Origin of the sequence: Zeimonas sediminis, assembly GCF_023721795.1 — a bacterium.
GTDB classification, from domain to species: domain Bacteria; phylum Pseudomonadota; class Gammaproteobacteria; order Burkholderiales; family Burkholderiaceae_E; genus Zeimonas; species Zeimonas sediminis.
In genome coordinates this window covers 1-56,606 of the sequence record NZ_JAMQYE010000002.1, presented here as the reverse complement: position 1 = coordinate 56,606, position 56,606 = coordinate 1, and the positions used below count along the sequence as shown (strand labels likewise).

General features: G+C 72.0%; 47 protein-coding genes and 1 tRNA gene (1 of these 48 running past the window's edge). 35 read left to right on the top strand and 13 right to left on the bottom strand.

Annotated features, from left to right (window positions below; genetic code table 11):
* Positions 1-390, bottom strand: the 5' end (the start) of a protein-coding gene (locus M6I34_RS15640) for a response regulator transcription factor (protein ID WP_272486741.1). The gene continues 465 nt to the left of window position 1, outside the view; the window shows 390 of its 855 coding nt (coding positions 1-390); its start codon is at positions 388-390; its stop codon lies off the left edge, out of view.
* 199 nt (positions 391-589) lie between these two features.
* Between M6I34_RS15640 and dusA the strand changes: the two genes are divergently transcribed.
* Positions 590-1,606, top strand: coding sequence for a tRNA dihydrouridine(20/20a) synthase DusA (dusA, locus tag M6I34_RS15635; RefSeq protein ID WP_272486740.1), 1,017 nt, complete (start codon positions 590-592; stop codon positions 1,604-1,606).
* On the opposite strand, the gene M6I34_RS15630 is transcribed toward dusA, so the two are convergent.
* Positions 1,575-1,925: a DUF2069 domain-containing protein gene (locus tag M6I34_RS15630; protein WP_272486739.1), complete on the bottom strand. Its 351-nt coding sequence runs from the start codon at positions 1,923-1,925 to the stop codon at positions 1,575-1,577. The two genes, dusA and M6I34_RS15630, sit on opposite strands and share 32 nt — an antisense overlap.
* 17 nt (positions 1,926-1,942) lie before the next feature.
* Here M6I34_RS15630 and M6I34_RS15625 point away from each other — a divergent pair, with 17 nt between their 5' ends.
* Positions 1,943-3,292: a YihY family inner membrane protein gene (locus tag M6I34_RS15625; protein WP_272486738.1), complete on the top strand. Its 1,350-nt coding sequence runs from the start codon at positions 1,943-1,945 to the stop codon at positions 3,290-3,292.
* A gap of 1 nt (position 3,293) precedes the next feature.
* Here the strand turns inward: M6I34_RS15625 and M6I34_RS15620 are convergent, their stop codons facing one another.
* Both M6I34_RS15620 and M6I34_RS15615 read right to left on the bottom strand, forming a co-directional pair.
* Positions 3,294-4,118 carry an alpha/beta fold hydrolase gene (locus tag M6I34_RS15620; protein ID WP_272486737.1) on the bottom strand — a complete coding sequence of 275 codons (825 nt, stop codon included), beginning with the start codon at positions 4,116-4,118 and terminating at the stop codon, positions 3,294-3,296.
* A 4-nt stretch (positions 4,119-4,122) separates the two neighbouring features.
* A complete protein-coding gene (locus M6I34_RS15615) occupies positions 4,123-5,418 on the bottom strand; it encodes an O-acetylhomoserine aminocarboxypropyltransferase (RefSeq protein WP_272486736.1) in 1,296 nt (431 codons plus the stop codon).
* Between the two features lie 146 nt (positions 5,419-5,564).
* Between M6I34_RS15615 and M6I34_RS15610 the strand changes: the two genes are divergently transcribed.
* From M6I34_RS15610 to rlmD, 10 genes are all read left to right on the top strand, one after another.
* A complete protein-coding gene (locus tag M6I34_RS15610; protein ID WP_272486735.1) occupies positions 5,565-6,911 on the top strand; it encodes a response regulator transcription factor in 1,347 nt (448 codons plus the stop codon).
* Between the two features lie 125 nt (positions 6,912-7,036).
* A complete protein-coding gene (locus tag M6I34_RS15605) occupies positions 7,037-7,561 on the top strand; it encodes a CheW domain-containing protein (RefSeq protein WP_272486734.1) in 525 nt (174 codons plus the stop codon).
* Positions 7,554-8,906 carry a methyl-accepting chemotaxis protein gene (locus M6I34_RS15600; RefSeq protein ID WP_272486733.1) on the top strand — a complete coding sequence of 451 codons (1,353 nt, stop codon included), beginning with the start codon at positions 7,554-7,556 and terminating at the stop codon, positions 8,904-8,906. The genes M6I34_RS15605 and M6I34_RS15600 overlap by 8 nt, the downstream gene beginning before the upstream one ends.
* On the top strand, positions 8,903-12,340 hold the full coding sequence (locus M6I34_RS15595; RefSeq protein ID WP_272486732.1) for a response regulator: 3,438 nt from the start codon (positions 8,903-8,905) through the stop codon (positions 12,338-12,340). Before M6I34_RS15600 ends, M6I34_RS15595 begins: the two co-directional genes overlap by 4 nt.
* Positions 12,341-12,374: 34 nt before the next feature.
* A complete protein-coding gene (locus M6I34_RS15590) occupies positions 12,375-12,839 on the top strand; it encodes a CBS domain-containing protein (RefSeq protein ID WP_272486731.1) in 465 nt (154 codons plus the stop codon).
* Positions 12,840-12,868: 29 nt separating this feature from the next.
* A complete protein-coding gene (gene surE, locus M6I34_RS15585) occupies positions 12,869-13,618 on the top strand; it encodes a 5'/3'-nucleotidase SurE (protein ID WP_272486730.1) in 750 nt (249 codons plus the stop codon).
* Between the two features lie 61 nt (positions 13,619-13,679).
* Positions 13,680-14,537: a protein-L-isoaspartate(D-aspartate) O-methyltransferase gene (locus M6I34_RS15580; RefSeq protein WP_272486729.1), complete on the top strand. Its 858-nt coding sequence runs from the start codon at positions 13,680-13,682 to the stop codon at positions 14,535-14,537.
* Between the two features lie 74 nt (positions 14,538-14,611).
* Positions 14,612-15,577 carry a murein hydrolase activator EnvC family protein gene (locus M6I34_RS15575; RefSeq protein ID WP_272486728.1) on the top strand — a complete coding sequence of 322 codons (966 nt, stop codon included), beginning with the start codon at positions 14,612-14,614 and terminating at the stop codon, positions 15,575-15,577.
* Positions 15,578-15,584: 7 nt separating this feature from the next.
* Positions 15,585-16,376, top strand: a complete 792-nt coding sequence (locus M6I34_RS15570) for a 3'-5' exonuclease (RefSeq protein ID WP_272486727.1) — start codon at positions 15,585-15,587, stop codon at positions 16,374-16,376.
* Between the two features lie 27 nt (positions 16,377-16,403).
* The gene (gene rlmD / locus M6I34_RS15565) at positions 16,404-17,903 is read left to right on the top strand and encodes a 23S rRNA (uracil(1939)-C(5))-methyltransferase RlmD (protein ID WP_272486726.1); all 1,500 of its coding nucleotides are present in this window, start codon (positions 16,404-16,406) and stop codon (positions 17,901-17,903) included.
* Between the two features lie 197 nt (positions 17,904-18,100).
* Here rlmD and M6I34_RS15560 read toward each other — a convergent pair whose 3' ends face one another.
* Positions 18,101-18,811 (bottom strand): Bax inhibitor-1/YccA family protein, encoded by a 711-nt coding sequence (locus M6I34_RS15560; protein WP_272486725.1) that lies wholly within the window; start codon positions 18,809-18,811, stop codon positions 18,101-18,103.
* A 292-nt stretch (positions 18,812-19,103) separates the two neighbouring features.
* Between M6I34_RS15560 and ndk the strand changes: the two genes are divergently transcribed.
* The 17 genes from ndk to M6I34_RS15475 all read left to right on the top strand — a co-directional run bounded on the left by ndk (position 19,104) and on the right by M6I34_RS15475 (position 35,795).
* The gene (ndk, locus tag M6I34_RS15555) at positions 19,104-19,529 is read left to right on the top strand and encodes a nucleoside-diphosphate kinase (protein ID WP_272486724.1); all 426 of its coding nucleotides are present in this window, start codon (positions 19,104-19,106) and stop codon (positions 19,527-19,529) included.
* 23 nt (positions 19,530-19,552) lie between these two features.
* A complete protein-coding gene (gene rlmN / locus M6I34_RS15550) occupies positions 19,553-20,779 on the top strand; it encodes a dual-specificity RNA methyltransferase RlmN (RefSeq protein ID WP_272486723.1) in 1,227 nt (408 codons plus the stop codon).
* Positions 20,776-21,636 (top strand): type IV pilus biogenesis/stability protein PilW, encoded by an 861-nt coding sequence (pilW, locus tag M6I34_RS15545; protein ID WP_272486722.1) that lies wholly within the window; start codon positions 20,776-20,778, stop codon positions 21,634-21,636. The genes rlmN and pilW overlap by 4 nt, the downstream gene beginning before the upstream one ends.
* A complete protein-coding gene (locus M6I34_RS15540) occupies positions 21,633-22,769 on the top strand; it encodes a helix-turn-helix domain-containing protein (RefSeq protein ID WP_272486721.1) in 1,137 nt (378 codons plus the stop codon). The genes pilW and M6I34_RS15540 overlap by 4 nt, the downstream gene beginning before the upstream one ends.
* Positions 22,770-22,783: 14 nt before the next feature.
* Complete coding sequence (gene ispG, locus M6I34_RS15535) at positions 22,784-24,118, top strand: flavodoxin-dependent (E)-4-hydroxy-3-methylbut-2-enyl-diphosphate synthase (protein WP_418953561.1); 1,335 nt, start codon at positions 22,784-22,786, stop codon at positions 24,116-24,118.
* Between the two features lie 45 nt (positions 24,119-24,163).
* On the top strand, positions 24,164-25,492 hold the full coding sequence (gene hisS, locus M6I34_RS15530) for a histidine--tRNA ligase (RefSeq protein ID WP_272486720.1): 1,329 nt from the start codon (positions 24,164-24,166) through the stop codon (positions 25,490-25,492).
* A gap of 40 nt (positions 25,493-25,532) precedes the next feature.
* Positions 25,533-26,171, top strand: a complete 639-nt coding sequence (locus M6I34_RS15525) for a YfgM family protein (RefSeq protein WP_272486719.1) — start codon at positions 25,533-25,535, stop codon at positions 26,169-26,171.
* On the top strand, positions 26,168-27,301 hold the full coding sequence (bamB, locus tag M6I34_RS15520) for an outer membrane protein assembly factor BamB (RefSeq protein ID WP_272486718.1): 1,134 nt from the start codon (positions 26,168-26,170) through the stop codon (positions 27,299-27,301). The genes M6I34_RS15525 and bamB overlap by 4 nt, the downstream gene beginning before the upstream one ends.
* Before the next feature lie 4 nt (positions 27,302-27,305).
* Positions 27,306-28,727, top strand: coding sequence for a ribosome biogenesis GTPase Der (der, locus tag M6I34_RS15515; RefSeq protein ID WP_272486717.1), 1,422 nt, complete (start codon positions 27,306-27,308; stop codon positions 28,725-28,727).
* Positions 28,728-28,846: 119 nt separating this feature from the next.
* Positions 28,847-29,083: an RNA chaperone Hfq gene (gene hfq, locus M6I34_RS15510; protein WP_272486716.1), complete on the top strand. Its 237-nt coding sequence runs from the start codon at positions 28,847-28,849 to the stop codon at positions 29,081-29,083.
* A complete protein-coding gene (hflX, locus tag M6I34_RS15505) occupies positions 29,080-30,243 on the top strand; it encodes a GTPase HflX (protein WP_418953569.1) in 1,164 nt (387 codons plus the stop codon). The genes hfq and hflX overlap by 4 nt, the downstream gene beginning before the upstream one ends.
* Before the next feature lie 63 nt (positions 30,244-30,306).
* Positions 30,307-31,590 (top strand): FtsH protease activity modulator HflK, encoded by a 1,284-nt coding sequence (gene hflK / locus M6I34_RS15500; RefSeq protein ID WP_272486715.1) that lies wholly within the window; start codon positions 30,307-30,309, stop codon positions 31,588-31,590.
* A gap of 18 nt (positions 31,591-31,608) precedes the next feature.
* On the top strand, positions 31,609-32,484 hold the full coding sequence (hflC, locus tag M6I34_RS15495; protein ID WP_272486714.1) for a protease modulator HflC: 876 nt from the start codon (positions 31,609-31,611) through the stop codon (positions 32,482-32,484).
* A 41-nt stretch (positions 32,485-32,525) separates the two neighbouring features.
* The gene (locus M6I34_RS15490) at positions 32,526-32,702 is read left to right on the top strand and encodes a DUF2065 domain-containing protein (protein WP_272486713.1); all 177 of its coding nucleotides are present in this window, start codon (positions 32,526-32,528) and stop codon (positions 32,700-32,702) included.
* Positions 32,703-32,738: 36 nt separating this feature from the next.
* Positions 32,739-33,962 carry an ATP phosphoribosyltransferase regulatory subunit gene (locus tag M6I34_RS15485; protein ID WP_272486712.1) on the top strand — a complete coding sequence of 408 codons (1,224 nt, stop codon included), beginning with the start codon at positions 32,739-32,741 and terminating at the stop codon, positions 33,960-33,962.
* Positions 33,963-33,967: 5 nt separating this feature from the next.
* The gene (locus M6I34_RS15480) at positions 33,968-35,260 is read left to right on the top strand and encodes an adenylosuccinate synthase (protein ID WP_272486711.1); all 1,293 of its coding nucleotides are present in this window, start codon (positions 33,968-33,970) and stop codon (positions 35,258-35,260) included.
* Positions 35,261-35,288: 28 nt separating this feature from the next.
* The gene (locus M6I34_RS15475) at positions 35,289-35,795 is read left to right on the top strand and encodes a phosphoribosyltransferase (protein WP_272486710.1); all 507 of its coding nucleotides are present in this window, start codon (positions 35,289-35,291) and stop codon (positions 35,793-35,795) included.
* A gap of 94 nt (positions 35,796-35,889) precedes the next feature.
* On the opposite strand, the gene M6I34_RS15470 is transcribed toward M6I34_RS15475, so the two are convergent.
* Positions 35,890-35,976: transfer RNA gene (locus M6I34_RS15470), tRNA-Leu, on the bottom strand.
* A gap of 180 nt (positions 35,977-36,156) precedes the next feature.
* On the opposite strand from M6I34_RS15470, the gene M6I34_RS15465 reads away from it, so the two are divergent.
* Positions 36,157-38,853: a ribonuclease R family protein gene (locus M6I34_RS15465; RefSeq protein ID WP_272487218.1), complete on the top strand. Its 2,697-nt coding sequence runs from the start codon at positions 36,157-36,159 to the stop codon at positions 38,851-38,853.
* 27 nt (positions 38,854-38,880) lie between these two features.
* Positions 38,881-39,621: a 23S rRNA (guanosine(2251)-2'-O)-methyltransferase RlmB gene (rlmB, locus tag M6I34_RS15460; protein ID WP_418953568.1), complete on the top strand. Its 741-nt coding sequence runs from the start codon at positions 38,881-38,883 to the stop codon at positions 39,619-39,621.
* A 33-nt stretch (positions 39,622-39,654) separates the two neighbouring features.
* On the opposite strand, the gene M6I34_RS15455 is transcribed toward rlmB, so the two are convergent.
* From M6I34_RS15455 to M6I34_RS15445, 3 genes are all read right to left on the bottom strand, one after another.
* Positions 39,655-40,239, bottom strand: coding sequence for a thermonuclease family protein (locus M6I34_RS15455; protein ID WP_272486708.1), 585 nt, complete (start codon positions 40,237-40,239; stop codon positions 39,655-39,657).
* Positions 40,240-40,316: 77 nt separating this feature from the next.
* Positions 40,317-40,760, bottom strand: a complete 444-nt coding sequence (locus M6I34_RS15450; protein WP_272486707.1) for a universal stress protein — start codon at positions 40,758-40,760, stop codon at positions 40,317-40,319.
* A 168-nt stretch (positions 40,761-40,928) separates the two neighbouring features.
* Positions 40,929-42,227, bottom strand: a complete 1,299-nt coding sequence (locus M6I34_RS15445; RefSeq protein WP_272486706.1) for an MgtC/SapB family protein — start codon at positions 42,225-42,227, stop codon at positions 40,929-40,931.
* Positions 42,228-42,425: 198 nt separating this feature from the next.
* Here M6I34_RS15445 and M6I34_RS15440 point away from each other — a divergent pair, with 198 nt between their 5' ends.
* Positions 42,426-43,199 carry a helix-turn-helix domain-containing protein gene (locus tag M6I34_RS15440; RefSeq protein WP_272486705.1) on the top strand — a complete coding sequence of 258 codons (774 nt, stop codon included), beginning with the start codon at positions 42,426-42,428 and terminating at the stop codon, positions 43,197-43,199.
* An 87-nt stretch (positions 43,200-43,286) separates the two neighbouring features.
* On the opposite strand, the gene M6I34_RS15435 is transcribed toward M6I34_RS15440, so the two are convergent.
* The 4 genes from M6I34_RS15435 to M6I34_RS15420 form a co-directional block, all read right to left on the bottom strand.
* On the bottom strand, positions 43,287-45,401 hold the full coding sequence (locus tag M6I34_RS15435; protein WP_272486704.1) for a PAS domain-containing hybrid sensor histidine kinase/response regulator: 2,115 nt from the start codon (positions 45,399-45,401) through the stop codon (positions 43,287-43,289).
* 10 nt (positions 45,402-45,411) lie between these two features.
* Positions 45,412-46,137: a response regulator gene (locus M6I34_RS15430; RefSeq protein ID WP_272486703.1), complete on the bottom strand. Its 726-nt coding sequence runs from the start codon at positions 46,135-46,137 to the stop codon at positions 45,412-45,414.
* Positions 46,138-46,180: 43 nt separating this feature from the next.
* Positions 46,181-48,019 (bottom strand): ATP-binding response regulator, encoded by a 1,839-nt coding sequence (locus tag M6I34_RS15425; protein WP_272486702.1) that lies wholly within the window; start codon positions 48,017-48,019, stop codon positions 46,181-46,183.
* Between the two features lie 139 nt (positions 48,020-48,158).
* Complete coding sequence (locus M6I34_RS15420; RefSeq protein WP_272486701.1) at positions 48,159-51,050, bottom strand: adenosylcobalamin-dependent ribonucleoside-diphosphate reductase; 2,892 nt, start codon at positions 51,048-51,050, stop codon at positions 48,159-48,161.
* Positions 51,051-51,248: 198 nt separating this feature from the next.
* On the opposite strand from M6I34_RS15420, the gene ftsH reads away from it, so the two are divergent.
* From ftsH to M6I34_RS15405, 3 genes are read left to right on the top strand one after another with little or no spacing between them, the layout of a single operon-like run.
* Positions 51,249-53,162, top strand: coding sequence for an ATP-dependent zinc metalloprotease FtsH (ftsH, locus tag M6I34_RS15415; protein WP_272486700.1), 1,914 nt, complete (start codon positions 51,249-51,251; stop codon positions 53,160-53,162).
* The gene (locus M6I34_RS15410) at positions 53,159-55,537 is read left to right on the top strand and encodes a Lon protease family protein (RefSeq protein WP_272486699.1); all 2,379 of its coding nucleotides are present in this window, start codon (positions 53,159-53,161) and stop codon (positions 55,535-55,537) included. The genes ftsH and M6I34_RS15410 overlap by 4 nt, the downstream gene beginning before the upstream one ends.
* On the top strand, positions 55,524-56,399 hold the full coding sequence (locus M6I34_RS15405) for a hypothetical protein (protein WP_272486698.1): 876 nt from the start codon (positions 55,524-55,526) through the stop codon (positions 56,397-56,399). The genes M6I34_RS15410 and M6I34_RS15405 overlap by 14 nt, the downstream gene beginning before the upstream one ends.
* Positions 56,400-56,606 lie beyond the last annotated feature (207 nt).

Below are 56,606 nucleotides of genomic sequence, written 5' to 3'. Positions count from 1 at the left end.
CTCCCGGGGCAGGTAGACGTGTCCCGAAGCGACCAGCCGCAGGGCGTCGGAGATGACGTCGGACTGGCTCGTCTTCGGGATGTAGCCGGCCGCGCCGAGATCGATGCAGCGCAGGATGGTCTCCCGATCGGTGCGGCCCGACAGCACGATCGTCGGCAGGGTGGGACGCAACTCGCGAAAGGCGGAAAGGCCCTCGAAACCCTCGCAATCCGGCAGGCTCAGGTCGAGCAGCGCGAAGTCCCACTCGCCGCCGGACTCGAGCATTCGCCGGGCCTCGGCGAACGAATCCGCCATGTCGATCCGGTCGCCGGGGCCCAGGGACTCGAGCGTCATCCGGACCGCGTCGCGGATCAGGGGGTGGTCATCGACGACCAGTGCGGACACGCCCATCTTCGTTTCCTCCCGTTCTCGTTGCGCTCGTCTCCGCGGTCGGCAGCCCGCGGCCGCAGCGCTTGGTCGTTGGCCGGATTGTTCGCGCGGCGGAGGGCAGGGTGTCAAGCGTCCCGGCGGTCTAGCGCGGCGGACTAGGCCGTTCGGCCTATCTTCGCGAGCCGGGCGACGATACCGGGCCGAAGGGTAAAATGCTCAGATGAATCAGGACCTTGCCTCGCACCGCTTCTGCGTCGCCCCGATGATCGACTGGACCGACCGGCACTGCCGGCGCTTCCATCGGGCGCTGTCGCGCCGCGCGCGGCTCTACACCGAGATGATCACCACCGGGGCGCTGATCCACGGTCCGCGCGAGCGCCTGCTCGCCTTCGATCCGGCCGAGCATCCGGTGGCTATCCAGCTCGGCGGCTCCGAGCCGGCCGACCTGGCGCGCAGCGCCAAGTGGGCCGAGCGCGCCGGCTACGACGAGGTCAACCTGAACTGCGGCTGCCCCAGCGAGCGGGTGCAGCGCGGGTCGTTCGGCGCCTGCCTGATGGCGGAACCGGCGCTGGTGGCCGACTGCGTGAAGGCGATGCGCGACGCGGTCTCGGTGCCGGTCACGGTCAAGCACCGGATCGGGCTGGACCGTATCGAGGACTACGGCTTCGTGCGCGACTTCGTCGGCACGCTGGCCGAGGCCGGCTGCGAGCTCTTCATCGTGCATGCCCGCAACGCCTGGCTGAAGGGCCTCAGCCCGAAGGAGAACCGGGAGGTGCCGCCGCTGCGCTACGAGATCGTCCACCGCCTGGCCGGCGACTTCCCGGCGTGCCGCTTCGTGCTGAACGGCGGCCTGCGAAGCCACGATGCGGCGCTCGCCGAGTTGCGCGGCGGGCAGGGCGGCACGCCGCTGGCGGGCGTCATGTTCGGACGCGAGGCCTACGAGAATCCCTGGACGCTCGCCACGGTCGATCTGCTGTACTTCGACGAGCAGGGCCCTGCGCAGGGCCGGGAGGCGGCGGTCGAGACGATGCGCGACTACCTGCTGCGGGAGGCCGCCGCCGGCACGCCGCCGCGCGCGATCGCCCGGCACATGCTCGGGCTCTTCAACGGGTTGCCCGGGGCGCGGCGCTGGCGGCGCACGCTGAGCGATTCGGCGACGCTCGCGCGCGAGGGTGCGCGCATCCTCGATGCCGGTCTCGAGGCCTTCAGGTCGCCGCGGCTCGCCGCTTGGACCTGACGTAGCCCAGGATCGCCAGGAAGGCGGTCGCGGCGAGCAGCGACTCGGCGACCGCGAGCGGCACGCTCGGGCCGGTGTCCGAGGTGGCCCGCACGAGGCCCTCGGTCAGGTAGAGCAGCACGCCCATCGACCACCACTGATAGGCGCGCACCTTGCCGCCCGCTATCGCCGGCAGCGCAGCGACGAGCGGGACGACCTTCAGCGCGAGCAGCCAGGCGCCGGGGCGCAGCGGGGCGAGCCAGGTTTCCCAGGCGAGGCCCAGCGCGATCAGCGCCACGAAGCAGGCCAGGACGACACGGCGCAACAGGTCTGGTGACATCGTTCAGAATTATAGGGATGAAGGTCGCGCCCAGCCCCCACGATTCGTCGCCCTCGGCCGCGGCGCTGCCGTTCGGCAGGGCCCTTGCGAGCCTTGCCCGGGCGATGATCGAGCAGGCGCGGGAGCTGCGCCTTTCCCAGGTCGCGGGCAGCCTGGCCTTCCTGTCGATGCTGGCGATCGTGCCGATGTTCTCGATCGGCTTCGCGGTGATGACCGCGCTGCCGGTCTTCGGCGAGTTGCGCGAGGCGCTGCACAGGTTCCTCGACGGCAACCTGTTCCCGGCGGCGTTCAGCCAGACGCTGCTCAGCCACGTCGGCCAGTTCGCGGCCAAGGCGGGCGAGCTGTCGGCGCTCGGCGCGATCGTTTTCTTCCTGACCGCGTTCAGCGCCTTGCTGACGGTCGAGGCGACGTTGAACCGGATCTGGCGAGCCGACCGGCGCAGGCCGCTGACGCTGCGCCTGACGCTTTACTGGGCGGTGCTCACGCTGGGCCCGCTCTTGCTGGCCACCAGCCTGCTCTTCCACGGCGTGGTGGTGACGCGCTGGCTGCGCGGCGGCGAGTTGCAGGAGCTGCGCGGCGTCTGGTTCGCGCTCGTGCCGTGGCTGACCAGCCTCGCCGGACTCACGCTGCTCTACCGTCTCGTGCCGGCCACCTTCGTGCGCTGGAGCGAGGCTTTCGCCGGGGCGCTGCTGGCCTCGCTGCTGTTCGAGCTGCTGCGTCGTGGGGTCGGCCTTTACGTGGTCCGGTTCCCGACCTACACGGTCGTCTACGGCGCATTCGCGGCGCTGCCCCTGTTCCTGCTCTGGCTGCTGCTCGGCTGGATGGCGCTGCTGGCCGGGGCGCTGCTCGCGGCCAACCTGCGCTGGTGGGGGCAGCCCGACGACACGCAGGTCCGCCGGACGATGGCGGATCGATTCGACGACGCGCGGCGCGTGCTGGACACGATGGTGGCCGAGGCAGGCGAGCGCACCGACGCGACGATCCCGGCGCGAAGCTTCGAAGGCCTCTTCGACCGCGACCCGCGGCGCGCCGCCGATGCCGTCGGCCTGCTGGCCGCGCTCGGCTACCTGACGCGTTTCGTGACGCTCGCCGACCTGGCGCCAGTCGAGGCGCAGGTTTCGACCGGCAGGCTGCGCCTGCTGTTGCGGCGGCTCGCGCGCCGCGCGCCGCTGCCGATCGACGACGACGAGGGCGATCCGATCTGGGCCGAGCGCTGGGGATGGGCGGCGGCGCCGGCCACGCTGAGCCTCAGGCCGCTGTTCGACGCGGTCTGGCTGCCCTCCGGCGGGGATTCGCGCGATGCCTTCCCGGCGGCATTCCTGGACGCGCCGCTGTGGCCCGCGTGCGCTGCGGCACGGACCGGCTGACTCAGGCCTTCGTCGCGAACTCGCGCAGCGCGTTCAGCACGGCCAGCGGCTTCTCGGTCATCAGCGCATGCCCGCAGTCGGGCACCTCGACCACTTTCGGTGCCGGCAGCCCGCGCCCGGCCAGCGCGGCAGCGCAACGCTCGACGAGCGGGCGCGACGCGCGCGGCGGCGTCATCTGGTCGCGCTTGCCGAGCACGAACAGCACCGGGCAGGCGAGCGCGTCGGCGCGATCGAAGCCGGCCTGGTAGGCATTGCAGGCAACGAAATCGTTCAGCAGCACGCCGGGCCGCTGGCGCTCCATCAGCCGCCGGTTCTGGTTCCAGATCGAGAAACCCGGCCCCGGACAACTCGGCGGGTCGTACAGCGAGCCGTGCGACCAGCGGTTGATCATGTCGAAGGCGCGCGGCTCGTCGGACCGGGCCGCGTCGAGCAGCGCGTCGGAAACCGGCATCGGGAACACGCTGCCGACCAGCGCGATCCGGTCGACCTTGTCCGGCGCGCGGCCGGCCGCGTCGAGCGCGATCAGCGAGCCCATGCTGTGGCCGACCAGCGTGGCCTTGCCCACGCCGGCGGCCGCGAGCGCTGCGAGCACCCAGTCGGCCATCGCCTCGACGGTGGCGAGCGGCTCGCCCTCGCTGCGGCCGTGGCCGGGCAGGTCGAAGGCCAGCACCGAGTAGCCGTGGTGGGCCAGGTATCGCGTCTGCAGGATCCAGACGCTGTGGTCGTGCTGCGCGCCGTGAACGAAGGCGATCACGGGGCGCGCGGGATCGAAGGGGCGCCCGCCGGTGTAGGCGTAGGCGCGTTGTCCGTTGACCTGCAGCCACATGGGATCAGCCCTTTTGCGCCACGCGGAACGCGGCCTTGAGATCGGAGATCAGGTCGTCGGCGTCCTCGAGGCCGACGGACAGGCGCAGCGTGCCCTCGCCGATGCCGGCCGCCTTCAGCGCGGCCGAGTCCATCCGGAAGTGCGTGGTTGAAGCCGGGTGGATTACCAGCGAACGCGCGTCGCCGACGTTGGCCAGGTGCGAGAACACCCGCAGCGACTCGACGAAGCGCCGGCCGGCCGCGCGGTCGCCCTTCAGGTCGAAGCTGAACACCGCGCCGCAGCCGCGCGGCAGGAGCTTCTTGGCCAGCGCGTGGTCGGGGTGCGACTCGAGCGCCGGGTAGGACACGCGATCGACCATCGCGTGCTCGGCCAGGAAGCGCGCGACCTTCTCGGCGTTGGCGACGTGCTTCGCCATCCGCAGCGACAGCGTCTCGATGCCCTGCAGGATCTGGAACGCGTTCATCGGGCTCAGGCAGGCGCCGAAGTCGCGCAGGCCCTCGCGGCGGGCGCGCAGCAGGAAGGGCGCGACGGTGGACTCCTCGGAGAAGACCATGCCGTGGAAGCCCTCGTAAGGCTCGGTGAGCTCGGGGAACTTGCCCGAGGCGTCCCAGTCGAAGCGGCCCGAGTCGACCAGCACGCCGCCCACCACGGTGCCGTGGCCGCACAGGAACTTGGTGGCCGAGTGGTAGACCAGGTCGGCGCCGAGCTCGAAGGGCCGGATCAGCCAAGGCGTGGTGAAGGTCGAGTCGACCAGCAGCGGCACGCCGTGCCGGTGGGCGATCTCCGCCACGGTCGGGATGTCGAGCACGTCGAGCCCGGGGTTGCCCAGCGTCTCGCCGAACAGCATCCGCGTGTTTGGCCGCAGTGCGGCGCGCCAGGCGTCCGGGTCGCGCGGGTCGACGAACGTGGTCTCGATGCCGAAGCGGCGCAGCGTGTAGTGCAGCAGGTTGTGCGAGCCGCCGTACAGCGCTCGCGAGGCCACGATGTGCGAGCCGGCGCCGGCCAGCGTGGCGACCGCCAGGTGCAGCGCCGCCTGGCCGCTGGCCGTGGCGATCGCGCCCACGCCGGCCTCGAGCGCGGCCATCCGCTCCTCGAAGACCGACACGGTCGGGTTGCTGATCCGCGAATAGACGTGGCCGGCCTGTTCCATGTTGAACAGCGCCGCGGCCTGGTCGGAGTCGCGGAAGACGAAGGCGGTCGACAGGTGGATCGGCGTCGCGCGGGCCCCGGTGGACGGGTCGGGCACGGCGCCGGCATGCAGTGACAGGGTGTCGAAGCCCTGGGGGTCGCTCTGGCTCATCCGAAAATCCTAGCACGCGGGTGCCGGCCGTCGGCCCGCAGCGCGCGGGCAGCGGTTGGCGCGCCGCCCGGGCTTGGGGCGGCCGGTCCGCGGGGAGAGAATCGTCCGGACCATCCGCCCGACGCCCCCGGATCGACGCTCGCCCCATGCTCGAACAACGCCCCGTCTACCGCATCGCCGTCGCCGGCCTGGATCCGCGCGACGTCCGATTGATCGAGATCGTCTTCAGGCACAGCCAGTACAACCGTTTCGAGTTCGTGCTCGACGACGGCTCCGACCCGCACATGATCGACGTGCTGCTGGTCGACACGGCCGCGCCCGAGGGGTTGCAGGCGGTCAGCGCGGTGCGCAGGCTGCCGCGCCACGTGCCGGTGGTCGCCGCGGTGGGGCGCGGCGTGCCGAGCCCGGCGCGCCATGCGATCTCGATCGACCGGCTGACGCTGCAGTTGCTGCCGATCCTCAATCGCGTCGTCGAGTCCGAGCTGCTGTCGCCCGAGACCCAGCCGATGACGATGCCGTTGCCGGAGGGCGAGCCGCCCTTCGGCAACGCGGCGTCGCGCCCTGCCGCGGCGACCGCACGCCCGGTCGAGCCGGCGCCGCGGTTCGGCGTGCCGGCCGCTCCGCTGGCCTCGACCCGTCCGGCGCCGGCGGCCCGGCCCGTCGCGCAGACTTCCCCTCCCGCCGCCGCGGCGAAAGCGCCGGCCGGGCGACCGGCCTCGCCCGCTGCGACATCGGCGTTGCCCGCGGCAGCCGCGGCCCCGTCGGCCGTCGCGGCCGGGCAGCCCGTCGCGGCAAGGCCGCCGCAACCCGCGTCGTCGGCAGCCGCAATTTCGCAAGCCGCGCCGACGCGAGCCCAGTCTCCAGGAACTTCGTCCTCGCCGGACGTCCCGGCGCAAGCCCCGTCGCCCGCGGCCGGCACGCGCGTCGCCGCCATCGGGCGGCGTCCCAGGATCCTGGTCGTCGACGACAGCCCGACCGTGCGCCAGCAGCTCGGGATCGCCTTCACCCGGATGGGCTTCGTCTGCGAGATGGTCGGCAGCGGCGAGCAGGCGCTCGCGCGGCTCGCGGCCGGGCAGTACCACCTCGTGATGGCCGACGTGATGATCCCGGACCTGGACGGCTATCGGCTGACCCGTGAGATACGCAGGCGCCACCGCGGCACGCCGGTCATCATCCTGAGCAGCCGCGGCTCGCCCTTCGATCACGCGCGGGGCAGGCTGGCCGGGTGCAAGGCCTACCTGGCCAAGCCGGTGCCGCTCAGGGAGCTCGAGGCGGCCATGCTGAAGGTGCTTCGCAAGTCGCTCCCCGCGGACGATCTGGCCGAACTGCTGCGCAACGCGGCGGCGGCACGCGCAGCGGCGACCGCCGCGCGCAACGCGGCGCCGGCAGCGGCCGCGCGCACTGCGGCCCCGCCTGCGCCCGCGCCGGCCCAGGCGGCGCAGAGTCCTGCCGCGCAGGGCCACGCCGCGCCCAGCCCCGCGATGCCCGCCTGATCCGCCGGCTCACGGCCCGGCTCGGCACGGGCCCGGCGAGGCGCGCCGATTTGTCATACATTTCGGAGCGCGCCGCCACGATCGCCTTCTCCGGCATCGCCCGGCGGCGCCGATCCCGCCGGAGCATGTTCAGCCAAGTGCCAGACGAAAGTCCTTCCCGATCCGCCACGGAGTCGCCGGGCTCGCCCGCGCCGCTTCGCTTCGGCGCGAGCCTGTCCGGCGTGCCGGTCCTGTTCCCTTCGGGCGAGAGGCTCGAGTACCTGCCCGATGCGGCGATCTGGCGGCTGCCGCTCGGCCCGCGCCGGGTTGCCGGGCTGATGCAGTTGCGCGGCCACCCGGTCCCGGTCTTCGATGCGTCCGCGGTCGCGCACGACGCGCCGCTGCGCGCCCCGGTCCTGGTGGTGGGCGCCACGCCGCGCGCGGCGGCGGTGATCGTCGACGCGCCGCCCGAGGGCGTCGCGTTCCAAACGCAGGGCGACGCGGGCGGCTCCGGGGCGCCCCTCGACGACACGCAGGAAGCCCTGATCGCGTCGGCCGGCTTTCGCCGGGCGCTCGCCGAGCCGGTGCGCGACACGCAGGGCAGGCGCTGGTGGCCGGTCGACACCGACCTGCTGTTCGAGTGCCTGGCGAGCGAGGATTCCGATGACTGAGCGTCGCGCCCCCAGCGCCGGGGCGTCGGGCGCAAGGCCCTGGAAACTGGCCGCGCTGCCGGCGGTGGCGGCGGTCGCGGCCGGCGCGGCGCTGTTCTGGCCGGCGACGGCGCAGGACGGCCCGACGGGGGCCGCCCGCTTTCTGGTGCTCGCCGCCTTCGCGCTGTCGGCGATCGCGGCGGTCGTCGTCTTCCTGGCCGCGCGAGGGCGACCGGCGAGTGCCCCGGAAGCGCGGGGCGCGGCGGGTCGCGCGGTGGCCCCGCCGCCTGAAGCGCTGCCCGTCGATGTCGCTGCCGGGCCTTCGGTCGTCGCGGAGCAGGGCGGCGCGAATCGCGAGGCGGAGGACCTGAACGACTCGGTGCTCGAGATCATGCAGGCGCTGGGCACGATCGCGTCGACGAAGGACCTCGGCATCCGGGTGCGCGTGACCGACAACGTGACCGGGGCGATCGCCGAGGCGCTGAACCTGCTCACCGAGGAGACCGGGCGCGTGCTGCGCAAGGTGTCCGAGGTGGCCCAGGAGGTTGCCCGCACTTCGGGCTCGGTGCGCGGGCAGTCGGACCTGGCGACGCGGGCGGCGGCGCGCGAGCAGCGCGAAGTCGCGCTCGCCGCGCGCGAACTGGCCGCGGCCGCCGGGGCGCTGGTGGCGGTGGCCGATCGCGCCCGCCAGGCCGATGCGGTGGCGGGCCGCGCGGTGCAGACCACGGCCGCCGCGGTGCGCATCGTCGGCGGGACCGTCGACGGGATCACCCGCTCGCGCGAGCTGATCCGCGAGACCGAGAAGCGCATCAAGCGGCTCGGCGAGCGCTCGCAGGAGATCGGCGAGGTCGTCGGCATCATCCACGGCATCGCCGAGCGGACCGGAATCCTCGCGCTGAACGCATCGATGCACGCGGCCGCCGCCGGCGAGGCGGGCCGGAACTTCGCGGTCGTCGCCGACGAGGTCAAGCGGCTGTCCGAGTCGGCGCGCGAGAGCACCGACCGGATCGGGCGGCTGGTCCACGCGATCCAGACCGAGACGAACCAGACGGTGCTGGCGATGAACCAGGCGATCACCCGGGTCGTCGAGATCAGCCGGCTCGCCGACGACGCGGGCGAGCAGATGCGGCTGACCCAGCAGGAGACCGAGGCGCTGGCCGCCGACGTGCGCCAGATCGCGGCGACCTCCGACGAGCAGGCGCGGGTGAGCTCGGGGCTGCAGGACCGCGCCCGGGTGATCCAGGAGGCCAGCGCCGAAACGGCTCGCCAACTGACCGCGCAGAACATCGAGACCCGCCGGCTCGTCGAGTGCGCGCGCCTGCTGGTCGACGAAGTGAGCGTGTTCCGCACGCCCCCGGCGCCATGAGCGACGCGCGCGAGCGGCTCGACGCGCTCGAGGCGGCCGCGGTCGCCTTGCTCGAGCCGGTCGTGGTCGGCGCGGCGGACTGGCGCCCCGCGATGCGGGCTTCGCTGGCAGCCTTCGTGGCGGCTGCCCGGCGGGCCGGGTTCGAGCCGCTCGCCGAACTCGCCGAGCGACTCGCGGACCGGCTGGGTGGCGAGGGCGGCGAGGGCGGCGAGGCGGGCGCCGACGCGCTGGCCGAGGACGAGGCGATGCGCGGCACCGCCGGCGCCTGGGCGGCCGACCTGCTGGATTTCAGCACCGGGCGGCTCGAGCCGCGACAGGCGGCGGCGATGGCCGGCGACGACGTCGAGCTCGCCGCGAGGCTGGCCGACGCGGCGCGGCGGATCGCCGACCTGCACGGTGGCGAGCTCGCGCAGGCCGGGGCCGGCGACGGCGATGCGATCGAGGCCGGCGAGGTCGACGCCCCGGATGCCGGCGAAGACGCGCCCGCGTTCGCCGGCGACTGGGGAGGCGCCGTCGTCGCTCGCGACGAACTCGAGATCCTGGCCGAGGAGTCGAGCGCGCTGCTCGACGAGATGTCGCAGGCGGACTCCGGCCCCGGCAGGCTGGCGGCGTTCGCCGAGGGCCTGCTGCGGATCGCCGAGGCGGCGGGCCTGCTGGGCCTGCGGGCTACCGCGGCACTGCTCGCCGAGCACGGTTCGCGGCTCGCGTCCTTCGCCGAAACGGCGCGCGACGCGCCTGGAGATCCGGCCGCGGCCGAGCGGCTGCGGAGTCTCGAGCAGCCGCTCCGGGAAACGCCGGCTGCGCTGGCGGACTTCTTCCGGGAGGCCGGGGCCGGCCGGGCCGCGCTGGCGCCGCTTCGCGACCGCCGCTGGCCGGAACCGGTATCGCCGTCGCTGGTCGACGCGGCGCTGGCCGAACTCGCGGCGTCCAGCCTCGTCGCTTCGCGGCAGGTGAGCCTGCCCGCGCCGGGCGGCGACGAGCCCGATCTCTCGCTGGCGATCCCCGCGGATGCCGATCCTTCGGTCGTCGACAGTCTGCTCAACGAACTTCCGGCCCTGTCGGCGCAGCTCGGCGAGCGGATCGCCGCGTTCGAGGCGGGCGAGCGCGATGCGCTGGTCGCGGCGCAGCGGCTCGCCCACACGCTGAAAGGCTCGGCGAACACGGTCGGCGTGCGCGGCATCGCCGCGATCACGCATCGGCTCGAGGACCTGCTGCAGTTGCTGGCGGGGCGCCGCGAGGAACTGCCCGCCGCGCTGCACGCGCTGCTGGGCGATGCCGCGGACTGCGTCGCCGAGATGTGCGAGGCGGTCGCCGGCTACGGCCCGGCGCCCGCAGGGGCCGCCGCGGTCCATTCCCGGATCGTCGAGTGGATCGGCCGGCTCGTCGGCGGCGAGGCCACGCCGCAGGCCGCATCGGCGCCCGCGTCGGAGCCCGGGCCGGCGCCCGTATCGGAGCCGCCCCGCGAGCCTGCACGCGAGCCCGCAGCCGAAGTCGCTGGCGCTCCCGCAGCCGAAGCGGCTGGCGCGTCCACAGCCGAAGCGGCTGGCGCTTCCGCCTCCGAGCGCTCGGCGGAGCCGGAGATCCGGGTGCCCGCCTCGCTGGTCGAGCGCCTGCTCGAACTGGTCGACGAGGCGGCGATCGTCGTCGCGCATGCCCGCGAGCAGGCGGTCGAGCTCGAGCGCTCGCGGTCCACGATGCGGCTGGGCGGCGACCAGCTGCAGGACCTCGCCGGCGAGCTGGAGCGGCTCGTCGACATTCGCGGGCTGGCGCTCAGCGAGCATCGCTCGCGGCAGAGCCTCGATCCGCTCGAGCTCGACGAGTACAACGACCTGCACACGGTGTCGCGGCGCATCGCCGAGTCGGGCGCCGACGGCAAGCTCGTCGAGCAGCAGCTCGGCTCCAACCTGGCCGCGCTGCGCGATTCGCTGGCGCGGCTCGAGCGCCTGCAGGCCGAGCTGCGCGACTGCGCGCTGCGCACGCGGATGGCCGCGTTCGGATCGATCGCGTCGCGGCTGCGGCGCACGGTCAGGCAGGCGGCGCGCATGGTCGGTCGCGAGGCGGAACTGGCGATCGACGGCGAGGACACGCTGGTCGAAGCGGGCATGCTTTCGACGCTGGTCGACGCGCTCGCGCACCTGCTGCGCAACGCGGTCGACCACGGCATCGAGCCGCCCGAGCGGCGGCGCGCGCTGGGCAAGGACCCGATCGGGCGGATACGGCTCGGGGTCCGCCGCGAGGGCGCGTCGCTGTTGCTCGTCTGCGAGGACGACGGCCAGGGCCTGGACCTCGACGCGATCCGCGCGCGCGCCGTGGCGCTCGGCCTGCTCGACGCGCGGGCGCCGGCCGACGGCGACGCGCTCCGGGCGATGATCATGGCGCCGGGCTTCTCGACCCGGGACCGCGCCTCGCAGCTGTCCGGCCGCGGCATCGGGCTCGACGTCGTACGCCAGGCGGTCGAAGGCCTGCGCGGCAGCATCGCGATCGAGTCGACGCCCGGCCGGGGCACCCGCTTCGCGCTGACCGTGCCGCTGGGCCTGGCTTCGTTGCCGGTCATGCTGCTGCGCGCGCCGGGCCGGCCGCTGGCGCTCGCGCTGTCGGTGCGCGGGATCGAGCGGATCGTGCCGGCCGGTCCGCCCGCCTCCGGGACGATCTTCGCGGACGGGCTGGCCTGGCAGGCCACGACGATCGAGGGCCTGCTCGGCCTGGCGGACGACGCGTTCCGCGCCGAGGGCTCGACCGACGCCGAGGCCGCGCCGCGCTCGGCGCTGCTGTTGCGACTGCCCGACGGTGGTCGCCGCGCGCTGGTGGTGCCCGAGCCCGAGGCGCCGCGCAGCGTGGTCGTGCGGCCGATGCCCGCGCGGCTGCCACGGGTGCCCGGCATCGACGGCGTGGCCGTGCTCGGCGACGGCGCCGTCGCGCCGGTGCTCGATCCGGCGACGCTGATGGCTGCGCACGCCGACGGCAGCCTGCGCGCGCGGGCCGTTGCGCCGGCCACGCGAAGCCGGTCTTCCGGGACGGCGCCGCTGTGCCTGGTCGTCGACGACTCGGTCAGCGTGCGTCGCACCACCGAGATCTTCGTGAGGGACCTGGGCTTCGAGGTCGAGGGCGCGGCCGACGGCGTCGAGGCGCTCGAACGGGTCAGGCGGCGCGTGCCCGACCTGGCGCTGGTCGACATGGAGATGCCCCGGATGAACGGGCTGGAGTTCGTGCGGGCGCTGCGCGCGGATCCGGCGACCGCGAAGGTGGCCGTCATCATGATCACCTCGCGGTATTCGGAGCGCCACAAGATGCTCGCGCTGGAAGCCGGCGTGGACGTGTTCCTGACGAAGCCGTACACCGAGGACGCGCTCGCGTCGCAGATTCTCTCCTGCCTCGAGCGAGGGTCGCAGGGCGGGGCGGCGTCCGGCTTGTCCGGCGTTTCCCGGATGGGATAGCATCGACGACGAACGGATCCGTCGGGGGAGCGCCATGCAGGTCAGCGAAGTTCTTCGAGTAAAGGGCAACACGCTGTTCACGGTCACGCCCGACACGATGCTGTCGGACTGTGTGGTCACGATGGCCGAGCACGACATCGGCTCGCTGGTCGTCATGGAGCGCGGCAAGCTGGCCGGCATGCTCACTTTCCGCGAGGTGCTGCAGGTGCTCGCCAGGCGCCAGCTCGAGCATCGCACGGGGCCGACGCCGCCGGTCGCCGAGATCGTCGTGCGCGACGTGATGAACCCCGAGCCCGAGGTGGCGGTGCCGGCCATGGAGGTCAACGAGCTGCGCCGGCTGATGCTCGAGCACCACCAGCGCTACGTGCCGGTGATGGACGGCGAGACCCTGCTCGGCGTGGTTTCCTTCCACGACGTGGCCAAGGCGGTGCTCGAAGAGCAGGGCTTCGAGAACCGGATGCTCAAGGCCTACATCCGCGACTGGCCGGCCGAAGGGTGAGCGGGCGGCGGATTCGATAGAATCCGTCCATGCGAATCCTGATCAGCAACGACGACGGTTATTTCTCGCCGGGCATCGAGGCGCTTGCCGCGGTCGCCCGGGAGTTCGGCGAGGTCACCGTCATCGCGCCCGAACGGGACCGCAGCGGCGCCTCGAATTCGCTGACCCTCGACCGGCCGCTGTCGGTCCGGGCGGCCGCCAACGGCTTCCTCTACGTGAACGGCACGCCGACCGACTGCGTGCACGTGGCGGTCACCGGCCTGCTCGAGCACAAGCCCGACCTGGTGCTCTCGGGCATCAACGACGGCGCGAACATGGGCGACGACACGATCTACTCCGGCACCGTCGCGGCCGCCACCGAGGGCTACCTGCTGGGCGTGCCGGCGATCGCGTTCTCGATCGCGAAGAAGGGCTACCGGCACCTCGACGTGGCCGCCGGCGTGGCGCGCGACGTGATCGCGCGCTGGGTCCGCGAGCCGCTGCCCGGCACGCTGCTCAACGTCAACATCCCTTCGTGCCCGGCCGACCGGCTGCAGGGCATGCGGGTGACGCGGCTCGGCAAGCGCCACATCGCAGAGCCGGTGATACGCGAGCGCAGTCCGCGCGGCGACACGATCTGGTGGATCGGCCCGGCGGGCGGCGCGCGCGAGGCCGGCCCCGGCACCGATTTCCACGCGGTCGAGAACGACTGGGTCTCGATCACCCCGCTCGACATCGACCTGACCGGCGTCAGGCAGTTGCCCGAGGTCGAGCGCTGGCTCGGCTCGCCCGCGGCGTGAGCCGGGGCGCACCGCGCAGCCGAAGCCGTCCGGGCACTTCCTTTCCCTTTCCTCCGCAGCCATGACCCGCAGACCGCCCTGGATGGCCACGCTGCCGCCGACCGTGGGCGGCGGCACACCTTCCCGCAGTCGCCCCGGCGGCGCGGCCGGCCAGCCCGGCACGACGCGGCCGGCCGCTCCGAGGCCCGACGCGGCGCCCGCGAACCGGGGCCCGGGCGGCGCGGCGCGCACGGTCGCGTCGCCGCTGCCGGCGCCGAGCGGGCTCGGCCTCGCGTCGGACCGGGCGCGCGCGAACATGGTCGACCTGCTGGCGCGCGCCGGCGTGCGCGACCCGCAGGTGCTCGACGCGTTGATGCAGGTGCCGCGCCACCAGTTCGTCGAGCCGGCGCTCGCCAGCCGGGCCTACGAGGACGTCGCGCTGCCGATCGGCCACGGCCAGACGATCTCGAAGCCGAGCACCGTCGCGCGGATGATCGAGCTGGCCTCGGCCCACCTGCCGCGGGCCCGCCGCGCTGCGGCAAAGGCGCTCGAGGTCGGCACCGGCTGCGGCTACCAGGCCGCGGTGATGGCCAGGGTCTACGGCGAGGTGGTGTCGATCGAGCGGGTCAGGGGGCTGCACGAGCAGGCACGCGCGAACCTTCGCAGCCTTCGGCTGCCGAACCTGCGACTGGCTTTCGGCGACGGCCACCAGGGTGTCGCGCAGGGCGCGCCCTACGACTCGATCGTGGTGGCCGCGGCCGGCGAGGCCGTGCCCGAGCCGCTGCTCCACCAGATGCGGGTGGGCGGGCGGCTGGTCGCCCCGGTCGCCAGCGGCGGCCGGCAGGCGCTGCACCTGGTCGAGCGCGTCTCCTCCGACGAATGGCAGCTCACCGTGCTCGATGCGGTACGATTCGTTCCGTTGCGCACCGGCACGACATGAGGCGGGCCTCGATCCGCCGCAGTTGGTGTTTCTCCTCCGTCAACCGAGTGCGCCGCTTGCGGCGCGTCACAGTCATGACGAAATCTCATGAGGGCGTCGGCGTCCGCATCGCGCTTGCGTCGAGCCAGTCATCCTCTTTCCGTCGGTCGTCTCCGGTCCTCGCGCCGGCGTCGCCGGTCGCTTCGGGCCTGCGCGGCGCGCTGATCGCCGCGGTCGCGGCAGCCGTGCTGGCGGGCTGCGCAAGCCCGCATCCGGCGCCCATCGTTCGCCGCGAACCGGTTCCCGCCACCAAGACGCCGGCGCCGCCGCCGGCCACGGTGGCGCCGGCACCAGCACCTGCACCCGCGCCGGCCGCGCAGGAGCCCGGGCCGATCGTCGAGCCGGTGCGCACCGAGCCGATCCGCTCCACCGCGATCCAGAGCCGTTCGCTGTCGGGCGCGCCGGGCAGCGAGGCGCGGCCGCTGTCGCCCACCGCCCCGCCGATCGCCGGCGGGCCGATCCGCACCGAGCCGAGCGCGGCCAAGCAGCCTTACTCCGAGGCGCTGCTCGCGAAGCTCAGGCAGTCGGCGCCGCCGCCCGGGCCGCAAGCGGCGGCGAAGCCCGAGCCGCTCAAGCCCGAACCGCTGAAGCCCGAGCCGGACAAGCCGGTGTCTTCGGCCGGCGCGCCCTCGGCGCAGGGTTTCATCTGGCCGGCCTCGGGGCCGGTCATCCAGCGCTTCGCAGAGCCGCGCAGCATGGGCGTGTCGATCGCCGGCAAGCCGGGCGACCCGGTGGTCGCGGCGGCCGACGGCCGCGTGATCTTCAGCGGCAAGGGGCCGCGCGGCTACGGCAACCTGCTGATCGTCAAGCACGACGCCAGCGACACGCTGTCGGTCTACGCGCACAACCGGGCGCTGCTGGTCAAGGAAGGCGCGAACGTGAAGCGCGGGCAGCGGATCGCCGAGATGGGCGACACCGACGCCGACCGCACCAAGCTGCACTTCGAGATCCGCAAGGGCGGCAAGCCGGTCGACCCGTCTGACTACCTGCCGTCGCGCTGAGCCGATCGTGACGCCCACGCTGGTCTTCGACATCGAGACGATCCCCGACGCGCAGGGGCTGCGAAGCGCCTGGGGCATCGACGCGTCGCTCTCCGACGCCGAGGTCGTCGAGATCGCGCTCGAGCGCCGGCGCGAGAAGACCGGCGGCAGCGACTTCCTGCCGCTGCACCTGCACCGGATCGTCGCGATCGCGTGCCTGATGCGCGACGCCCGCGGCTTCCACGTGAAGTGCCTGGGCACGCCCGAAGACCGCGAGGCGAAGCTGGTCCAGCAGTTCTTCTCGCTGATCGACCGCTTCACGCCGCAACTGGTCAGCTGGAACGGTGGCGGCTTCGACCTGCAGGTGCTGCACTACCGCGGGCTGGTGCACGGCGTGCAGGCGGCGCGCTACTGGGAGACCGGCGACGACGATCGCGACTTCAAGTGGAACAACTACCTGAGCCGCTATCACACGCGCCACCTCGACCTGATGGACATGCTGGCCCTGTACACGCCGCGCGCCAATGCGCCGCTCGACGAGCTCGCGAAGCTTTGCGGCTTCCCGGGCAAGCTCGGCATGGACGGTTCGCAGGTCTGGCCGGCCTTCCGCGAGGGGCGCATCGGCGAGATCCGCGACTACTGCGAGACCGACGTGGCCAACACCTGGCTGATGTTCGCGCGCTTCCAGCTGATGCGGGGCCTGCTCGCGCCGGATTCTTACGCGGCCGAGGTCGCCGCGCTGCGCGAGTCGCTCGGCGCGCTCGCCGACGGCGGGGCAGCCCACTGGCGCGAGTTCCTCGACGCGTGGCCGCAATCCTGAGCACGAAGTGAGCCCGCGGTGAGCAGCATGCCCGAGATCCGCGGCGCGATCGGCGAGCCGATCGTCGTCGACGTCGGTTCGCTCGACCTCGAGGCCAACGGCGTTGCGCACCACGAGGGCAAGGTCGTGTTCGTGCGTGGCGCGCTGCCCGGCGAGCGGGTGCGCGCGGCGATCGTGCGACGCAAGCCGCGCTTCGACGTCGCCCAGGCCTTCGAGGTCCTGCGCGAGTCGCACTCCCGGGTCGCGCCGCGCTGCCCGCACTTCGGCGTGTGCGGCGGGTGCTCGATGCAGCACCTGGAACCGCGCGCGCAGCTCGCGATCAAGCAGCGCGCGCTGGAGGACCAGCTCTGGCACATCGGCAGGGTGCGGCCCGGCACCGTGCTGCGACCGATCGCCGGCCCGGCCTGGGGCTATCGCTACCGGGCGCGACTGTCGGTGCGCAACGTGCCCAAGAAGGGCGGCGTGCTGGTCGGCTTCCACGAGAAGGGCTCGAGCTACGTCGCCGACATGCGCGAGTGCCACGTGCTGCCCGGGCGCATGTCGGACATGCTGCTGCCGCTGCGCGAGCTGGTCGGCTCGCTGAGCCTGCGCGAGCGGCTGCCGCAGATCGAGGTGGCGATCGGCGAATCGCCGCTCGACCGCGGAAGGGGTGCGGGGCCCGGAGGCGACCCCGACGCGGGGCCCGCGCCGGTCGCCACGACGCCCGGCCAGGGGGGCGACCTGCTGATCGCGCTGGTGCTGCGGGTGCTCGAGCCGCCTACCGACGAGGACCGCGCGAAGCTGCTCGCCTTCGCCGCGCGCGAGCGCGTCGAGCTGTGGCTGCAGCCCAAGGGGCCGGACTCGATCAGGCTGCTGTGCACCCGCGACGGCGCGCCGGCGGCCGGCGATGCGGCCTCGCAGCTCGGCTACCGGCTCGCCGAGTTCGGCGTCGACATGCCGTATCGGCCCACCGACTTCACCCAGGTCAATCACCGCATCAACGAGGTGCTGGTGTCGCGGGCGCTGCGCCTGCTCGATCCGCAACCCGGCGAGCGGATCGCCGACCTCTTCTGCGGGCTCGGCAACTTCACGCTGCCGCTGGCGCGGCGCGCGAGCGAGGTGATCGGCATCGAGGGCAGCCCCGTGCTGACCCGCCGCGCGCAGGAGAACGCGGCGGTGAACGGCCTGGCGGGGCGCACCGCCTTTCGCACCGCGAACCTCTTCGAGCTCACGGCCGAGGCCTGGTCCGCGCTCGGCCGATTCGACCGGGTGCTGATCGACCCGCCGCGCGAGGGCGCGCTCGAGGTCGCGAAGGTGCTGTCGGCCGACCCGGTCAAGCCGCGCCGGATCGTCTACGTGTCGTGCAACCCGGCCACGCTTGCCCGCGACGCCGCGATCCTGGTCCACCAGGGCGGCTTCGCGCTGAAGGCGGCCGGCGCGGTGAACATGTTCCCGCAGACCTCCCACGTGGAGTCGATCGCGGTGTTCGAGCCGGACCCGGAACCGCGTCAGCGTTGCAGCCCGGCAGAAGAGGAGCCGACGCAGTGAAGACCGGCGAGCGCAACGGCCTCGAGGGCAAGATTGCCGCCGTCACGCCCGGCGGCGGCGCGACCGCGCTGTTCAAGGCGTCCAGCGTGCCGCTTGGCGTGAAGGCCTAGGGAGGGAAGGGGGAAGGGAGAAAAAAGAAGGCCGCCCGAGGGCGGCCCTTGAATGCCGGGGCGCCTGGCTGGGCGCCCGCGGGCCGGTCAGTCGTCGTTGCCGCCGAAGATGCCGAGCATCATCAGCAGGTTGCTGAACACGTTGTACACGCTCAGGTAGATCGACAGCGTGGCGGTCACGTAGTTCGTCTCGCCGCCTTGCACGATGCGCTGCAGGTCCACCAGGATGAAGGCCGAGAAGATCAGGATGGCCAGGGCGGACACGGTCAGCGTGAGCGCGGGCATCTGCAGCCAGATGTTGGCGATCGCGGCGAAGAAGATCACCAGGAAGCCGACGAACAGCCACTTGCCCATGCCGGTGAAGTCGCGCTTTGACACGGTGGCCACCGTGGCCATGACCGCGAAGATGCCGGCCGTGCCGCCGAACGCGGTCATCACGAGACTGGCCCCGTTCGACATGCCCAGCACCGCGCCGACCAGGCGCGACAGCATCAGGCCCATGAAGAAGGTGAAGCCGAGCAGCAGCGCCACGCCGATGCCGCTGTTCTTGAACTTCTCGATCGCGAAGAAGAATCCGAAGGCTACGCCCAGGAACACCATCAGCCCGATGAAGGGGCTGCCGGCGAAGAAGCTGAAGCCAGCCTGGACGCCGACGTACGCGCCCAGCACGGTCGGGATCATCGACAGTGCGAGCAGCCCGTAGGTGTTGCGCAGGACGCGGTTGCGCGTGGCGGCGCCCAGCGCGCCGGTCGCGCCGCCGAAACCCGGCTCACGCAGTTGGTTTTGCTCGTATGCCATCAGGTGGTTCTCCTCGTGAAGGAATGGGACCGCTGTGGAAAAGGGACTTCTACGTGGGCTCGGTCGCGCCCGGAGCCGCATCCTTGCAGGCTCGGCGCGAATGTAGGGGCAAAGCCCCCGGGCTTCAAGCGATTCCCGGGCCGGGCAAGGGCTTGACCCGATCGGGAATCGCAGCGCCTATGTTAAACTGCTCGATTACGCAAATTCGTGAAAAGCTGTCGTAAACCACTCATTTTCAACACTTTTTCACGCCACTCCCATAACCTCTCTCCAAGTGACAACTGGATCAGCCATGGCCGTCGAACGTACCCTCTCGATCATCAAGCCCGATGCCGTCGCCAAGAACGTGATCGGACAGATCTACTCCCGCTTCGAGAACGCGGGTCTGAAGGTGATCGCGGCGCGCATGATGCACCTTTCGCGCGGCGAGGCCGAGGCCTTCTACGCCGTGCACAAGGAGCGCCCGTTCTTCAAGGACCTGGTCGACTTCATGGTGTCCGGCCCGGTGATGGTCCAGGTGCTCGAAGGCGAAGGCGCGATCCTGAAGAACCGCGACCTGATGGGCGCCACCGACCCGAAGAAGGCCGCGCCGGGCACGATCCGGGCCGACTTTGCCGACAGCATCGACGCCAATGCGGTGCACGGCTCCGACGCTGCCGAGACCGCGGCGGTCGAAATCGCCTTCTTCTTCCCGGCGATGAACATCCACTCGCGCTGAGCGAGGCGAGCGCCGGCCCCGGAATGCCCGAGTCGACCCAAAGCGTGCAGCCCAGCGATCCCGTTGCGCTCGAGGCGGGCGCGCCGCGCGCCGGCGCCGGTCCCGCGCAGCCGGCGACCGCGCGGCAGCCGGTCAACCTGCTCGGCCTCGATGCCGATGGGCTGGCGCAGCTGTGCGCGCAGTGGGGCCAGAAACCCTTCCGCGCCCGCCAGCTGATGCGCTGGGTGCACCAGCGCGGCGAGGCCGACTTCGACGCGATGACCGACCTCGCGAAGGACTTTCGCGAGCTGCTGCGGCAGCGGGCGGTCGTGCAGGCGCCGGCGGTCGTCAGTGACCACGTCTCGGCCGACGGCACCCGCAAGTGGCTGCTCGACGTCGGCGGCGGCAACGCGGTCGAGACCGTCTTCATCCCCGAGGCCGACCGCGGCACGCTGTGCGTGTCGACCCAGGCCGGCTGCGCGGTCAACTGCGTGTTCTGCTCCACCGGCAAGCAGGGCTTCTCGCGCAACCTCCATGCGCACGAGATCGTCGCCCAGCTGTGGCACGCGAACCGGGCGCTCGGCGCTTACGCCCGCGAGAAGGGCGTTGCCGAGGACCGGGTGGTCAGCAACGTGGTCTTCATGGGCATGGGCGAGCCGCTGCAGAACTACGCGGCAACGCTGGTCGCGCTGCGCATCATGCTCGACGACAACGCCTACGGGCTCTCGAAGCGCCGGGTCACAGTGTCCACCTCGGGTGTGGTGCCGATGATGGACCGGCTGCGGGAAGACTGCCCGGTCGCGCTGGCAGTCTCGCTGCACGCGCCGAACGACGCGCTGCGCGACGAACTGGTGCCGCTCAATCGCAAGTACCCGCTGGCCGAGCTGCTCGCGGCCTGCCGCCGCTACCTGGAAAAGGCGCCGCGCGACTTCATCACCTTCGAGTACGTGATGCTCGACGGCGTCAACGATTCCGACCGGCATGCCGAGGAGCTCGTGGCGCTGGTGCGCGACGTGCCCTGCAAGTTCAACCTGATCCCGTTCAATCCCTTCCCGGCATCCGGGCTGCGCAAGTCGCGGCCGGAGCGCATCAAGGCCTTCGCGCAGCGTCTGGTCGATGCCGGCATCGTCACCACGGTGCGCCGCACGCGCGGTGACGACATCGATGCCGCCTGCGGCCAGCTCGCGGGCGAGGTGCAGGACCGCACCAGGCTGCGGCAGCGGATGGACGCCCGCGGTCGGCCGGTGATCGCCGTGGCGGAGGCCCGATGACCGGCGCCGATCGTTTCTTCGCCCCCGGCAGCGGGATCGCGCAGCGGCTCGTCGCGCTGCTTGCCACGGTCCTCGTCGCGCTGCTCGCGGGGTGCGCCGCCGATGGGCGACCCGGCGCGGGCCAGGCCGAGTCCTCGCGCGACGGCTCGGTGGCAGTCGTGCCCGGATCGGGCGAGGAGAGCGACGCTCGCCGGCGGGCGCGCATCCGGGTCGAGCTCGCCGCCGGCTACTACCAGCAGCGCAACTACCAGGTCGCGCTCGACGAGATCGGCCAGGCGCTGCGCGCCGACCCCGAATATCCGGGCGCCTTCGGCATGCTGGGCCTGGTCTACATGGCGCTGAACGATCGCGAGCGGGCCGAGGAGAGCTTCCAGCGCGGGCTGCGCCTGGCGCCCAACGACGCGAACCTGAACAACAACTACGGCTGGTTCCTGTGCCAGACCGGTCGCGAGCGCGATTCGATCGCGCGCTTCGAGCAGGCGCTGCGCGACCCGCTCTACCAGACGCCGACGATGCCCCTGCACAACGCGGGCATCTGCGCGCTTCGCCTCGGCGACGAGAAGACCGCCGAGTCCTATTTCCTGAGGGCCTTCCAGGTCGACGCGACCAATCCGGTCGCGATGTTCAACCTCGGCCAGATCTACCTGAAGCGGGGCGATCTCGAGCGCGCCCGCTTTCACGCCCAGCGTCTCGTCAACACCTTCGAGCCGTCGGCGCAGACGCTGTGGCTCGCGTTGAAGGTCGAGCGGGCCCTCGGCAACCGCGACGCCGAGGCCAGCCTCGGCGCCCAGCTTCGGCGCCGGTTTCCCGATTCGCCGGAGGCCGGGCTCCTCGCGGCACGGAGATACAGCGAGTGACCGAGCAGATCGAGACCCAGGCGAGCGAACCCGCCGAGCAGCGCACGCAGGCGGTGTCCACCGTCGAGCAACTGGTCGCGGCCCGCCAGGCCGCGGGGCTGGGCGCGTCCGACGTCGCCTCGCGCCTCGGCATGGCCACCCGCCAGATCGAGGCGATCGAGCGCGGCGACTGGCCGGCGCTGCCGGGCCAGGCCTTCGTGCGCGCCGCGCTGCGCGCCTACGGCAAGGCGATCGCCGTCGACGTCGAGCCCCTGCTTTCGTCGCTCGGCCCGCAGGTCGCGGCGCCCGAGTTGAAGGCCTCGGCCTCGCTCGAGTCGCCGATGCCGCGTGGCGGCAGTTTCGGCTTCGGCGGCGGAGGCTCGGGCGGACGGCTGGCCTGGATCCTGCTGGGCGTCGCGGCAGTCATCGCGATCGTGTTCTACTTCGGCCCGGCCTTCGAGCTCGGCGAGCGACAGGCGGGGGGCGACACGGCCGGCCTCGCGGAATCGCAGTCGGCCGCGCCCTCGATCCAGCCGGCAGCGCCTTCGAACGGTGCCGCCGCTCCAGCGGCCGGGTCGGGCGGCGCACCCGCCGCAGGCACCGCCACGGGCGGCGCGGCTGCGGTCGCTCCGGCGGGCGCGACGGCAACGGGCCAGGCCCAGGAGAGCGGTGCCGGCGTTTCGCTCGCGCCGCTGGTTCCGCTGGCCCCGGCTTCGCCGCCCGGATCGCCCGCTGCGGCGTCGGGTGCCGCGGGCACCGGCGGCTCGGCGTCGGCCTCGGCGTCGGCCTCGGCAGCGGCCCCGAGCGCGGTATCGCCGGGCGCGGCCGCTTCGGCTGCTGCGGCCTCTTCATCGTCGGCGTCACCGTCCGCGGCGCCTGCCCAGGCCGCCGACGCGCCGGCCGCTGGCGCGTCGGGCACCGAGACCCTGCGCCTGCGCTTCGCGCGGGAGTCCTGGGTCGAGATCCGCGAGGCCGGCGGCAAGATCCTGCTCACCGGCCTGCAGCAGCCCGGCACCGAGCGCGAGCTCAGCGGGCGCAAGCCGCTGACGCTGGTGATCGGCAACGCCGAGCACGTCACGCTCGAGCGCGGCGGCAAGCCGGTCGACCTGGCGGCGCGGGCGCGGCAGGGCGTGGCCCGACTGACCCTCGACTGATTCCCCGCGCAACGATGAGCGATCCGACCGCACTGTCGCAGGCCGGCTGCCCGGCGGGCGCCGATCGGCCGATGCCGGTGGGCCCGGCGGCCCGCCGCGTTTCCCGCCAGACCGTCGTCCGCTGGGGCGCGCGCGAGGTCCGGATCGGCGGCGATGCGCCGGTCGTCGTGCAGTCGATGACCAACACCGACACCGCCGACCCGATCGCCACCGCCATCCAGGTCAAGGACCTCGCCCGGGCCGGGTCCGAGATCGTGCGGATCACGGTGAATTCGCCGGCCGCCGCGGCTGCGGTGGCCGCGGTCCGCGAGCAGCTCGACCGCATGGGGGTCGACGCGCCGCTGGTGGGCGACTTCCACTACAACGGCCACAAGCTGCTGGCCGACTTTCCCGACTGCGCGCAGGCGCTGTCGAAGTACCGGATCAACCCGGGCAACGTCGGGTCCGCCAGCAAGCGCGACGACAACTTCGCGCGGATGATCGAGATCGCCTGCCGCCACGGCAAGCCGGTGCGGATCGGCGTGAACTGGGGCAGCCTCGACCAGGGCCTGCTGGCCCGGCTGATGGACCGCAACGCCGCGCGCCCCGAGCCCTGGGACGCGCAGGCCGTCATGCGCGAGGCGCTCGTCACCTCGGCGATCGAGAGCGCCGAGCGGGCGGTCGAACTCGGCCTGCCGGCCGACGCGATCTGCCTGTCGGCCAAGGTGTCGAATGCGCAGGACCTGATCGCGGTGTACCGCTCGCTGGCCGCGCGCTGCGACTGGCCGCTTCACCTCGGCCTCACCGAGGCCGGCATGGGCAGCAAGGGCATCGTCGCTTCCACCGCCGCGATGGCGGTGCTGCTCCAGGAGGGCATCGGAGACACGATCAGGGTGTCGCTGACCCCGGAGCCGGGCGGCGACCGCACGAAGGAGGTCGTGGTCGCGCAGGAGATCCTGCAGTCGCTCGGCCTGCGCGCCTTCGCTCCCGTGGTGGTGGCCTGCCCGGGTTGCGGGCGCACCAGCAGCACCTTCTTCCAGGAGCTTGCCCAGAAGATCCAGGCCTACCTGCGCGAGCAGATGCCGGTGTGGCGGATCAGCCACCCTGGCGTCGAGTCGATGCAGGTCGCCGTCATGGGCTGCGTGGTCAACGGGCCGGGCGAGAGCAAGCACGCAAACATCGGCATTTCGCTGCCCGGCTCGGGCGAGGCGCCGGTGGCGCCGGTCTTCGTCGACGGCGAGCGCACCGTCACGCTGAAGGGCGAGCGCATCGCCGAGGAGTTTCAGGCGATCGTCGACGACTACGTGCGCCGCCGCTACGCGCCACGACCGTCAGCGCACGCCGGCGCCGCCGAGCAGGCGGACGCCTGAGCCCGCGCGGCGAACGGCCGGCGTCCAGAGAACCGAACGACAACGATGCACGACGACAATCCGAACCGCAGCGCGCCGACGAAGCTGAACGGCGTGCGCGGCATGAACGACATCCTGCCCGCCGACGAGCCGCTCTGGCGTGCGTTCGAGGAAGCGGTCGCCGATACGGTGCGCGCCTACGGCTACCGGCAGATCCGCACGCCGATCGTCGAGCACACGCGGCTGTTCGTGCGCGGAATCGGCGAGGTGACCGACATCGTCGAGAAGGAGATGTACTCCTTCACCGACCAGCTGAACGGAGAGGACCTGACCCTGCGCCCCGAGAACACGGCGGGCGTGGTGCGCGCGGCGATCGAGCACAACCTGCTCTACGACGGGCCGAAGCGGCTGTGGTACGCGGGGCCGATGTTCCGCCACGAGCGCCCGCAGAAGGGGCGCTACCGGCAGTTCCACCAGGTCGGCGCCGAGGCGCTCGGGCTGGCCGGGCCCGATGCCGACGCCGAGGTCATCCTGATGTGCCAGCGGCTCTGGGACCAGCTGGGGCTGTCCGGCGTCTCGCTCGAGATCAACTCGCTGGGCGCCTCGCACGAGCGGCGCGCCCATCGCGAGGCGCTGATCGCGCACTTCGAGGCCCGGCGCGACGAGCTCGACGCCGATGCCGCGCGCCGGCTGCACAGCAATCCGCTTCGCATCCTGGACACCAAGAACCCCGATATGCGCGGCATCGTCGAATCCGCGCCGAAGCTGATCGACTTCCTGGGCGCCGAGTCGCTCGCCCACTTCGACCGGCTGCAGGCGCTGCTGCGCGCGCAGAACCTGCCGTTCCGGATCAACCCGAGGCTGGTGCGCGGGCTCGACTACTACAACCTGACCGTGTTCGAGTGGGTCGCCGACCTCGGCGGCACGCAGCTCACGATCTGCGGCGGCGGCCGCTATGATCCGCTCGTCGAGATGCTCGGCGGCAAGCCCGCGCCGGCCTGCGGCTTCGCGATGGGGGTCGAGCGGGTGCTCGAGCTGATGCGCGCGCAGGGGGGCGAGCCGGCGCAGGCACAATGCGACGTCTACATCGTGCATCACGGCGATGCAACGCTCGAGGCCGCGATGCAGGCCGCCGAGCGGATCCGCGACACCGGCCTCGACGTATTGCTCCACTGCGGCGGCGGCAGCTTCAAGTCGCAGTTCCGCAGGGCCGACGCGAGCGGCGCGCAGTTCGCGCTGATCCTGGGCGTGGACGAGGTGGCGCGCGGCGAGGCCTCGATCAAGTGGCTGCGCGGCGAAGACGCCGGAAGCGGCGCCGGCAGGCAGTCCACGGTGCCGCTCGATCGCGTCGCCGAGGCGCTGGCCGACGCGATCTCCGGCGAGGCCTCGCACTGACCGGGCGCCGCGGCGCTCCAACCGCAAACCGATTCAAGACATGGCTTACGACCTCGAAGAACAGGAACAGCTGGAGAACCTGAAGGCGTTCTGGCACAAGTACGGGAATTTCATCCTGACCGTCGTGCTGGTCGTCGCGCTGTCCTGGGCGGGCTGGCGCGGCTGGCAGTGGTACCAGACGAACCAGTCGGCGCAGGCCTCGCAGGCCTACGACCAGCTGCGCGAGGCCGCCGGCGCGAAGGACGTCGGCAAGGTCCGCGAGGCGGCCGGCCGGATCTTCGCCGACTACGGCGGCACCGCCTGGGCGCAGATGGCGGCGCTGGTCGCGGCCGATGCCTACGTCGAGGCCGGCGATGCGAAGGCCGCCAAGGTCCCGCTGCAATGGGCGGTCGAGAACGCCCGCGACCCCGCCTTCCGCGACCAGGCCAGGCTCGGGCTGGCGGCGATCCTGCTCGACGAGAAGGCCTACGACGAGGCGCTGAAGCTGCTCGCAGCGCCGGCCGAGAAGAGCTACGCCGCGGCCTTCGCCGATCGACGCGGCGACCTGCTGGTGGCGCAGGGCAAGCCGGCCGAGGCCCGGGCCGCGTACCAGGAAGCGCTCGGCCTGCTGGGCAACGACAGCGCGCTGCGCCGGCTGGTCCAGATCAAGCTCGACGCGATCGGCGGAGGCTCGGCGTGATCACCGCCCGGCTTCGCCTGCTGGCGGCGGGCCTCGCCACCGCCGTCCTGGCCGCCGGCTGCGGCTTCTGGTCGTCGTCCAAGCCGAAGCTGCCCGAGTTGCCGCCGGTCAGCGGCGCGGCGAGCATGCGGACCGCATGGTCGTACCCGATCGGCGCCGGCGGGATCGGCTTCCAGCCGCTGGTGGTCGGGGACTCGGTCCTTGCCGCTTCTCGCGCAGGCGTCGTGGCGCGGCTCGACGCCGAGTCGGGGCGGGTCGCCTGGCGCGTCGAGCTCGGCAAGCCGCTGATTGCCGGGGTGGGCAGCGACGGCACGACCACGGTCGTCGCGGCGCGCGACGGATCGCTGATCGCGCTCGATCGCGACGGCGCTCAGCGCTGGAGCACCCAGGCCGGCGCCGAGATCGTCACCGTGCCCGCCGTCGGCCTCGGGCTGGCGATCGTGCGCGCCAGCGACAACCGGGTCTCGGCATTCGACCTGGAGACCGGCAAGCGCCGCTGGACCTTCGACCGGCAGTCGCCGGCCCTCGTGCTGCGGCAGACCGCGGCGATCGCGATGGACACCTCCAGCGCCTACGTCGGCCTGCCCGGCGGCCGGTTGGTCGCCCTGTCGCTGCAGAGCGGCGCCCAGCGCTGGGAGGCGGCGATCGGCCTGCCGCGCGGATCGAACGAGATCGAGCGGATCGCCGACGTCGTCGGCTCGCCGCTGATCAGCGGCGGCGAGGTCTGCGCTGCCGCCTGGCAGGGCCGCATCGCCTGTCTCGACACCTCGACCGGCCGCGCGGCCTGGGGACGGGATCTGGCCGCGGCGGCCGGCATCGACCTCGATTCGCGGCAGGTGGTGGCGGTCGATTCGGACGGCGTCCTGCACTCCGTTTCGCGCAGCGGCGCCAGCCTGTGGCGCCAGGACGCGCTGAAGCGCCGACAGCCTTCGGCGCCGCTGCTGGCCGCGTCCCAGGTGCTGGTCGGCGACTCGCTGGGAATGCTGCACCTGCTGTCTCGCGACGACGGCGCGCTGCTCGCCAGATCGTCGACCGACGGCAGCCCGATCGTCGGCGCGCCGGCTCGCTGGCGCAACCTGGCGATCGTGCAGACCAGCGGCGGCAGCCTGCAGGCCGTGGCGCTGGACTGAATCGATGGCCAGGCTTCCGGTCCTCGCGCTGGTCGGGCGCCCCAACGTCGGAAAGTCGACGCTGTTCAACCGGCTCACCCGCAGCCGCGCGGCGCTGGTCGCCGACGTGCCGGGGCTGACCCGCGACCGCCAGTACGGGCGAGGGCGCAGCGGCGAGCGCGCGTTCATCGTCATCGACAGCGGCGGGTTCGAGCCGGTCGCCAAGTCCGGGATCGCCGCCGAGATGGCCAGGCAGACGCGGCAGGCGGTGCTCGAGTCCGACACCGTCGTCTTCGTGGTCGATGGCCGCGAGGGCCTGACCGCGCACGACATGGAGATCGCGCGCGAGCTGCGCCGCACCGCCCAGCGCGTGTTCGTCGCGGTCAACAAGACCGAGGGCATGCCGCGCGCCCAGGTCGCCGCCGAGTTCCACGAGCTCGGGCTGGGCGATCCCTTGCCGATCTCCGCCGCCCACGGCGACGGGGTTCGCGACCTGGTCGAGATCGCGTTCGAGCACATGGGCGACGCGGGCATGCCCGAGCCGCAGCCCGAGGGCGAGGGCTTCGAGAGCGGCGAGGGCGGCGAGGGCGGCGAGACCGCGCCCGGGGCCGAGGGGGCGGCGGGGCCCGAAGAACCCCGACGGGTCCGGGTCGCGGTCGTCGGCCGCCCGAACGCCGGCAAGTCCACGCTGATCAACACGCTGCTCGGCGAGGAGCGGCTGATCGCCTTCGACCAGCCCGGCACGACCCGCGACTCGGTCGCGATCGAGTTCGAGCGCGGCGGCAAGCCCTACACGCTGATCGACACCGCGGGCCTGCGGCGCCGGGGCAAGGTCACCGACATGGTCGAGAAGTTCTCGGTCGTCAAGACGCTGCAGTCGATCGAGGACAGCAACGTCTGCGTGCTGCTGCTCGACGCGACCGAGCAGGTCTCGGACCAGGACGCCACGATCGCCAGCTACATCCTCGAGGCCGGCCGGGCGCTGGTCGTCGCGGTCAACAAGTGGGACCTGGCCGACGCCGAGACGCGCGAGCGCCTGCGCGGCGAGCTCGACCGCAAGCTCCACTTCCTGCGCTTCGCCAAGCTGTTGCACCTGTCCGCGCTGAAGGGCACCGGGATCGGCGCGCTGATGCGCGCGATCGACGAGGCCTACGCGGCGGCGACCGCGCGGCTGTCCACGCCGAAGCTCACCCGGGCACTGCAGGAGGCCGTCGATAAGCAGGCGCCGCCCAAGCGCGGGCCCTTCAGGCCCAAGATGCGCTACGCGCACCAGGGCGGCCGCAATCCCCCGATCATCGTGATCCACGGCAGCGGGCTCGACAACATCGGCGACACCTACCGCCGCTACCTGGAAGGCTGGTTTCGCGACCGCTTCAAGCTGCAGGGCACGCCGCTGCGGATCGAATTCCGCTCCTCGGCGAACCCGTACGTCGCCCAAGCGCGCTGAGCGCGGGCCCGCCGCGCCGCGGCCGCGGGCTTGCCACGCCGCCGTCGGATTTGCGTTAGAGTTGAAATCCGGGCGCCTGACCGCACCTTCCGACCACAAGACCTACAACCGGAGTCGCCATGAGCAACAAAGGGCAGCTACTACAAGACCCGTTCCTTAACCTCCTGCGCAAGGAGCATGTGCCGGTCTCCATCTACCTGGTCAACGGCATCAAGCTGCAAGGACAGATCGAGTCCTTCGACCAGTATGTGGTCCTGCTTCGCAACACCGTGACGCAGATGGTCTACAAGCACGCGATTTCCACCGTCGTGCCGGGCCGGCCCGTCAATTTCCAACAGGAAGCCCAGGAAAACTGAGCGCGAACGACAACCCCCCCCGCTGCCTGCTGGTCGGCGTCGCCTTCGGCGGCCGGCCCCGCAGCGAAGACAGCCTCGACGAGCTCGACGCGCTCGCGCGTTCCGCGGGCCTCGACCCGCAGTCCAGGATCATCGTCCGCCGGGCCCGCCCCGACGCGGCCCTCTGCATCGGCTCGGGCAAGGCCGACGAGATCGGCGCGATGCTCGCGGGCGGCGGCTTCGATCTCGTGCTGTTCGACCACGAGATCACGCCGGTCCAGCAGCGCAACCTGAACCAGCTCTGGAAGCTTCCGGTCATGGACCGGACCGAGCTGATCCTCGACATCTTCGCGCGGCGCGCGCGCAGCCACGAAGGCAAGCTGCAGGTGGAGCTCGCCCGGCTCGAGCACCTGCAGGCCCGGCTGGTGCGCGGCTGGACCCACCTCGAGCGCCAGCGCGGCGGCATCGGCGTGCGCGGCGGCCCCGGCGAGAAGCAGATCGAGCTCGACCGCCGGATGCTCGGCGACCGCGTTCGCCGCCTCCGCGGCCAGCTCGACCAGCTAAAGAAGCAGCGGCGGACCCGCCGCCGAGCGCGCGACCGCCGCCCGGCCTTCGCGATCTCGCTGGTCGGTTACACCAACGCCGGCAAGTCGACGCTGTTCAACCGGCTCACCAAGGCAGGCACCTACGCCGCCGACCAGCTGTTCGCCACGCTCGACACGCTGACCCGGAGGCTACGCCTGGCCTCCGGCGCCGAGGTCGTGCTCTCGGACACGGTCGGCTTCGTGCGCGACCTGCCGCACCAACTGGTCGAGGCCTTCACCGCCACGCTCGAGGAGACCGCCGAGGCCGACCTGCTGCTGCACGTGGTCGACGCGTCTGCCCCCGACCGCGACGAGCAGATCGCCGAGGTCGAGAGGGTGCTGGCCGAGATCGGCGCGGCGGACGTGCCGCGGCTCACCGTCATGAACAAGATCGACGCCGCCGGCCTGGAGCCGAGAGTCGCGCTGGACGCCTGTGGTAGCATCGACCGGTTGTGGGTCAGCGCCGTGTCCGGCGCCGGCATCGACGCGCTTCGCGACGCGATCGAGGCGCGGGTCGACGAGTGGCGCTCCCGCCGCTTCGCCGCGGCCGCCGGCGAGCAGGTCGAATCCTCCGCCCTCGAGGCGCGGGCAGGCTGACCGCCCGGCCGCCTCCCGATGCACCCCTCCCTTCACCCGATTCCCGAACCGCGACCCTGAACCATGTGGAAGTCAGTCCGCGCGATCTTTTCCCTCAACGACCCCGGCTGGGGCAGAAGCGGCGGCGGTGACCAGCAGCGTCCTCCGCAGCGTCCCGGCGGGCAGGGCGACGGCCCCCCCGATCTCGACGAGCTCTGGCGCGACTTCAATCGCCGGCTCAACGGCCTGTTCGGCAAGAAGGGCGGTGGCGGCCCGGGCGCGCCGCGCGGTGGCGGCGGCGGCGGCGAGGGGCCCTCAATGAAGGGCGCCGGTGCGGGGCTGGGCCTGCTCGCGGCCGTGGCCGTGCTGCTGTGGCTCGGCAGCGGCTTCTACATCGTCCAGGAAGGCCAGGCGTCCGCAGTGCTCAGGTTCGGCGAGTTCAAGCAACTGGTCGACCGCGCCGGCTTCACCTGGCGCATGCCCTATCCGATCGAGAGCCACGAGATCGTCAACACCCAGCAGCTGCGCACCGTCGAGGTCGGCTACCGCAATGCGGTGCGCAACAAGACGCTGCGCGAGTCGCTGATCCTGACCCTCGACCAGAGCATCGTCGACCTGCAGTTCACCGTCCAGTACCGGATCGGCAACGCGCGCGACTACCTGTTCAACAACGACCTCGGGCCGGTGCCCGAGGAGATCGTCCGGCAGGCGGCCGAGACCGCGATGCGCGAGATCGTCGGGCGCAAGGGTATCGACCAGGTGCTCTACGAAGAGAAGGAGCAGGTGGCGCTCGACGCGCGCGAGCAGATCCAGCTGATCCTCGATCGCTACAAGGTCGGCATCAGCGTGGTCGACGTCACGATCCAGCAGGCGCAGCCCCCGGAGCAGGTGCAGGCCGCCTTCGAGGACGCCAACAAGGCCGCGCAGGACCGCGAGAACCTGATCAACGAGGGCCAGGCCTACGCCAACGACGTGATCCCGCGCGCCCGCGGCACCGCGGCGCGGCTGCTCGAGGAAGCCGAGGGCTACCGGGCGAGGGTCGTCGCGGCCGCCGAGGGCGACGCCAGCCGCTTCAACGCGGTGCTGGTCGAGTACGCGAAGGCGCCGCAGGTCACCCGCGAGCGCATGTACATCGAGACGATGCAGCAGATCTTCGCCAACACCAGCAAGGTTCTGGTCGACACCAAGTCCTCGGGCAACCTGCTGTACCTGCCGCTCGACCGGCTGATGCAGCAGGGCGCGCCGGCAAGCGGCGGCCAGGCCGCCGCGCCGGGCGCGCCGGCCCCCCAGCCCGGAGGCGCCGCCCCCGCCCAGCAGCCGGCCACGCGCCTCGACGGCCTGCGCAGCCGCGAACGCGACACCCGCTGAGCGCCGGAGAACCCCGCCATGAACCGAATCGTCCCGATCGTCCTCGGCGCGCTGGTCGCGCTCACCATCCTGATGTCCTCCGTGTTCGTCGTCGACCAGCGGCAGTTCGCGGTCGTCTACGCGCTGGGCGAGATCCGTCACATCCACGACAAGCCGGGCCTGTACTTCAAGCTGCCGCCGCCGTTCCAGAACGTCGCCTACTTCGACAAGCGCATCCTGACGCTCGACACCTCCGACAGCGACCGCTTCATCACGTCCGAGAAGCTCAACGTGATGATCGACACCTTCATCAAGTGGCGCATCGTCGACCCGCGCGAGTTCATCCGCTCGGTGTCGGGCAGCGAGCAGGTCGCCGCCGACCGGATCTCGCGCAGCCTGCGCGATGCGCTGAACAACGAGGTGGCTCGCCGCACGGTGGCCGACGTCATCTCCAACGCTCGCAACGAGATCGTCGAGAACGTGCGGACCAAGGTCGATGCCGACTCCCGGCAGATCGGCGTCGAGATCGTCGACGTCCGCCTCAAGCGCGTCGATTTCGCCCCCGAGGTGCAGGAGCGGGTGTTCGCGCGGATGGAGTCCGAGCGCAAGCGGGTGGCCAACGAGCGCCGGGCCACCGGCGCGGCCGAGTCCGAGAAGATCCGGGCCGACGCCGACCGGCAGCGCGAGGTGATCCTGGCCGAGGCCTATCGCGACGCGCAGGGGATCAAGGGCAAGGGCGACGCCCAGGCCACGTCGATCTATGCGTCCGCCTTCGGCAAGAACCCGGAGTTCGCCGGCTTCTACCGCAGCCTCGAGGCGTATCGCGCGTCGTTCCGCAACCGGAACGACCTGCTGGTGGTCGATCCGTCGGCCGACTTCTTCCGATTTTTCGGCGAGTCCGGCGCGCGTCGCTGAGCGGCGCCGCGGCCGATTCGCTGCAGCAAGGGGCCGCCGGCGTGGATAAGCTGATCGCAGCCCTCGGGCTGATGCTGGTGCTCGAGGGCCTGCTGCCGATGATCGCGCCGGCCCGCTGGCGCGAGGCCTTCCTGCAGATCGCCAGGCTGCGCGACGGCCAGATCCGCTTCGTCGGGATGGGCTCGGCCCTGCTCGGCATCGCGCTGCTGCTGTTCTGACTTAAAATACGGGGTTTTGCCGACGGGAATCCCGCCATGCCTCGCTGGCTGCTGCCAGAGAACATCTCCGACGTCCTGCCTTCCGAGGCCCGTCGGATGGAAGAGCTGCGGCGCCGCCTGCTCGACCTGTACCGATCGTACGGCTACGAGCTGGTCGTGCCGCCGATGATCGAACACATCGATTCGCTGCTGACCGGCTCCGGTCGCGACCTCGGACTGCGCACCTTCCAGCTGGTCGACCAGCTGTCGGGGCGCACGCTGGGCGTGCGCGCGGACATCACGCCGCAGGTCGCCCGGATCGACGCGCACCTGCTCAACCGCAGCGGCGTGGCGCGGCTCTGCTACGCCGGCTCGGTGCTGCACACCCGGGCGGCGAGCCCCTTTGCCACCCGCGAGCCGATGCAGGTCGGCGCCGAGCTTTACGGCCACGCGGGCCTCGAGGCCGACCTCGAGGTGATCGAGCTGCTGGTGCGCTCGCTCGACGCCGCCGATTGCCGCAGGCTGCGGATCGATCTGTGCCACGTCGGCATCGTTCCGGCCCTGCTGTCGCTGCACGGACCGGTTCCGGGCCTCGACACCGAAGACCTCTACGCGCTGCTCCAGGGCAAGGACGTGCCAGGGCTTGCCGAGGCGCTCGAGCCGGCGCCGGCCGGGCTGCGCGATGCGCTGCTCGCGCTGCCGGGCCTGCACGGCCGGATCGCGATCGGCGGCAAGGAAGGCGCGACGCCGCCGGCCGGCGATGCCGGCCCGCTCGCCCGGGCGCGTCGGCTGCTGCCGCAGGTCGGGCCGGTCAGCGAGGCGCTCGATCGCCTGGAGCGGCTGGCCGCTTCGCCGATGTGGCGCCGCTGGCCGGGCGTGGAGGTCTCGATCGATCTCGCCGACCTGCGCGGCTACCGCTATCACAATGGCATCACCTTCGCCGCGTACGTCGAGGCCTTGCCGTTCGCGGTGGCGCGCGGCGGTCGTTACGACGACGCCGGGCGGGTGTTCGGCCGCGCGCGGCCGGCCACCGGCTTCTCGCTCGAGCTGCGGGCGCTTGCCGACCTGCAACCCGAGCAGCCGCCGGCGCGCGCGATCGCGGCCCCCTGGTCCGACGATCCGGCGCTCGCCGACGCGATCGCCGGGCTGCGGGCCGCGGGCGAGATCGTGATCCAGTCGCTGCCCGGCAGCGAGCGGGATCAGCAGGAATTCACATGCGACCGCGAGCTGGCGACCGACGATGCCGGCCGCTGGATCGTTCGCGCACTGACACAGGAATGAAGGCGATGGCCAGGAACGTAGTAATCATCGGGACCCAGTGGGGCGACGAAGGCAAGGGCAAGCTGGTCGACTGGCTGACCGAGACCGCGCGCGGCGTGGTCCGCTTCCAGGGCGGCCACAACGCGGGCCACACGCTGGTGATCGGCGGCCGCAAGCAGGTGTTGCGGCTGATTCCGTCGGGCATCTTGCGCGACGGCGTCACCTGCTACATCGGCAACGGCGTGGTCGTGTCGCCCACCGCCCTGCTGCAGGAGATCGACGAACTCGAGCAGGCCGGCATCTCGGTGCGCGAGCGCTTGCGCGTCAGCGCCACCGCCTCGCTGATCCTGCCGTATCACGTGGCCCTCGACCAGGCGCGCGAGGCGCGTCGGGGCGACGCGAAGATCGGCACGACCGGCCGCGGCATCGGCCCGGCCTACGAGGACAAGGTGGCGCGCCGCGGCGTGCGCATCCAGGACCTGTACGACGCCGGCGCGTTCCGCGAGCGGATGGCCGAGGCGCTCGACCTGCACAACTTCACGCTCGAGCACTACCTGGGCGCCGAGCCGGTCGACGGCGCGAAGATCGCCGACGAGGCGCTCGCGCTCGGCGAGCGGATCCGGCCCATGGTGGCCGACGTGCCCGCGCTGCTCGCGCAGGCGATGGCACGCGGCGAACCGCTGCTCTTCGAGGGCGCGCAGGGCGCGCTGCTCGACGTCGACCACGGCACCTATCCGTACGTGACCAGCAGCAACTGCGTGGCGGGCGCCGCCGCCGCCGGCGCCGGCGTCGGCCCGCAGGCGCTGCATCGCGTGCTCGGGATCGTGAAGGCCTACACCACCCGGGTCGGTTCCGGACCGTTCCCGACCGAGCTGCACGACGACATCGGCAGGCGCCTGGCCACCGTCGGCAAGGAATTCGGCTCGGTCACCGGCCGTCCGCGCCGTTGCGGCTGGTTCGACGCCCCGGCGCTGCGCCGCTCGATCCAGCTGAACGGCATCGACGGGCTGGTGGTCACCAAGCTCGACGTGCTCGACGGGCTCGAGACCGTGAAGCTCTGCGTGGGCTATCGCCAGGACGGCAAGACGCTCGACCTGCTGCCCTTCGGGGCCGCCGAGCTTGCGCGCTGCGAGCCGATCTACGAGGAGATGCCCGGCTGGTCGGAGAGCACGGTGGGCCTGCAGCAATGGGAGCAGCTGCCGCTGAACGCGCGGCGCTACCTGGAGCGCCTGTCCGAGGTGGCCGGCGCGCCGATCGACCTGGTGTCCACCGGCCCGGACCGCGACGAGACCATCCTGATCAGGCATCCTTTCCAGTGAGTTCTTCCGACGAGTCGAGGCCGATCCCGTGAAAGACCTTTACGTATCCTGGGACGAGTACAACCGGCTGATCGAGAAGCTCGCGCTGAAGGTCTGGGAGTCGGGCTGGAACTTCGATGCGATCGTCTGCCTGGCGCGCGGCGGCCTCCGGATCGGCGACGTGTTCTCGCGCCTGTTCGACAAGCCGCTGGGCGTGCTGTTCACCAGTTCGTATCGCGAGGAGGCCGGCACCAAGCGCAGCCGGCTGATGATCGCCGAGCACATGAGCTCGGCGGCGCCGCTGCCCGGCCCGCGCTGGCTGCTCGTCGACGACCTGGTCGACTCCGGCGCCACGCTGGTCGAGGTGCTGCCCGCGCTGAAGTCGCGCTATCCGCAGGTCGAGGAGATCCGCTCGGCGGTGGTCTGGGCGAAGGGCTCGTCGGTCGCGATGCCCGACTACTGCATCGAGCACCTGCCGTCGAACCCCTGGATCCACCAGCCCTTCGAGGAGTACGACCACATGCGACCGAACGACCTGAAGGCGCGGTGGGGGTGACGAGCCTCGCCTTTCGAGTCCTCACGCAGAGCGCGCAGGCGCTCTGCTTTCTGGGCAATAAAATGAAAACGCCTGCTTTCGCAGGCGTTGAATCTGGTGCCCAGAAGAGGACTCGAACCTCCACAGTGTTGCCACCGCCAGGACCTGAACCTGGTGCGTCTACCAATTCCGCCATCTGGGCTGCGGGTCTGCGGGAGAGCTTCCCGAAGACTGCGGCCGACAGAGTCGACCGCTGTAGAGGCGCGAATTCTAATCGACTGCGGGGATTTGTCAAATCGATGGTGAGAGCGTGACGAAGAAAGCCTGGTTCGCGCCGACGCGCGAGGAAATCCTGGAGTGCCTGCGCGGCGCGGGCGTCCCGATGACGCCTGCCGAACTCGCCGAGAGGCTCGAGGTTCCGCCAGATCACGTCGATTCGCTGAACCGGCGCCTGATCGCGATGGAGCGCGACGGCCAGCTGCTGCCCAACCGCAAGGGCGTGCTGCTGCTCGCGAGCAAGCTCGACCTGATCGCCGGCCGCGTCCAGGGACACCGCGACGGCTTCGGCTTCCTGCTCCCCGATGCCGGCGGGCCCGACGTGTTCCTGTCGCCGCGCCAGATGCAGAAGGCGATGCACGGCGATCGCGTGCTGGTCAAGCAGACCGGGTACGACTCGCGCGGCCGGCCCGAGGGCAGGATCGTCGAGGTGACCGAGCGCGCCAACCGGCGGCTGGTGGGCCGCTTCCTGAACGAGCGCGGCGTGAACATCGTCGTGCCAGAGGACCAGCGGATCAAGCACGACATCGTCATCCCGCCCGGCGACACCCACCACGCGCAGCACGGCCAGGTCGTCAGCGTGGAGATCGTCGATCCGCCGGCCAACGGCGCCCCTCCGATCGGCCGCGTGGTCGAGGTGCTCGGCGAGATCGAGGACCCGGGCATGGAGATCGAGATCGCGGTGCGCAAGTTCGACGTGCCGCACGAGTTCAGCGCGCCCGCGCTCGAGGCCGCGGCCGCGCTGCCGGGCGTGGTCAGGCCGGCCGACCTGCGGGGCAGGGTCGACTTGCGCGACGTTCCGCTGGTCACGATCGACGGCGAGGATGCGCGCGACTTCGACGACGCGGTCTACTGCGAGCCGATCGAGGTGAGCACCGGCGGCGAATCGGTCGGCGACGCCGGCGCCGACGATCGCGAGACGGCCGCGCAGCGGGCGGGCGGGGCGACGGACGGCGCGGACACCGCGCCCTCGTGCCGCCGCGGCCGGCGCAAGGCGACCGAGCCCGGCTTCCGCCTGATCGTCGCGATCGCCGACGTGTCCCATTACGTGAAGCCCGGCGCGCCGCTCGACGCCGACGCTGCCGAGCGCAGCACCTCGGTCTACTTCCCGCGCCGGGTCATCCCGATGCTGCCCGAGAAGCTGTCCAACGGCCTGTGCTCGCTGAACCCGCAGGTCGACCGGCTGGTGCTCGTCTGCGACATGGTCATCGACGGCGGCGGCCGCATCCGGGCCTACCAGTTCTACGACGCGGTGATGCACTCGGCGGCGCGGCTCACCTACGACGAGGTGTGGGCCATGCTCTCGGGCGGCCCGAACCTTTCGGTGTCGCCGCACAAGCTCGCGCTGGCGCCGCAGCTGCGCAACCTGCACGACCTGTACCGCGTGCTGGCCGGCGCCAGGGAGCGCCGCGGCGCGATGGAGATCGAGACCGTCGAGACGCAGATCGTCTGCGATCCGGCCGGGCGCATCGAACGGATCGTGCCGCGCGGCCGCAACGATGCGCACCGGCTGATCGAGGAGTGCATGCTGGCGGCCAACGTCTGCGCCGCCGACTTCATGCACCGCAGCCGGCATCCCGGCCTGTACCGGATCCACGAGGGCCCGACGCCCGAGAAGCTGCAGGTGCTGCGCGAGTTCCTTCGCACCGTCGGCCTGTCGCTCGGCGGCGGCGAGTCGCCGTCGCCGCGCGACTACGCGGCGCTGGCCGGCCAGATGCGCGCGCGACCCGATCACCTGCTGCTGCAGACGATGCTGCTGCGCTCGATGCAGCAGGCCGTCTACTCGCCCGAGAACGTCGGCCACTTCGGGCTGGCCTACGACGCCTACGCGCACTTCACGTCGCCGATCCGGCGCTATCCGGACCTGATGACGCACCGGGTGATCAAGGCGCTGCTCAAGGGCGAGCGCCATCGACCGCTGCCCTTCGACGGCCGCGACGAGGACGAGGCGGGCGCGAGGGGGCGAAAGGGCCGCAACGCGGCGGCCGGTGCCGCGGCGGGCAGGGCGCAGAAGGGCAGGCAGCCCGACCGGACCGCCGCAGACCTGCAGGACGCGATCGAGCGCTGGCACCAGTGGGGCATGCGCTGCTCGGCCAACGAGCGGCGGGCCGACGAGGCCTCGCGCGACGTCGAGGCCTGGCTCAAGTGCATGTACATGCGCGAGCGGGTCGGCGAGCAGTTCGCCGGCCGCATCACCGGTGTCGCCCCCTTCGGCGTGTTCGTCACGCTCGACGAGCTCTACGTGGAGGGGATGGTCCACGTGTCGGAACTCGGCGGCGAGTATTTCCAGTACAGCGAGTCGGGTCACGAACTGCGCGGCGAGCGCACCGGCCGCCGCTTCCGGCTGACCGACCCGATCGACGTGCAGGTCTCGCGCGTCGACCTGGAGGCGCGGCGCATCGAGTTCCGGCTCGTGCAGCGAACCGATTTCCGCAGCCTCGAGCGGGACCGCCAGCGCGGCGAGCGCGAGGAGGCCCGGGCGGCTCGCGAGGGCGCGAGGCGGGCGTCGAAGGCCGGCGGCCGACGGACCGGCGAGGCCGACGCCGACCTGCCTGCCCTGCCTCTTCCGCCCGAGCCGGATGGCCGCCGGAAGACCGGCAAGACGGGCAAGTCCGGCAACCCCGGCAAGACTGGCAAGGCGAAGGACGGCGCCGCGTCCGCGAAGCCGGGCAAGCGCGCCGGCAAGGCGGCCGACAAGCGGCCCGCCGGGGCGGGGGCGGCCAGGGCCGGCGACAGGCGTCCGGATCGCCCGGCGGCCGGCGAATCGGCGCGGCCCGCGTCGCGCCGGCGGCGCCGGGGCTGAGCGACCACAACCACGGGAACGATCTTGCTGATCCACGGTTTTCACGCGGTGCTCGCGCGGCTGCGCCGGGCGCCGGAATCGATCCGGGAACTCTACGTCGACGCCTCGCGCGACGACGCGCGGGCCCGCGACCTTCTGAAGCTCGCCGCCGATGCGGGCCTGCGCCCGCACCTGGTCGACCACGCGCGTCTCGAGCGGCTGTGCCCGGGCAGGCGCCACCAGGGGGTCGTGGCGATCGGCGAGGCCGCGCTGCCCGCAATGACGCTCGACGAGCTGCTCGACGGTCTCGGCAAGCCGGCCACGCTGCTGCTGCTCGACGGGGTGACCGATCCGCGCAACCTGGGCGCCTGCCTGCGGGTGGCCGACGGCGCCGGCGCGGCGGCGGTCATCGCGCCGAAGGACCACGCGTGCACGCTGACCGACGTGGCGGTGCAGACCGCGAGCGGCGCCGCCGAGAGCGTGCCCTACATCATGGTCACCAACCTGGCGCGCGCGATGGACGCGCTCGGCGACGCCGGTTTCTGGATGCTCGGCACCGCCGACGAGGCCGATCACTCGCTGTACGAGGAAACGCTGACCGGTTCGGTCGCCTGGGTCCTGGGCGCCGAGGGCAAGGGCCTGCGACGGCTCACGCGCGAACGCTGCGATGCGCTGGTCAGCATCCCGATGCTGGGGCAGGTCAGCAGCCTCAACGTGTCGGTCGCGGCCGGGGTCGTGCTCTACGAGACGCTTCGCCAGCGCCGCAAGGCGGGCGCGGGCGCTGCCTGACGGGCGCTCGGCGCCCGCGCTCCGAAGCGCGGCTCAGCGCGAGCGCTGCCTGAATTCCCACGGCGGCTCGGGGTCGGCCTGCTGCCACAGGCCGGCCCGGCGCTCGCGCGCCTCGCTGGCCGCTTGCGCGTAGATCGGCCGCAGCCGCTCGGGCAGGTCGCGATCGTAACGGGCGAAGTGCCAGGCGAGCCCGGCTTCTAGCATCGCCAGCGCCGGGTCCTCGCCGTCCGCGTCGACCAGCGCCACGTAGCGGCCCCAACGATCGGTCTTCAGCGGCGTGATGCGCAGCGCCCTGCCGTCCAGCGTCTCGCGCAACTTGCGTCGCGCGGCGGCGGCCCAGGGCTGCGACTTCTCCGGCGCGTCGATGCCGGCGAGCCTGACGCGGATCCGGCCGCCGTCCGGACGACGCGCGACGAAGGAGTCGCCGTCGTCGACGCCGAGTACGACCGCCTCGATCCACGCGCTGCGGGCGGCCGATGAGGTAGTCGCTGCGGTCTCGCCCGCGCCGTTGGGGGAGGCATCGGCGGCGCCGGCCGGGCTCGCCGCGAGCGCCGGCGGCGCAGCGGCCGGCCAGCAGAGCGCCGCCAGCAGGGCCAGCGCCGGCGCGAGGATCCGCATGGTCGCGCCCAAAGAAGAACGGCCGGCGCGCGGCCGGCCGTCCGTGTCGGCGCGCCGCCTGGCGCGCGGAAGATCGATCACCGGAAGACCAGCACCGGGATGCTCGAGTGCGTCAGCACCTTGTTGGTCTCGCTGCCGAGCACCAGCGCGCTCAGCCCGCGGCGTCCGTGCGAGGACATGAAGATCAGGTCGCAGGCCTTGTCGCGCGCCAGGTCGATGATCGCCCGGTACGGCTGCGTGTGGCGGATCGAAACCGTTTCGCAGGCCACGCCGGCGTCCTCGGACGACTTCTGCGCGGCGCCGAGCACCGTCTTGGCGGTCTCCTCGGTGGCCTTCATGAATTCGGCGAACGAGGCCTGCCCGGCGGCCGGGAACTCGGCGAAGGCCGGCGGGATGTACTCGGGCATCACGTGAAGGATGGTCAGCTTCGCGCCGGTTTCCTTCGCGAACTGGATGGCCTTGGCCACGGCCTCGTTGGACAGATCCGATCCGTCGGTCGGAACCAGGATGTGTTTGTACATCTTTTCAGCTCTCCATCGTGTCGTGTTATCGGGATGCTTCGGATCGGGCCGCGAGATTTCAGCCGCCGTCAGGGTGCAATCCTAGGCCAGAGCGGGGCTCTCGTGTTGATTCAAGGCAATCGGTCCGTGCGGGTCCGGCCGGCCGGCGGGGGATTCCGGGACGGCCTCTCAGGGCGCCAGCGTCGCTTGCGTCCACGCGATCGCCGCGACGAGCGCCGCCGCGCTGCCCGCGAAGCCGCCGAGGATCCGGCGGCCGAGCGCGCGACCGCCGATCGCGACCGCGGTCGCGGCCTTCAGCACGGTGTTCGAGAGCGCCGCCAGTCCGATCACGGTGACCGCCTCGGCGGTCCCGATCTGGTCGAGCCCGAGCAGCTGCATGCCGGACAGCGCGATCGCGTCGACGTCGGTCAGGCCCGAGACCGCGGCCAGCGCGTACAGTCCGCCGGCGCCGAGCTCGGCCGACAGGATCGCGGCCAGGAGAAGCACCAGCGCGTACAGCGCGCCGAAGGACAGGGACGTCCGCAGCTCGGTCGGGTTGCGAACGTCCGGCACCGGCGGCAGGTCCTGTGTCCGCATGCCGCGCCACGCCAGCGCTGCGGCGACCAGAAGCGGAAACGCCCCGGCCACCAGCAGCGGCCAGAGCGCCGGCAGCAGGGCAGGGGCGGTGGCAACGCACAGCACCGCGAGCCGGCCGAACACGACCGAGCAGGCCAGCAGCACGACCAGCGCCGGCACGCGCGGATCGTCGCCGGTGTCGCGCGCCTCGCGCGCGTACATCAGCGTGGTCGCGGTGGAGGAAACCAGGCCGCCGAGCAGGCCGACCAGCGGCGCGCCGTGCCGGGGACCGACGACGCGCAGGGCCAGGTAGCCGGCCAGGCTCACGCCGGAGATCAGCACCACCATCAGCCAGATGCGGTGCGGGTTCAGCGCGCCGTGCGGGCCGTAGCCCTGGTCGGGCACCACCGGGAGGATGATCAGGCTGAGCGCGCCGAACTGCAGGATCGAGACCAGGTCGCGCCGGCCGAGCCCCTCGGTGATTCCCTTCAGCTCGGGCTTGAAGTAGAGCAGCGCGGTCGTGACGATCGCGAGCGGCGCGGCCGCCTCGGCGTAGCCGCGCCAGACCATCGCCCCGAGCGCGAAGCACAGCATGATCGCCACCGTCGTGGTCGTGCCCGGATCGGCCTGCGCGGCCCGGTCGTGCACGTGGGCGACGACGGTCATCGCGCCGACCGCGAACAGCCCCGTGGCCAGCAGCCACGGGAAGCCGTACATCTCCGACAGCATCGCCGAAACCGCGCCGAGCAATCCTGTCAGCGCGAAGGTCCGCAGCCCCGCGATCGGCTCGGCGTGGCGCTCTCTTTCGAGGCCGATCAGCAGCCCGATCGCGAGCGCGATCGCGAAGGTGCGCAGCAACCCGGGTTCGGGATGCTCGCCGAAACGCAGCTGGATCAGTTCGGAAAATTCCATCGCGATCAAGTATCGCCGGTCGGCGGGCGTACGAACGATGATCCCGGTCAATGCGCGATCGCTCGAAAGTCTCCGGCATGCCGTTACAAACCGTTACCGACCGTTTCGGCCGTGCAATCGAACCGGCAGCGCGCATCGGTAGATTTCCTTCCTGACGATTCATTGAATTACGACAGAAAAGCCAGAGGGAGGCCCACGATGAGCCAGACGACCGCCACCACCGCAAGCCAGAGCCCCGCAATCGCCGCGCGCCACGCCGCCGCGGCCTCGCGCGCCGGCCGCTCGGTCACGGACGCCGGGGTCGGTGGCATGTCGGCGCTCGAGCCGCTGCTGATGCGGGTCGGCGGCACCCGGCGCCGGGTCCGGCGCGGCGAGTACCTGTTCCATGCCGGCGCGCCGTTTCACGCGCTGCACGGCATCCGGGCCGGTTCCTTCAAGACCGTCCTGCTGACCGAGGACGGGCGCGAGCAGGTGACCGGCTTTCACATGGCCGGCGAGGTGCTGGGGCTGGACAGCGTCGGTTCCGAGGCCTGCGGCGGCGACGCGATCGCGCTCGAGGACAGCGAGGTCGTCGAGATCCCGTTCGAGGAACTCGACGCGCTGGCCAGCCGCGAGCCGGCGCTTCAGCGCGAGCTCTTCAAGCTGCTCGCCGGCGAGATCCAGCGCGAGCGTTCGCTGATGCTGCTGCTCGGTTCCATGCGCGCCGAGGAACGCCTCGCCGCCTTCCTGCTGAACCTTTCGAAGCGGCTCGCCGCGCGCGGCTGGTCGGCCACCCAGTTCCTGCTGCGCATGACGCGCGAGGAAATCGGCAGCCTGCTCGGCCTGAAGCTCGAAACGGTCAGCCGGATCCTGTCGCGCTTCCAGTCCGAGGGACTGATCGCGGTGCGCAATCGCGAGATCACGATCGTCGAGATGTGCGCGCTGAAGGCGGTGATCGGCCGGGTCGACAGCCGCCGCGAAGTCGGCGCCTGATCCGGCGGTCGCCGGGCGGGGCGGTTCGGGCCGCCCCCAGCCGGCGCGCGCGGGGGCGCAGCGTGGCGCTTCGTTTCCGGGCCCGGCTCAGCGAGCCGGGCCTTCTTGCGTTGGCAGCGGAGATTCGTCCAGCGTGCGCCGCAGCATCCGGGCCAGCTGCGCGATCGGATAGGGTTTGCTCAGCAGCTCGATGCTGCCGTCGAGCTCCCCCTGCATCGGAAGGGCGTTGCGCGGGTAGCCCGAGGTGTACAGCACCTTCAGGCCGGGCCTGAGCCGCACGGCCTGGCGGGCCAGCTCAGGGCCGTTGACCTCGCCGCGCAGCACGACGTCGGTGAACAGCAGGTCGACCGTCGACTCGCCCTCGATCAGGGCCAGCGCCCGGCGCGCGTCGGCCGCCTCGAGCACCCGGTAACCGAGCCGCTTCAGGAAGCCTGTGGCCACCTCACGCACCGCATCGTCGTCCTCGACAACGAGGATCGTCTCGTCGCCGCCGCGGATCTCGGCGGGGGCGGGCCGGCTGGCCCGGGTCGCGCCCTCGTCGGCGATCGGCAGGTAGAGGCGGATCGTGGTGCCCATGCCCGGCTCGCTGTAGACGGCGATGTGCCCGCCCGACTGCTTGACGAAGCCGTAGACCAGGCTGAGGCCCAGGCCGCTGCCCTTCCCGTGATCCTTGGTCGTGAAGAAGGGCTCGAAGGCGCGGGCCAGCACCTCGGGCGGCATGCCGGTGCCGTTGTCGCTGACGGAAATCTCGACGTATTCGCCCGGCGCGACCTCGGCGTGACGGCCGGCGTAGTCGGCGTCCAGGTGCTCGAGCTGCGCCTGCAGCGTCAGTCGTCCGCCGTCGGGCATGGCGTCGCGCGCGTTGACCGCGAGGTTGAGCAGCGCGGTGTCGAGCATGCCGGGGTCGGCCTTGGCGGGCGGCAGGCCCTCGTCGCAGGCGGTCCGCACGTCGATGTTCGCGCCCAGCGTGCGCCTGAGCACGTCGGCCAGCGAGTCGAGCAACTGCGCGACGTCGATCGCGCGGGGCTGCAGCGTCTGCCTGCGCGAGAAGGCCAGCAGCTTGCGGGTCAGGTCGGCGCCGCGCGCGGTCGCGCGCAGCGCGGCCTTCGCCAACTTCTGGGAGAAGGGGTCGTCGAGCCGCTCCTCGAGCATCTGCAGGTTGCCCGAGACGACGGTCAGCAGGTTGTTGAAGTCGTGCGCCACGCCGCCGGTGAGCTGGCCCAGCGCCTCCAGCCGCTGCGACTGGAACAGCCTGGCCTCGGTGCTCTCGCGCTGGAGCACGGCGCCCAGCGTGTTCCCGAGCGCCTGCAGGAAGCTCGCGTCGTCGCGCGCGAAGTTGCGGCGGCCGGCGGCGCAGGCGCCGATCAGGCCGACCGCGCCGTCCTCGCCGGGGATCGCGCAGAGCATCAGGCCGGTTGTGGACCGCGCGCCCGGATGCGAGATCGCGGTCCCCGGCGGCTGCGGGGCCACCGGCCGGTCCGGCCGTGCCGCGCCGGCGCGCCGGCCGGCGCCGGCTTCGGGCTGGTCGAGCAGGATCGGTTCGTCCATCGGCAGGTCGCCGTCGCGCTGCCAGCGTTCGGCGATCATCGCGAGGGCGGCGTCGAGGCGCTCCGGCTCGAAGCCGATCGACTCGACCACCCGCGGCTCCCGGCGGGCGGCATCGCGCATCACGATCAGCGCCCGCGTGGCGTCGAGGTGGAGCACCGCCAGCCGGCATGCCTCGCGCTCCAGGGCGCCGGTGTCCTTGCTCGCCAAGGCTAGCCGGCCGAACTCGGCGATCGCGGTGGCCTGCCGCGCGTGAACGGCCAGCTCGCGCGCGCGCTGAAGCTCGGCCACGTCGCGGATGTTCGCGCAGATCAGCGTCTCGTCGTCGAGCGGGAAGGGGCTGAGGCTGACCTCGACCGGGAACTCGTGGCCGTCGCGATGCAGGCCGAGCAGCGCCAGGTTCATGCCCATCGGCCGGGATTCCGGCCGGCGGCCGTAATGCTGCCGATAGCGTCGATGGTTTTCGCGGAAGCGTTGCGGGATCAGGTCCTCGATGGACAGCGCGAGCAGCGACTCGGCGTCGTGGCCGAACAGGCGCTCGGCCTGCAGGTTCGCGAGCCGGATCCGCCCGTCGCCGTCGATGACCACCAGCGCGTCGGCCGCCGTGCGGAAGATTCTCTCGAACAGGCCGGGAAGGGCGATCGAGCCGGGTTTCATGGGGCGGAGCTCACTCCTGGCAGACGCGAGGGGCGAAGATGTACCCGACGCCCCGGACCGACTTGATCATCTCCGGCCGGGCCGGATCGCGCTCGATCTTGCGCCGCAGGCGGCCCACCTGCACGTCGATCGAACGATCGTAGGGACCGGCCTCGCGATGATGGATCATGTCCATCAGCTCGTCGCGGGACAAAGCCCGGTTCGGGTTGCGGGCGAAGGCAGTCAGCAGGTCGAACTCGCCGGTGGTCAGCGACACCGGCTGGCGGTCGGGCCGGTGCAGCGACCGGGCCGCCGGGTCCAGGGTCCAGCCGTCGAATCGCAGGCGGGCGTCGTCGGCGGGTTCGGCTGCGGGCGCCGCCGCAGGCGCGGCGGCGTGGATGCGGCGAAGCACGCTGCGCACCCGCGCCACGAGCTCGCGCAGCTCGAAGGGCTTGGCGATGTAGTCGTCTGCGCCGACTTCCAGGCCGATGATACGGTCGACCGGCTGGCCCCTGCCGGTCACGATGATGATGCCGAGACTCGAATTCGCGCGCAGCTCGCGCGCCAGCGTCAGGCCGTCTTCCCCGGGAAGGCCCAGGTCCAGCAGCACGAGGTCGCACGGCGACTCCTCCAGCGCCGCCCGCATCTGCCTGCCGTTGCCGACGGTACGTACCTCGAAGCCGTAGCCGCTCAGGTAGTCGGCCAGGAGTTCGCGGATGTCCTCTTCGTCGTCGACGACGAGCAAGCGTTCTGCCATGCGGAGTGGGAGCCTTGTCGCTCGGGTAAGGATGCGACCGATTCTAGCCGACACCTCGCCCGAGTATGCGATCCAGCTGCCGCGGCTCCATGGGCTTTGACAGGAGCGTGAGCCCCGCCGCGGCCGCACGGTCGGAAAGGGCCGGATCGATCTCGCCGCTCACCAGTACGCGGATCGCCGCGGGGTGATGCCGCAAGACCCGTTCGAGCACGGCGATGCCGTCGACCTCGCCGGGCAGCCGGAAGTCCGAGATCGCCGCGTCAATCCGACCGGGAGCGTCGATCAGCGCTGCGGCGCCTGCGGCATCCGCGGCCCTGAGGACTTCGAAGCCGGTCGCCTCGAGCCACCGCGCGAAGGCATCGCCGAGGGCGACGTCGTCCTCGACGAGGAGCAGGCGGCGGCCGGCAAGGGGCGCGGGGTCGCCGCGCTGCGGCCCGCATGCGGGGGCGATCGGCCGGTCGCCCCGGTTCCCGGGGACGGAGGGTTCGCGCGCGGCCGGCGCGCCGGGGGCCGGAAGCGGGCGCCACCTCGCCCCCGCGAAGCGCAGCGTGAAGCGGCTGCCGCGACCCGGCGCCGAGCGCAGCCGTATCGACACGTCGTGAAGGGCCGCGATGCGACGCACGATCGCCAGCCCGAGCCCCAGCCCGCCACGCTGCTGCGGCTCGCCGGCGACCTGGTAGTGCTCGTCGAAGATCCGCCCTTGGTGCTCGGCCGGAATGCCGGCGCCGGTGTCCGACACCGACAGCTCGAAGGCCGACAGCTCGAAGGCCGACGGCTCGCAGGCGGACGGCTCGCAGGCGGACGCCGCGCGCGCGCGTACCGGGCGTGCGCGGATCGTGATGCCGCCGCGCGCGGTATGGCGAAGCGCGTTGTCGACGAGGTTGCGCAGCATCCGCGACACCAGCACCGGGTCGCAGTCGAGCTCGCAGCCGCAGCGAATCGCGCGCAGGCGCAGCCCGCGCGCCCGCGCCGACGGAGCGGCTTCCTGCAGCAGGTCCTGGACCAGCGCATCGATGTCGACCGGCCGTGTCTCGACCTTGACGTGCCCGGTCTCGAGCCGGGAGAGATCGAGCAACTGGCCGAGAAGCTCGTTCATCGCGGCGATCGAACGCTCCAGGCCCTGCATCGCGGGGGCCACGGCGGGGTCGGTGACCTGCCGGCGCAGCAGGCTGGCGGTGAGCGACAGCGCGGCCGCCGGCTGGCGGAGGTCGTGGCTGGCCGCCGCGATGAAGTGAGCCTTGGCGCGGTCGGCGGCGACGGCCCGGTCGCGCGCCCTGGCCAGGGACTCGGCCAGCCGGCGGTTCTCGATCGCTGCCGCCAGCACCCGGCGGCCCAGCCGGTCGACCGAGGTCGACGCCGATCCGGCCAGCAGCGCGAAGCCGGCGAAGGCGGCGGCGACGCCGGCCGTGCCCGGCGTGTCGAGCCGCCACCAGGCCAGCGCGAACTGGCCGGCGCAACAGGCGAGCTGCAGCCTGAACGCCGGCCCCTGGCGGCCGATCGAGGTCATCGCCACCGCCAGGCCGGCGCAGGCGGCGATGCTCAGCGCGGCGCGGCCCGGGCCGGGGAGCGAGGGAAGGAACAGCGTGCCGGCAGCGCCGGACACCAGGCCCGACAGCGCGGCGGACAGCCGGCCGAAGCGGTCGGCCGCTGCGAGTTGCGCTTCGTGAAGCCGCCGCAGCGAGGGCAGCGCGGCGGACGTGGCGGCGAGCGCCAGCACGGACGCGAGCAGCCAGCCCGCGACGAGCGGGCCGTGGGCTGCAGGCGCGGCGATCGCGGCCATCCACAGGGAGACCAGCAGCGCGGCTGCCGCCGCGAAGCCCGCCTGGCCGGCCTGGAGTCGTTCGCGCTCCGCGCCGACCGCGGCGTCGCCTGCCTCGACCATCGTTCCCCCGCTCCCGGCATGGATGCCTTCGCCAGTCTAGGGGGCGGTGCGATCGCGCGCGTCGGCCGCGCGGCCTAGTCCTTCAGGATTCTTGACGGGGAGGCGCTTCGGCCGGCGCAGCAGCCGAAGCGCGGATCGCTCAGCCGCATTCGCCCTGGTGTCCGCAGGCGGTGCAGAACATGCAGCCGTCCTTGCGGATGTAGGCGTGCGCGCCGCAGGACGGGCAGGCCTGGCCGGCGATGACCGGCGCCTCGGTCGGCGCGTGCCCGCCCGTGTCGCTCTCGGGCAGTGCCAGCGCGCCGGCGCCGCCGATCGCGCGGCCCTCGTCGTCGAGCAGCCCCAGCACCTTGTACCGGTGCAGGATCAGCTCGGCGATGTAGGCCACGGTGCTCGGGTAGACCTGCTGGCGGTTCTCGCCGGGCACCGGCGCCCAGAACGAGCCGTTCAGCTCGCCGAAGCTGCGCAGCTTGCGCAACTTCAGGCCGATCCAGTTGACGTCGACCACGTGCATGTCGAGCGACAGCAGCTTGCACAGTCCGTCGAGCACCTTCGGATAGTCGCCCGACAGCCAGATCGAGTAGGGCCTGCGCGTGCCGTCGGGCAGCTGCAGCTCCTTGACCCCCAGGACGAAGTCGTCGCCGGTGGCGGCGTTGCTGATGTCGGCGGTCCACGACAACGTGCCGAGCGGGCCCGACTTGGGCTCCTTGCGGAACATCAGCGCGTCGAGCATCGGCGTGGGCTGGGTGTCCAGCGAGTCGAAGGTGCCGAGCTCCTCGCAGCGGTGCCGGACGATCTCGGCGAAGGCCGCGACCACGCCCGGCGACCAGCGCACCTCGCCCTCGGGCGGGAAGGGCAACTGCATCGGCTGCTCGTCGCGGGTGCGCCCCAGCGAGTCGAGCTTGAGCCTGAGCCAGGACCGGTCGTTCGAGCGCATGTCCATCGACAGCGCCTTGGCGATCGCGCCCAGGCCGCGCGGCTGCTCGTTGCCGTTGACCCAGGTCTCGAAGGGCAGGCTGCGAACCGCCCGGCTTCCGTCGAGGCGCTCGATCGTCTCCTCGGTCTGGCCGATGAAGATGCAGAACGAGGCGCGCTCGTCGAGCGGCTCGAACATGTAGGACCACGCCATGTTGCCGGCAGGCAGCTTCGGGCGGCTCGGCCAGCGCAGCGACGACAGGGCCGGATGCGGCAGCTTGTCGAGCCGAAGCCGGCGGTCCGGGTCCTCGGTCAGGTCCTGCGGCTGCTGCGCCGACGGCGTGCCCGAGACGCTGAGCACCGAGCCGATCACCGAGTTGGGCCGGTAGGTGGTGATGCCCTTCAGCCCGGCCTTCCAGGCCTCGAGGTAGAGGGTCTTGAACTCCTCGTACGGGTAGTCCTCGGCCACGTTGACCGTCTTGCTGATCGCCGAGTCGACGCAGGGCTGCACCGCCGCGCTCATGCGCATGTGGTCGAGCGCCGAGATCTGCATCGCCGACACGAAGTAGTCGGGCAGCGCGCCGACGTTGCCGCCCATGTGCCGGAACAGCCGGTACGCGAAGTCCTCGACCTCGTACTCGTGGCGGCTGCCGTCGGGCATCCGCTTGCGCCGGGTGTAGGTCCACGAGAAGGCCGGCTCGATGCCGCCCGAGGAGTTGCCGCCGAAGGCGATCGAGATCGTGCCGGTCGGCGCGATCGACATCAGGTGCGAGTTGCGGATGCCCTCCTTGCGGATGCGCGCCTTCAGCGCCTCGGGCAGGCGCGACGCCGCGTGCGGCTCGGCCAGGTACTGCTCGGCGTCGAACAGCGGGAAGGCGCCGCGCTCGCCGGCCAGCGCCACCGAGGTCTCGTAGGCGGTGTCGCGCATCCGGCACGCGATGTCCGCCGCCAGGTCGCGCGCGGCCTGCGTGTCGTAGCGCAGCTTCATCATCGTCAGCGCGTTGCCCAGGCCGGTGAAGCCCAGCCCGATCCGCCGCTTGGCCTTGGCTTCGCGGTCCTGGGCGGGCAGCGGCCACAGCGTCAGGTCGAGGACGTTGTCGAGCGCGCGCACCGCGATCGACACGACCCGGTCGAAGCGCTCGAAGTCGAAGCGCGGGGCCTCGCCGAACGGATCCGACACGAAGCGCACCAGGTTCAGGCTGCCGAGGTCGCAGCAGCCGTAGGGCGGCAGGAACTGTTCGCCGCAGGGATTGCTGGCCTCGATTCGCTCGCAGTAGGAGAGGTTGTTGTCGCGGTTGACCCGGTCGATGAAGATGACGCCGGGCTCGGCGTGATCGTAGGTGGACCGCATGACCTGGTCCCACAGCTCGCGGGCGCGGATCGTCCGGTAGACGAACTTGCCGTCGGCGCGAGGCTGCAGGTCCTCGGGCGCGTCGAAGGGCCGCACCTCGTGGGACAGCTCGAACTCGGCGTCGTCGTGCACCGCCTGCATGAAGGCGTCGGTCACGGCCACCGACATGTTGAAGTTCGACAGCGAGCCGTCGCGCTTGGCGTGGACGAACTCCTCGATGTCCGGATGATCGACCCGCAGCACGCCCATCTGGGCCCCGCGGCGCGACCCGGCCGACTCGAGCGTCTCGCAGGACTTGTCGAACACCCGCATGTACGACACCGGACCCGATGCCCGCGAATGCGTGCCGCGCACCAGCGCGCCCTTCGGGCGGATCGACGAGAAGTCGTAACCCACGCCGCCGCCGCGGCGCATCGTTTCGGCCGCTTCCTGCAGCGCGGCGTAGATGCCCGGCGTGCCGTTCTCGTCGTGTCCCCAGACCGCGTCGCCGATCGGCTGGACGAAGCAGTTGATCAGCGTGGCCTGGATGTCCGTGCCGGCTGCCGAATTGATCCGTCCGGCGGGGATGAACCCGTTCTCCATCGCCCACAGGAACTCCGCCTCCCAGTGCTCGCGCTGGGCCGGCGCCTCGATCGAGGCCAGGGCGCGCGCCACCCGCCTGCGGATGTCGTGCGCGGTCCGCTCGTCGCCCTTCGCGTATTTCTCCTGCAGGACGTCGATCGTGACTTCCTGTTCGGGCAGCGCTGCCAGCACGTTTTCGAGCTTCATGGGTCTCCTTCGGGGATCGCGGGTGGACAGGCGGGGGTTCGCAGCACATTCTAGTCCCGTCACCGGCCTCGCGGACCGGGGTCCCGGGCCCGCCCGGCGCCCGGCCACGGGCCGAACCTTGCCGAGGGTCAAGCGGCTGCACCGCGACCTCCCGCAGCATGACGAAGCTGACTAGAATCGGACAAACACGGACAGGAAATGGAGCGCACTCAGCATCCCGGCTGGAACGTCTGGCACATCGCGGCGGTGCTGCTGCTGACGATGCTCGCGCACGACGTCTGGCAGAGCTTCAAGGCCGTCGAGCCGATGCCCTACAGCGAGTTCATGCAGCAGCTCGAGGCCGGCAACGTCGCCGACATGCAGGTCACCGCCGACCGCATCCAGGGCACGCTCAAGCGCCCGCAGGCCGACGGCCGCACCCGCTTCGTGACCGTGCGGGTCGATCCCCGGCTGGCCGACGAGCTCGCCGAGCACGGCGCGAGCTTCCGCGGCGTGATCGAGAGCACGCTGCTGCGCGACCTGCTCGGCTGGATCCTGCCGGTGCTGGTGTTCTTCGGCATCTGGATGTTCGCGCTGCGCAAGATCGCGGAAAAGGGAATCGGCGGATTCGGCGGCGGGGGCGGGCTGATGTCGATCGGCAAGAGCCGCGCCAAGGTCTATGTCGAGACCGGCGTCGGCGTCACCTTCGACGACGTGGCCGGCGTCGACGAGGCCAAGGAGGAGCTGCGCGAGGTCGTCGGCTTCCTGAAGAACCCGCAGGAATACGGCCGGCTCGGCGCGCGCATCCCGAAGGGCATCCTGCTGGTCGGCCCGCCGGGCACCGGCAAGACCCTGCTCGCCCGCGCCGTCGCCGGCGAGGCCGGCGTGCCCTTCTTCTCGATCAACGGCTCGGAGTTCGTCGAGATGTTCGTCGGCGTCGGGGCGGCGCGGGTGCGCGACCTGTTCGAGCAGGCCCGGCAGAAGGCGCCGGCGATCATCTTCATCGACGAGATCGACGCGCTGGGCCGCGCCCGCGGCGCCTTCGGCTTCGGCGGCGGCCACGACGAGAAGGAGCAGACGCTGAACCAGCTGCTTGCCGAGCTCGACGGTTTCGACCCGAAGTCGGGCGTCGTGCTGCTCGCGGCCACGAACCGGCCCGAGATCCTCGACCCGGCGCTGCTGCGCGCCGGGCGCTTCGACCGGCAGGTCCTGGTCGATCGGCCCGACCGCAAGGGGCGGGTGCAGATCCTCGGCGTGCACCTGCGCAAGGTCAGGCTCGCGCCCGACGTCGATCCCGAGCAGGTGGCCGCGCTCACGCCGGGCTTCACCGGCGCCGACATCGCGAACCTGGTCAACGAGGCCGCGCTGCTCGCCACGCGCAACGGCCGCGAGGCGGTCACGCTGGACGACTTCACCGGCGCGATCGAGCGGATCGTGGCCGGGCTGGAGAAGCGCAACCGGCTGCTCAATCCGCTCGAGCGGCGCATCGTCGCCCACCACGAGATGGGCCATGCGCTGGTGGCGATGGCCTTGCCGGGCACCGACGTCGTCCACAAGATCTCGATCATCCCCAGGGGGATAGGCTCGCTTGGCTACACGATCCAGCGCCCGATCGAGGACCGCTTCCTGATGACCCGCGAGGAGCTCGAGCGCAAGATGGCGGTGCTGCTGGGCGGGCGGGCCGCCGAGCAGCTGGTGCTGGGAGAGATATCGACCGGCGCGTCCGACGACCTGGCCAAGGTGACCGACATCGCGCGCAGCATGGTGATGCAGTACGGCATGGACGAGGGGCTGGGCAACCTGGTCTACGAGTCGCCGCGCTCGGCCTTCCTCGGCATCGCGGAGCAGGTTCCCGAGGCCCGGCGCCATTCCGAGGAGAGCGCGCGCCGGATCGACGAGGCGGTCCGCGAGCTGGTCGCCTCGGCCTTCGCCGAAAGCCTCGCGATCCTGGCCCGGCAGCGGGCGCGGCTCGAGCGCGGGGCCGCGTTGCTGCTCGAGCGCGAGACCCTCGACCAGGACGACCTGCAGGCCCTGTGCGCCGAGGTGCCCGAGCAGGACGCCGGCCCGGCCCTGCCGCGGCCCGCGGCCCAGGGGCCCGCGAAAGGCACAGGCAACACGGAGAACGCGCGATGACCCGAGTGTCTGCAGAGGCGCTCTGCCATTACTGCGACCCGAGCCAGTTCGATTTCGAGACCACCGACCAGCTCGAGCCGATCGCCGACGCCTTCGGCCAACAGCGCGCAATCGAGGCGATCGAGCTCGGCGTGGGCATCCGGCGCAGCGGCTTCAATCTCTTCGTGCTCGGCGACCCGGCCACCGGCAAGTCCGATGCCACGCGCGAGCGGATCGTCGCGATCGCCGCCGCGCAGGCCCGGCCCGACGACTGGTGCTACGTCAACAACTTCAAGGAGCCGCACAGGCCGCACGCGCTGCGGTTTCCGTTCGGGCGCGGGCCGGGCTTCCGTACCGACATCCAGCAGCTCATCGAGGAATTGCGCAGCGCGATTCCGGCGGTGCTCGAGAGCGACGACTACCGTTCCCGGGTCGAGCAGATCGACGCGCAGTTCGGCGGCAAGCAGGAGAAGGCGTTCAGCGAGCTGGTCGACGAGGCGCAGGGCCACGGCATCCTCCTGCTGCGAACGCCGACCGGCTTCTCCTTCGCCCCCGACAAGGACGGCGAGGTGATGCCGCACGAGGAGTTCGAGAAGCTCCCCCAGGAGGAGAAGGACCGGATCGCCCAGGCGGTCCGCGGCCTGCAGGAGAAGCTCGAGCGGCTCCTGAGGCAGGTGGTCCTGTGGCGGCGGGCGCACCGCGACGAGATGCGCAAGCTCAACCGCGAGGTGACCACCTTCGCGGTCGGCAACATGGTCGACGACCTGCTGCGCCGCTACGTCGCCCTGCCCGAGGTCGTCGCCTGGCTCGAGGCCTTCAAGGAAGACGTGGTCGAGAACGCCGACATCTTCCGCTCGCAGGGGGAGTCGATGCCGCAGCAGCTCGCCGCCCAGGCCGAGGAGTTGCCGCCGCTGCGCCGCTACGAGGTCAACCTGCTGGTGGGCGGTGGCGACGAGGCCGGGGCGCCCGTGGTCACCGAGGAGAACCCGACCTACACGAACCTGGTCGGGCGGATCGAGCACATCGCGCGCTTCGGCGCGCTGCTGACCGATTTCGGGCTGATCAAGGCCGGCGCGCTGCACCGGGCCAACGGCGGCTATCTGCTGCTCGACATGCGCCGGGTGCTGATGCAGCCCTTCGCCTGGGAGGCGCTCAAGCGCGCGCTGCACACGCGCGAGGTCCGCATCGAGTCGCCCGGCCAGTTCTTCGGGGCGGTGAGCACGGTGTCGCTCGAGCCGCAGCCGATCCCGCTCGACGTGAAGGTCGTCCTGTTCGGCGACCGGATGCTGCACATGCTGCTGCAGGCCTACGACCCCGAATTCGTCGAGCTGTTCAAGGTGGCCGCCGACTTCGAGGACGACGCCGACAGCTCGCCCGAGTCGGTCGCGGTCTATGCAAGGGTCATCGGCACGATCGCCCGCAAGACCTGCGAGATCCCGCTGGACCGGCAGGCGGTGGCGCGGGTCATCGAGTTCGGCGCGCGCGAGGTGGGCGACTCCGGCAAGCTGAGCCTGCACCGGCGCGCCCTCGAGGACCTGCTCACCGAATCCGAATACTGGGCCCGCAAGGCGGGGCTCTCGGTGGTCGGGGCGGAGCAGGTGCAGCGCGCGCTCGACGCGCGGATCGAGCGCAGCGACAGCGTCCGGCGACGCATGCAGGAGGAGATCCTGCGCGACACGATCATGATCGACACGCAGGGCGCCGAGCCGGGGCAGATCAACGGGCTGGCGGTGTACTCGGTCGGCGAGCTCGTCTTCGGCCAGCCGACCCGGATCACCGCCACCACCCGGATCGGAGACGGGCACGTGATCGACATCCAGCGCGAGTCGCAGCTCGCCGGCGCGATCCATTCGAAGGGCGTGATGATCCTCAGCGCCTTCGTCGCCGCCCGCTACGCGGCGCTGCAGCCGTTCGCGTTGAGCGCGAGCCTCGCCTTCGAGCAGACCTACGGACCGGTCGAGGGCGACAGCGCCTCCCTGGCGGAACTCTGCGCGCTGGTTTCATCGCTGGCCGGCGTGCCGATCCGGCAGGCCTGGGCGGTGACCGGCTCGGTCAACCAGCGGGGCGAAGTCCAGGCGATCGGCGGCGTCAACGAGAAGATCGAGGGCTTCTTCGACATCTGCGCGGCGCGCGGCCTCGACGCGAGCCACGGCGTGATGATTCCGAAGGCGAACCTTCGCCACCTGATGCTCAGGCACGACGTGGTCGACGCGGTGCGGGACGGCCGCTTCGCCATCCACGCGGTGTCGCACTTCGACGAGGCGATCGCGCTGCTGACCGGCGAGGCGGACATCGACCGGAAGGTCCGGGCGCGCCTCGGCCAGTATGCGGAGATCGCCAGGGATTTCGCGTTGCGCCGGATCCGGGGAAGGAGGGGTGGCAATGCCGGGCAGTGAGGGGCGCGGCGAGGGCGCGGCGCGCAAGGCGCAAGGCGCGGCGCGGGAGGCGCAAGGCGCGCCGGCCGCCGGCGACGCGCCGCGCATCTGGCTTGCGCTCGATGCGCTCGATCGAAGCGAGGCGCCGCTCGGCGCGGCGTTCGCGCTCGCCCGCGTCCTTCGGGCCGAACTCGCGGCCCTGTTCGTCGAGAACGCCGACCTGTTCCGCCTGGCCGCCTTTCCGCAGGCCTTCGAGACCCGTCTGTTCGGCCCGGCCGGGCAGGCGCCGGTCGAGTCCGAGGCGCTCGAGGACGCGCTTCGCGCGCAGGCGAGCGCGCTGCAGCGGCAACTGCAACGGGTGGCGCGCGAGGCCGGCGTGAACTGGTCGTTCCGGATCGCGCGCGGCCGGATCGTCCAGCAGGCGCTCGAGGTCGCCGAAGCCGCCGACTGCGTCGTGCTCCCCAGCGCCGGGATCGCCACCTCGATAGGGCTGTCGCCGACGCTGGCCCGGCCGCGCGGCGCGCAGCGGACCGCGGCGCCGGCGATCGCACCGGGTCGCCAGATCTGGGCCTTGCCGGGTGCCGGCCCGGCCGGCCAGCGGGTCCTGGAGATCGGGCATCGCCTGGTGAGCGGTGCCGCGCCCGGCCGGCTAGTCCTTCCGGACGACCCGGCGCGCGCGGCAGCGCTTCGCGACTGGCTGCGTCAGCAGGGCTGGCGCGACGACTGGCGCGAAGCGAGCCTCGAGGAGCTGCTCGCTGCCAGGCAGCGGGCCGCCGGGGGCGGCACCGGGCTGCTGCTGCTGCCGCGCCCGACCGACTCGGCCGACCGCGAGCGGCTCGAGCGCGGCCTGCGCCGTGCGGGCTGGCCGATCGTGATGGTCTGAGCCGGGCGCGCGGCGGGGGGCGCGGCTCCGCCGGCTTTCCGGAACGGGGCCAACGGAGCCTCCCGGCGAGTCGATTTGACAACCGAAAAAACCCCCGCCATAATCTCGCTTCTCTGCTGATCGCGACCCACTGCAAATGCAGCGCGATCGAGTTCTTTAACAATCCAGCAGTCGATAAGTGTGGGCGTCTGGGCGAGAGCGCCAAGC

What these genes read in the sequence shown, in the direction of transcription:
- dusA (WP_272486740.1), top strand. Translation starts at nt 590, where the DNA reads ATGAATCAGGACCTTGCCTCGCACCGCTTCTGCGTCGCCCCGATGATC.
- M6I34_RS15630 (WP_272486739.1), bottom strand. Translation starts at nt 1,925, where the DNA reads ATGTCACCAGACCTGTTGCGCCGTGTCGTCCTGGCCTGCTTCGTGGCG.
- M6I34_RS15625 (WP_272486738.1), top strand. Translation starts at nt 1,943, where the DNA reads ATGAAGGTCGCGCCCAGCCCCCACGATTCGTCGCCCTCGGCCGCGGCG.
- M6I34_RS15620 (WP_272486737.1), bottom strand. Translation starts at nt 4,118, where the DNA reads ATGTGGCTGCAGGTCAACGGACAACGCGCCTACGCCTACACCGGCGGG.
- M6I34_RS15615 (WP_272486736.1), bottom strand. Translation starts at nt 5,418, where the DNA reads ATGAGCCAGAGCGACCCCCAGGGCTTCGACACCCTGTCACTGCATGCC.
- M6I34_RS15610 (WP_272486735.1), top strand. Translation starts at nt 5,565, where the DNA reads ATGCTCGAACAACGCCCCGTCTACCGCATCGCCGTCGCCGGCCTGGAT.
- M6I34_RS15605 (WP_272486734.1), top strand. Translation starts at nt 7,037, where the DNA reads ATGTTCAGCCAAGTGCCAGACGAAAGTCCTTCCCGATCCGCCACGGAG.
- M6I34_RS15600 (WP_272486733.1), top strand. Translation starts at nt 7,554, where the DNA reads ATGACTGAGCGTCGCGCCCCCAGCGCCGGGGCGTCGGGCGCAAGGCCC.
- M6I34_RS15595 (WP_272486732.1), top strand. Translation starts at nt 8,903, where the DNA reads ATGAGCGACGCGCGCGAGCGGCTCGACGCGCTCGAGGCGGCCGCGGTC.
- M6I34_RS15590 (WP_272486731.1), top strand. Translation starts at nt 12,375, where the DNA reads ATGCAGGTCAGCGAAGTTCTTCGAGTAAAGGGCAACACGCTGTTCACG.
- surE (WP_272486730.1), top strand. Translation starts at nt 12,869, where the DNA reads ATGCGAATCCTGATCAGCAACGACGACGGTTATTTCTCGCCGGGCATC.
- M6I34_RS15580 (WP_272486729.1), top strand. Translation starts at nt 13,680, where the DNA reads ATGACCCGCAGACCGCCCTGGATGGCCACGCTGCCGCCGACCGTGGGC.
- M6I34_RS15575 (WP_272486728.1), top strand. Translation starts at nt 14,612, where the DNA reads ATGACGAAATCTCATGAGGGCGTCGGCGTCCGCATCGCGCTTGCGTCG.
- rlmD (WP_272486726.1), top strand. Translation starts at nt 16,404, where the DNA reads ATGCCCGAGATCCGCGGCGCGATCGGCGAGCCGATCGTCGTCGACGTC.
- M6I34_RS15560 (WP_272486725.1), bottom strand. Translation starts at nt 18,811, where the DNA reads ATGGCATACGAGCAAAACCAACTGCGTGAGCCGGGTTTCGGCGGCGCG.
- ndk (WP_272486724.1), top strand. Translation starts at nt 19,104, where the DNA reads ATGGCCGTCGAACGTACCCTCTCGATCATCAAGCCCGATGCCGTCGCC.
- rlmN (WP_272486723.1), top strand. Translation starts at nt 19,553, where the DNA reads ATGCCCGAGTCGACCCAAAGCGTGCAGCCCAGCGATCCCGTTGCGCTC.
- pilW (WP_272486722.1), top strand. Translation starts at nt 20,776, where the DNA reads ATGACCGGCGCCGATCGTTTCTTCGCCCCCGGCAGCGGGATCGCGCAG.
- ispG (WP_418953561.1), top strand. Translation starts at nt 22,784, where the DNA reads ATGAGCGATCCGACCGCACTGTCGCAGGCCGGCTGCCCGGCGGGCGCC.
- hisS (WP_272486720.1), top strand. Translation starts at nt 24,164, where the DNA reads ATGCACGACGACAATCCGAACCGCAGCGCGCCGACGAAGCTGAACGGC.
- M6I34_RS15525 (WP_272486719.1), top strand. Translation starts at nt 25,533, where the DNA reads ATGGCTTACGACCTCGAAGAACAGGAACAGCTGGAGAACCTGAAGGCG.
- der (WP_272486717.1), top strand. Translation starts at nt 27,306, where the DNA reads ATGGCCAGGCTTCCGGTCCTCGCGCTGGTCGGGCGCCCCAACGTCGGA.
- hfq (WP_272486716.1), top strand. Translation starts at nt 28,847, where the DNA reads ATGAGCAACAAAGGGCAGCTACTACAAGACCCGTTCCTTAACCTCCTG.
- hflK (WP_272486715.1), top strand. Translation starts at nt 30,307, where the DNA reads ATGTGGAAGTCAGTCCGCGCGATCTTTTCCCTCAACGACCCCGGCTGG.
- hflC (WP_272486714.1), top strand. Translation starts at nt 31,609, where the DNA reads ATGAACCGAATCGTCCCGATCGTCCTCGGCGCGCTGGTCGCGCTCACC.
- M6I34_RS15485 (WP_272486712.1), top strand. Translation starts at nt 32,739, where the DNA reads ATGCCTCGCTGGCTGCTGCCAGAGAACATCTCCGACGTCCTGCCTTCC.
- M6I34_RS15480 (WP_272486711.1), top strand. Translation starts at nt 33,968, where the DNA reads ATGGCCAGGAACGTAGTAATCATCGGGACCCAGTGGGGCGACGAAGGC.
- M6I34_RS15465 (WP_272487218.1), top strand. Translation starts at nt 36,157, where the DNA reads ATGACGCCTGCCGAACTCGCCGAGAGGCTCGAGGTTCCGCCAGATCAC.
- M6I34_RS15455 (WP_272486708.1), bottom strand. Translation starts at nt 40,239, where the DNA reads ATGCGGATCCTCGCGCCGGCGCTGGCCCTGCTGGCGGCGCTCTGCTGG.
- M6I34_RS15450 (WP_272486707.1), bottom strand. Translation starts at nt 40,760, where the DNA reads ATGTACAAACACATCCTGGTTCCGACCGACGGATCGGATCTGTCCAAC.
- M6I34_RS15445 (WP_272486706.1), bottom strand. Translation starts at nt 42,227, where the DNA reads ATGGAATTTTCCGAACTGATCCAGCTGCGTTTCGGCGAGCATCCCGAA.
- M6I34_RS15440 (WP_272486705.1), top strand. Translation starts at nt 42,426, where the DNA reads ATGAGCCAGACGACCGCCACCACCGCAAGCCAGAGCCCCGCAATCGCC.
- M6I34_RS15435 (WP_272486704.1), bottom strand. Translation starts at nt 45,401, where the DNA reads ATGAAACCCGGCTCGATCGCCCTTCCCGGCCTGTTCGAGAGAATCTTC.
- M6I34_RS15430 (WP_272486703.1), bottom strand. Translation starts at nt 46,137, where the DNA reads ATGGCAGAACGCTTGCTCGTCGTCGACGACGAAGAGGACATCCGCGAA.
- M6I34_RS15425 (WP_272486702.1), bottom strand. Translation starts at nt 48,019, where the DNA reads ATGGTCGAGGCAGGCGACGCCGCGGTCGGCGCGGAGCGCGAACGACTC.
- M6I34_RS15420 (WP_272486701.1), bottom strand. Translation starts at nt 51,050, where the DNA reads ATGAAGCTCGAAAACGTGCTGGCAGCGCTGCCCGAACAGGAAGTCACG.
- ftsH (WP_272486700.1), top strand. Translation starts at nt 51,249, where the DNA reads ATGGAGCGCACTCAGCATCCCGGCTGGAACGTCTGGCACATCGCGGCG.
- M6I34_RS15410 (WP_272486699.1), top strand. Translation starts at nt 53,159, where the DNA reads ATGACCCGAGTGTCTGCAGAGGCGCTCTGCCATTACTGCGACCCGAGC.
- M6I34_RS15405 (WP_272486698.1), top strand. Translation starts at nt 55,524, where the DNA reads ATGCCGGGCAGTGAGGGGCGCGGCGAGGGCGCGGCGCGCAAGGCGCAA.